The organism is Peribacillus butanolivorans (assembly GCF_001273755.1).
GTDB classification, from domain to species: Bacteria; Bacillota; Bacilli; order Bacillales; family DSM-1321; genus Peribacillus; species Peribacillus butanolivorans.
On the sequence record NZ_LGYA01000001.1, the window covers coordinates 445,486 to 503,156 of the forward strand.

Genomic DNA, 57,671 nt, shown 5'->3' on the forward strand with positions numbered 1-57,671 from the left:
CGTCAATGGCTAACTGAACCGCCGTATACCGAACGGTATGTACGGTGGTGTGAGAGGTCGGAGGCTAGGCGCCTCCTCCTACTCGATTTTATGCGACTATCGGGGCAGGTTAGTTGCATAAAAAATAATTATTAAGAATGGTGTTTTTGTTCAATATTGAAAAAAATAACCTCGATCTTTCGGGGTTATTTTTTATTTTTGAAATTGGCCAAACTAGTGGTATCAAATCAATTGGAAAGCGTATTTTGGGATTACTTTATCCTTCATTCTTCATTGATTTAAAAAAAGTTGACAAAGTCCACTAATAATACTAAGGTATTAGTGGATAAAGTCCACTAAAAAGGAAGGCTGCAATGAAAATTAATAATAATACCATTGCTGATATACGGCAATTCAATAGATTTTATACGAATATACTTGGTGTATTAGATAAGCATATATTTGATACAGAATATTCTTTAACTGAGGCACGAGTAGTTTTAGAAATCGGTATGATGGAGCAGTGTATAGCAAACAATTTAGTTGATAAACTGGAAATTGATCGCAGCTATATGAGTAGAATAATTAACAAGTTAAGTAAAGATGGACTGGTTATTAAGGAAAATTCGACTTTGGATAACAGAACTAGTCTGATTCGGTTGACTCCTAAAGGGATGACTCTTTTTAACCAGCTTAATGAAAGATCCGATGAACAATTAGTGAGGTTATTCCAAGGATTATCACAAAATGAAATAAAAGAAATCCATGCTTCTATGATGTTCATTCAGAAGAAACTGGATAGTTTGGGGAGAATATAGGATGATACGTTTTGAAAATGATTATACAGAAGGTGCTCATAAGCAAATTCTAAAACGATTAATAGAAACCAATGAAGAACAAACACCCGGATATGGAGTGGATGAACACTGTGAAAAAGCGAGGGCTTACATTAGAAAAGAGTGTGATGCTCCGAATGCAGATATACACTTTTTAGTAGGAGGAACACAAACGAATACCACTATTATCGCTTCCATTTTGCGCCCGCATCAAGGTGCAGTTTCAGCAATTACTGGTCATATAGCAGCACATGAATCTGGCGCAATTGAAGCAACGGGTCATAAAATACTTACTTTACCGAGTGATGATGGGAAAATCCAAGCAGCACAGGTAAAAAATTTATATGATGCTCATTGGAATGATGTCACTCATGAGCATATGGTACAGCCAGGCTTGGTTTACATTTCTAATCCTACAGAAAATGGAACGACTTATAGTAAAGTCGAATTGGAAGCATTAAGTAAAGTTTGCCGGGAATGTCGTTTGCCATTAGTAATGGATGGCGCTAGATTAGGATATGGTTTGGCTTCAATGGATAGCGATTTAACCTTGGCAGATATTGCAAGTCTATGTGATGTATTCTATATTGGCGGAACTAAAGTTGGTGCGATGTTTGGTGAAGCAGTAGTCATCATAAATGATGCCCTGAAAAAGGATTTCCGATATATTATCAAGCAAAAGGGAGGATTATTGGCAAAGGGAAGACTTTTGGGGATCCAGTTTGAAACCTTATTTGAAGATGGATTATACTATGAAATTTCTAATCATGCCGTGGAAATGGCAATGATGATTCGAGATGCATTTGTTGAAAATGGATTTTCATTACGATATGATTCTACATCAAATCAGCAGTTTCCCATTTTGCCGGATGATGTAATTTTGGGATTAGGCAAAAAGTATTCATTTTCCTTCTGGGAAAAAGTCGATGCTACACACAGTGCTATGAGATTTTGTACTAGTTGGTCTACGAAAAAAGAACATGTTGAAATGCTAGTAGAAGATATTAAGGCGACTAAAGGATAAAAAATGGCAACTATAGAGTTATACGCAGAGAATAGTTATATAAAAGAATGTACGGCAAATATTGTTTCAATAAAAGAACAATTTGTTGTGTTTAATCAAACGATTTTTTATCCAGGTGGCGGTGGACAGCCTTGTGACCGAGGGATTATTAAACAAGGTGATAAAACCTATAATATTTTAACAGTAAAAAAAATAGATGGAGAAATTATTCATGAACTTGAACGTCCATTACAGCACATTAATCAAACAGTAGAGATGCAGATTGACTGGTCTTGGCGGTTTCAGAATATGCAGTACCACACATTATTGCATGTCATTTCAGGTTATTTATATCAACATTACAATGCTTTAGCTACAAGTAGTCAAATTGAAAAAGAACATGCGAGATTAGAGCTGTCTTTTTCTCCTGAAATAATACAAGAAATACCATTTGATCAATTAGAACAATCAATAAAGAAGTTACTGGCACAACCCCATAATGTTTACACGAAAATATTAAGTAGAGATGAAGCTGAGCAAAAAGAAGGGACTATTAAGACGGTAATTAATTTACTTCCAGCTTCTCTTAACGAAATTCGAATTGTTCAAATAAATGATATTGATGCGCAAGCATGTGGCGGAACCCACGTCAACAACACAACTGAAATTAAAGACTTTTCCATTATGAAAATTCAAAATAAAGGTCCCATGAAAAAAAGGATTAAAATTCAACTACTGGATTAAGTTCTACTATCCCTTCTTTTTAGCAATGAGGGGATAATCAAGTGGACAGTAGAAAATTTATACGGGAATAGTTCCATAAACGGTAGCATCAATATTGATTATTATTTTCATGTTCCAATTTGCAGCTGCAGTTTGTTATGCAATAAACAGGTGTGATTCTTCATTCTATAAATCTGATTGAAGGTTACTTTATTTTTAGCACAGAATAAGTTTACTAACCGTATTCAACTATCTTTTATATATTTACGACGTTCAATTCATACCATATTCTATCCTTTTCTTCGGAGTATGATTGGCAACAAAAATACCTATTAAAATTATCGTTGCACCAATATATTCTTGCATGACCATTTTTTCACCAAGGAATAGAAAGGCAAAAATTGCAGCGGTAATTGGTTCTAAGGAAAAGATAAAGCCAGTATTTTCAGGTGTTGTGTAGTTTTGCGCTATTGATTGAACGACAAATCCAAAAGCAGAGCAAATGATTGCTAAACTGACAATGGCTGCCCAACTAACAGCACCTATTGGCCATGAAAATGGCTCAAAAAGTAATGATGCAATTAGCCCCAGTATCCCCGTAAACCCAAGCTGAAAAATTCCAAGCTGAAAGGCATCAACAGTTCGTGCAAAATAATTATTTGCTACAATATGGATGGCATATAAGAAGGCAGTTAATAAACAATAAATTATCCCGATTTCAAAAGTGAATGACTCTTTCAATGAAAGCAAAGTGAGTCCTGTGAACGTAATTAGAGCGCCCAACATAACTTTGCGTACTGGCAATTTCCTTTTAATTACAACCATAATCAAAGGAACAAAAATAACAGTTGTCGTAATTAAAAAGCCAGCTGTTGAGGCACTGGTAGTTTGCATTGCAAAGCCAAATGTAGCAAACACACCACATAATATAGTACCTAAAACCGCACTCGCTTGGATCGTTTGCCGATGCACGTGACGTATTTTTTGAAAAAACAATAGAGCCATTACAATGAAAGCAATAATAAATCGAAATGCAACAAGCATGAATGGCTGCACTTCACCTATACTGAACTTCGTAAATATATAAGATGAACCCCATCCCATTGTAACGAAGACTAATAGAATATTAGCTTGTTTTTGTGTCATGTTAATCTCCCTCTCTATATAAGTGATATAATCGTAGCATCCCTTTTGTTATTAGGGAAACGAATGTTTTTAATAAAACTATTAGATTTACTAATATAGAGGTGATTAACATGAATGCATATTTCGCACTTCTTGCGGTACTTGAAACGGGTAGTTTTACAAGTGCAGCAAAACAACTTGGTTATACGCAATCAGCTGTCAGTCAGCTTGTTCATACAGTAGAAGCTGACTTGGAAACGCAGCTTATCATTCGTTCACGGACAGGAGTAACACTGACACCAGATGGAGAGCAATATTTACCGTTTATTAGAAGTATTTGTAATGCAAATAGAGAATTACATGAAAAGAAAAAGGAAATGCAAGGGTTAGAACGAGGGACTATTCGAATTGGAACATTTTCGAGTGTGGCATGTCACTGGTTACCACAATGGATGAAGGAATTTAAAATAAAGTATCCCAATGTCCGATTTGAAATTCATTTAGGTGATTATACGGATATTGAAAATTTAATTAAAGAAGGGGTAGTAGATTTTGGCTTTGTGAATCCAGATGCAGTGACACAACTCGAAATGATTCCTATTAAACAAGATGAAATGCTTGCGTGTTTACCACCAAATCATCATTTGGAAATGCGTGATAAAGTACTATTACAGGAATTATTAGAGGAGCCTTATATCTTATTAGATGAAGGAGCTGTTAGTGAACCTCTTAATGTATTTCATCGACACCAATTCGAACCGAAAATCGAATATCGTGTACAAGATGATTATGCCATTATGTCAATGATTGAGCAGGGACTAGGTCTCTCAATTTTGCCTTCATTAATATTAGAACGTTTACAATATAATATTGTGACAAAATCGATTGAACCACAAGTAATGCGTACTATTAGTATAGCTTATAAAGAGAAAAGTATTTTACCGATTACAAGTCGATATTTCATTGACTTTATTGTAGCGAAAGGAACGGAATCAGTTATTTAAGAAAGATAATTCTAATAAAATGCTATTTCACAGATTGCAAAAGTGTGATTTAAAGATGAGCTATTAAGGAAACTAATAGGAATATTACAAGTAATATATAGTACAGTGCTAGCTAATCAAATACAAAAGTGTGTTTTTTTCCTTTTTTTTAATATTAGAAATAACGAAATTTCGATATTCGGTTTGCTAGTAAATGGGAGCGAGGATGAACTATTCGCTTTGTGAAATTAAATAACTATATTATCCTGCATGACGAAGGAGCGCATTCATGTGAGTACTCAGATCTCCAGCTTCTCTAAAGATGCCCGCCAGTGAAATACTCTCATCATACCGAGGGCTCTGTTTTTTCAAAGCCGGTAATTAATGCTCATAGGAATGCTATAGGGGGCTTGAGTTGAACACCGGAGGTAGCTGCCGCACCTCTTTTGTTAGTTTGTGAAGTATTGTACTTAAACTAACGGGTGCGCTAGCTGAAGATCAGAGCTGTCTTTAAGTCAGCTTTTTCTTATAGAACTATCGGGGCAGGGTATTTTGGAATAGGGGATAAAGCCATTGATAGGGAAGCTGCTGAAGCAGAACTGTCAGCTAGTGCTGAGTGAGGGTACATATAGTAATTGATTATTTTGTTCTTCAACTAACAGGTGCATTAGTTGAGATCCGGAGCTGCAATTTGGTGGCTTTTTTGCTTAATGAACTAAAATTATTCAAATCATAAAATATTTTACTACTTCTAGTATCGTTATTTACCATTGACATTTGTTGCGAAAAATCTTAGTATGAAATCAACTTCACATGAAGTTAACTTCATGTTAAATAAACTTCACTCCAGGTGAATAAATTGGTTAGGAGAGGTATGATTGAAAAATCTATTCATACAGCGTTTTTTAGTCTCAACTGTGATAATTATATTGGGAATCATTCAAATAATTCTCGATACAACACTAAGATTTAATTTTGGTTATATTATAGTATTCCTAGGTGGAATAATTTTGTTGTACTCAACAATTTCTTACATTACATCCCGGAAGAATAAATCACTAGAAAAGGAATTATCGAAGGAGTACGACGAAAGAGATGCTTTAATTGATGGGAAAGTTGCTCGCTTTTCCTTGCATATTCTGATGTGCGAAATTTTTATTCTAATGTTTATAACTAATTTTGTCGTTATCCCAACAAATACTGCATTATTTGTTGTCTTAGTATCATTAATGATTAGTCAAATTGGGTCTAGAAAGTATTACAATCTTGTCCTTTAATTCGGAGGATTTATGAAAAATAGAGTAAAAGAATTGCGAATAGAAAATGGAATAACGCAACAACAATTAGCTGATAAAGTAAGTGTATCTTCTAGAACAATCATCTCATTAGAAAAACAAAAGTATAATCCATCTGTGCTACTTGCGTATAAAATAGCTTCAGTTTTTAATTTATCAATTGAAGAAACTTTTATTTTTGATGGGGATGACAAATAATACATTTCACAAAGATGCACATATTAAACAAACAATGGAGGAACATAAATGCTTATTGTATTATATATTTTTGGGGCTGTTTTAATAGTTTGGGGTATTTATCGTATGAAAACAGATGATGGCTTATTTGGAAAAAACCGAAAAAGTAAAAACATATTCAATTTACTGCTAATGGGAGAAGCTTCAGGATTAGGGCAATTTTTGAGTGGAATTGTGTGTATTATTATAGGGATTATCGCATTTGTTTTGAAGTAGTAAAATATAAGAATTTCAATTTTTCACTGAAATATTGTGAATGAAATCCCTTAAACAAACGGGTGCTTCAATAAGGGAGTTGCTTTGGCAGCTCTTTTTCTTATGGGGCTAACGGGGCAGGTTAGGGAAAGAAGAAAGAAGAATACCTTTTAATTCCAAGGACAGATTATACATACATTGCAAAAATTTAATATGAAATTTATTTTCTAATCACACTGTTAAAGAGGACATAAACACTTATGAAACAAAAAAAAGAAAAGTTACTAGAAATGATTATCGTCTTTATTTCTTTAGCTTTTGGGCTCTTCCAGAACAAAATAATATATCTCATAATTGGTGCAATACTGCTTATCCTTGTAAGACTCTATTTTAGATATAAAAATCAATCGGTAAAGAATGATTAAGTAAAGCACCCGTTAGCTTAAGATCAGGGCTGTCTTTAAGGGAGTTTTTTCTTTATGCAACTATCGGGGCAGTATAGTTGTAGAAGGAACTTAAATTTAAATCTCGAATATCTAATGTAATCGGATAGCTAAAAATTTGATGACAGACAGGAGTTAGATACGATGATAAAAGGTTTCGGAGGAATATTTTGGAGAACTAAGAATCTTGAAGTTATAAAAAAATGGTACAGTGAAGTGTTGAAGATTGAAATAGAAAATTGGAATGGGACTGTGATAAAACCCCAATTAGGAAATGAGACTATCTTTTATTTCTTTACCGAGAATGACAGTTATTTTCCAGCAGAACAACAAGTGATGTTAAATTTCCAAGTACATAATCTAAACGAGACTATTAAGCATCTTGAACATATTGGTGTACCTCTTGCAAAGAAAAAAGAGATTAGTGAATTTGGAAAGTTTATTTGGATTGAAGATCCTGAAGGTCGACTGATCGAGCTTTGGGAGAAATAACGAGTTGTAATTCATTTGCTATTGAACTAACGGGTGCGTTAGCTGAGGATCGGAGCTGTCTTTAAGGCAGCTTTTTTGTATGAAAATATATTCGTGAAAGGCCATACAAAATAAGCCCACCATATTCTAATTTTTTGAAGGACGTAAATGTACCATGTCGTTATATTAACTGGTTATGCAGTTTGTTGTTCAGATGGAGCGATTGAATAGCCTTTCTTTTTTAGGTATTCGATCATTTTTAATTCTTTGTTATTTTGTTTTCTTCAAGGTAATTTGAACCTAGTTCATGATAGGGTTCTCCTGTTTTTAAGATGTTGTAAGCAATCGTTAATAGTAAATGAGCAGAAGCGATTCGTCCCTTCATTTTTCCCTGCCGTTTGGTAATCCTTTTTCGATGTGAAGCAATTCGATTATTTTGCCTTGATGTCGCTAGTACACACTCTACAGCCATCGTTTTCAAAGCTTTGTTACCTTGTGTGGTTTTACTCGTTTTTTTTTACCAGCACTTTCGTAATTTCCGGGACTCACACCAGCCCAAGAGGCAAGATGTTTAGCCGACTTAAATACGGACATATCAACGCCCATCTCTACAATAAAAGTAGCTGCGGCAGCCTTATTCTTATGGTTCTAGAAGGAAATAGTACACATGCGAAAGAATATAATGTAATATATATCCTTTACTTACATTTTTTAAGAGAATCCGAAAAGAAGAGGAGCTAAAAAGGTGTATATAATAATTGCATTTCTAGTTTTTGTGATTGTGTTTATTGTAACTACCCAACTAATTTCAAATAGGTATTGGAAATGTATCTATACTACATTTGGATATGAGAATTATTTTAAGGTGGTTGCCAAACTGAAAAGCGAAGGAATAACATACAAAACTAAAACTCCAATAAATATAGGTTCCGAAAATCTCCAAAATCGTATGGATTCTACTCAATATGATGTTTTTGTTAAAAAAGAAGATGAACAAAAAGCTCAGAAAGCACTGCACAAGAATATTTGATTTATCATGAACTAACAAAGGTGAGATCATTGAGTGTGGGCTGTCAGATATGGCAGCCTTTTTCTTATAGAATTAAAGGGGCAGGTTAGTGAAAGAGGGTATCTACCATATTTGTGGAATTATTATTGAAATATGTAAGGTAAAGGGGCTAATAATGATGACAAAAAATGATTTCCAAGTTTCCCTAAGAACAGGAAATTTAGATGATGCAGAAGCCTTGTTAGAAATTCAAAGGGAAGTTGTTTCAGAAAACGAATTTATGATTTCCGTTTTAGAAGAATTTGAAGAGACAACGGAGCAACAAAGATGTTGGATACAGAAAATTTTAGAAAATGAAAGAGAAACAATAATTGTGGCTGAAATTAAAGGAAAAGTTATTGGTTTGATTGTATTTCGGTCAAAAAATACCAAAAGGCTTGCTCATACTGGTTATTTTACGACTATGATAAAGAAAGATTATCGAGATATGGGTATTGGTAAACTTCTTATTAAAGAACTTTTAAACTGGGCAGAACAAAACCCTTTAATTGAGAAAGTAAGTTTAGGAGTTTTATCAACAAATCAGAGGGCAATAGCCTTATACAAAAGTGTGGGATTTGTAGAGGAAGGACGTAAAATTAAAGAAGTAAAGTTTAGCGAGGACTTATATGTAGATGACATTCTTATGTATAAATTGGTTTAATCCTTCTTGAACTACCATGAAAATAAATTTCTGTAACTTCGAAAAAAGACAATACCAAAGAATCTATTCTTGCGGATGACGTAATAAATCAAAAGGGAAGTTACCTTAATCTCAAGGGTGTATCTCTTATGATGGTTACTTCTCGTTTATTAGGAACTTTACTAGCTCAAGTATTTTTTATTCCAGGGGCAGGATATATTGCGTGGTTTACTAAATTTATTGTCTAATAATTATCTGATTTCTTATAGAACTACAGGTGCGTTAGTTTAATAGGATGCAATAAAGGAAGTCTGTAAAAGGAATTGTCAAAAACAAGCCTTTATTGTCTATCCTTGCAGCATCCTTAATTTTCATGATGTGTACGATGCTGATAGGAGCAATTAATGTGTATTTGTTTAAAGATTATTTCAGCAATGCATCAGCCCTAAGTTTAATAGGATTTGTACAAACTGCCGCAGTTTTCGTTGCTATGCCAATAGCAAAACCATGCGTTGCTAAATTTGGTAAAAAAGAAACGGCGTCAATAGGGATGCTGCTTGCGGAGGGAGTATATGGGCTACTGTACTTCATGCCAAACCTATCTGCGATACAATTCATCATCATTTCAGCGATAGGGATGTTTGGATTCGGATTCTTTAATATTGTGGTGTGGGCATTTGTAACAGATGTAATAGATTATCACGAATATTTAACTGGCCTTCGTGAAGATGGAACTGTGTATTCAATCTATTCATTTGCTCGTAAAGTAGGACAAGCAATTGCAGGAGGAATCGGCGGTTTTGCGATTGCAATGGTTGGATACGATGCAACACGAGAAGCACAAACACAACAAGCGCTTGATGGAATTCATGCACTGGCAACCTTAGTACCCGCAGTCATCTATATAGTTGTTTTCTTAATTTTGGCCTTCCTTTATCCATTAAATAAGAAAAGGACCATTCAACTTGTTGAAGACTTGGCTGAGAGAAGAAATATTAAGGATTAGTGAAAAAACTCCCCTGAAACACAGAAAGGGGAGTTTTTCGTTATTTTTTGGGATAGCTATTTTCATAAGAAAGATTCAGAATAGGAACATCAAGGAAATTTTTGATTGCAAGGGCACATGCCCCCATTACACATGATTTTTTTCCAATTGCCGATAGAGTAAGTTCTCGGTAATGACTAATGGAGGAGGTCAGATTATTCCTGATTTTGTTAATGGAATCAGGATATATACGAAGCAATTCACTGTCTAATACCAGTACGTCCGGATTATACATGTTAATCATATTGTTTAGGCCAATGGATAAGTAGTAAATAAATCGTTCCATAATCTTATATACCGCTTCATCACCTTCATCAATCCAGCGTTGAATATTCTCATATGTCAAATTTGGGATTTGTTTTTCTTCTGATAGAAATTCAAAAATACTCGATTCTGAAGCGTATTTCTCCCAGCAGCCTTTATTACCACAACTACACTGCTTTCCGTCCGGAACAACAATCATATGGCCAATTTCTCCTGCAAATCCATCATGTCCCCGAAAAAACTCATTCTTCATCATCATTCCAAGGCCTATTCCAGAATGAAAGGTTGCGCTTAAAAGGTTATCTGCTTCATGATGCACAAAAATACGCTCAGCAAAAGCACTTAGATTAGCATTGTTTTCAAGATGAACATCAATTTCAAATTCCTTTTCTATGTCGTTTTTTAAATTGATATCTTTCCATTTAAATCGTGGTACAAAGTGAATGAGTTCGTCTTTTCCTACCAGACCATGGATAGCAATGACTATACCAACAATTCCATAGCGACTGTCAGCGTATTTGGCTTTGTACTTTTTGATCGTTTTATTCAGCAGTTTGAGAATCTCCGAGTAGTCTGTAGTATTTATTTCTTTGATAGAGGAGGTGACACTACAGCCGAGAAGATTGCTTAGAGTGAAGGAAATCCGTCCGTAATCAATGTCAATCCCGAGAGCATATCCTGCTTGGCCGTTTAAGGAGAGCATGATAGGCTTCCTACCGACACTGTTATGCTCTAGTTGTGTTTCTACTATTAGATCTTCGTCCAATAAATCTGCAACCTGCGCTGAGATAGTTGCTCTTGTTAAATCCGTAGCTTTGGACAAATCTGCCCTTGAAATCATGCCTTCTTTTATTATTTCTTTAATAATTAACCCACGATTAATTTTTTTGATATATGCTGCATCACCGGTAATCATTAATATCCTCCCATTTTGGCAACAACTTTTAGATATATTTTTATTATAACAGTTTCTCGTATGTCAAATACTATTAGATTATAGTGTATTCAGATAGAGTTAATTGACGGAAAAGTTAAAAAATGATAAATTATTTATATAATTAATTAGTTTAGTAAACGAATTAATTAGATGAGCTTATTAAAAATGAAAGGGCTTACAGTAGAACCGATGCTGGTACCCATATAAACTTTTATCAGGAGGGAAATTTATGAAAGTCTTTTTGGATGATCATTTTTTGTTAAACACGAACACAGCAATCGAATTATACGAAAATGTTGGTGGAAACCTGCCGATTTTTGATTTTCATTGCCACTTATCCCCACAAGAGGTATGGGAAAACAAACCCTATGAAAATATTACACAATTGTGGCTTGGAGGCGACCATTATAAATGGAGAGCCATGCGTATGCACGGAATTGGCGAGCGATATATAACAGGTGATGCAGAGGATTGGGATAAGTTTGCTGCATGGGCGGAAACGATGCCTCACTTAATTGGAAACCCTCTATATCATTGGGCACACATGGAGCTGAAAATGTTTTTTGGTATTGAAAAAATCCTGAGCCCTGAAACTGCGCAAGAAATTTACGATGAGTGCAACGAAAAGCTTTCCAGGCACGAATTCAAACCAAGATCATTTATTGAAAAATCAAACGTTAAATTTATTGGAACGACGGATGATCCTATTTCTGAGCTCGAATTCCATCAGTTACTGAAGCAGGACGAATCCTTTCAAATAACCATTGCTCCGACTTTCCGTCCCGATGGAGCCTTATTTGTCGAGCGTCCTGATTTTAAAAGCTGGCTTCAAAAATTAGAAAAAGTATCAAAAATTAACGTGAATTCAATTGAAAGCCTAATAAATGCCCTTAAACAACGTGTCAATTACTTTCATGAAAACGGTGGTAGGGGTTCGGATCATGATATTCAGAAAATGGTATATGTAGACACCACTTTAGAAGAAGCGGATATCATCTTCAAGAAACGGATGAATGACGAACAGCTATCAACTGAAGAATTGACTGCTTACCGATCATTCTTATTGAAGGAATTGGGGAAAATGTATGCAGAAAAGCAGTGGGTTATGCAGCTGCATATGGGAGCTATGCGTAATAACAACACTAAGATGAAGGAACTAATTGGTACAGATATTGGATTCGATTCTATTGGAGAGACCAATTTAGCAGAAGGATTATCTAGTTTTCTTGATGCGCTAGATCAAGATGGATCCTTACCCAGAACTGTATTATTCAATTTAAATCCAAAAGATAATGCGATTCTTGCGGGAATGATCGGAAATTTCTTTGAAGAAGGGATCCCGGGAAAAGTTCAATTTGGTTCAGGCTGGTGGTTTAATGACCATATTGATGGAATGGGAAAACAAATGAAGGAACTTGCGAATGTCGGACTTCTGAGCCACTTTGTTGGTATGCTGACAGATTCCCGAAGCTTCCTTTCGTATGCTCGCCATGATTATTTCCGTAGGATTCTTTGCAACATCCTAGGCGATTGGACTGAACAAGGATTAATGCCTAATGATAAAGAGCTACGTGAGCAAATGGTCAGGAATATTGGCTATTACAATGCTGAAAAATATTTTGCGAAACGATAAAAAATAATTGTTGTCTTTTTTTACTTGATTATTTAAATGTTAAATACATCCTAATGAACATGTTAACATGTCTCAATCAACGAACGATGTACTTCCTAGTGCAATGAAGATGGCTTGCTATTTCTATATAGACGATTTATTAATCAGTTTGAATAAGATCGAATGCTCATTGGCGAATAAAACAGAAGAATTTTCGGGTGTTGTAAAAATAGCAAGAACTTGTCTCCAAGATGCTGTACCTATTACTCTAGGTCAACAATTTAGCGGGTATCATTCTTTTATCAAGAGACAAATAGAAGAAATGAAGAAACTGCAAAAAAATTGCTTGTCTATTGTAATTGGGGCAACGGCAGTGGGCACAGGTATAGGAGCTGCTCCTGGTTAAACAGAAAAAATATATGAATATTTGCCAGAGGTATCACATTTAGCTGTTATCAAAGTGGATAATTTTTTCGATGGACTGCAAAACGCAGATATTTATTTAAAAATATCTTCTTGCTTAAAAGGATTATCGAGTGGGTTATCGAAAATGGCCAGCGATTTAAGATTACTTTCATCAGGGCCTAGGTCGGGATTTGCTGAAATCAATTTGCCAGCGGTACAGCCGGGTTCTTCCATTATGCCAGGGGAAATCAATCCATGTATACCTGAAATGATGATACAAGTTTGTTTTGATGTATATGGAAATGATCAAGCGATTACATTCGCTGTAGATCGAGGCGAACTGGATTTGAACATCTGGGAACCGATTATTTTGAAAAATATATTTGACTCTTTTTCTATTTTGACAAATTGTATTACGCTGTTTACTGAAAAATGTCTAAACGGTATTAAAGCTAATAAAACGGTTTGTTTGAAGAACGCTGAGAATTCGTTATCTTTGTCCGTCGTTATTTCTTCTATATTCGGGTATCAAGTAGCTAACAATATAGCTTCAGAGGCATACGAGAAAAATCTAACAGTAAAGGAAGTAGCAGTTGAAAAAGGCCTGTTTAATGAAGCGGAAGCGGCTGAGTTACTTAATCCTGAAAACTTAACTGATGCTGTAAAAATGCATCATTTGTTAAACTCAAGAATACTTTAGTTGAATGATAATCATAGCTCCTAACGGAGGACCTAAAATCAAGAGAACAAGAGAGAGGTAGAACAGCCATTAGTTTTTTTTCGAATGAAATAGATAGCTAATCTTCTTCTTGGACTCCACCCGAACTTTTTTGAAAAATAATAGGAAGCGCTACCTGGATAGTATTGTATTAATAACCGCAAACCTTTGAAGTAAAAGGATTTGCGGTTTTTTTGAGTGCTCCTGGTATGGGGTAATCTTTTTAGTGAAAGCTATGGAGAAATTAGGGGATTAAATACGACTTTTTTAAGGGTTGGTAAAAGAATACGAAAGAGACTTAAAAAAGTAGCTATTTATAGAAGAAACTCGTCAAAAATAACTCTTTTACTCAAACTGAGTATTGGCTGTAATTCCCTCACCTCATTTTCAAAACTACGTTCCATTATGACCTGATTCATCCCCAGTTCCTTAGCATATATAATCATTTCCTCCAAGTGTCTCTTTATTTTCATCATGATAAATCTTTTCAATATGAAAATTATGTTATGTGGGTTTCAGGGTTTTCTGTATAAAATATCCTGGATGAAGAAACATAGAAAAATGGAGTTAGAGCGACCTGCAAAAAAATGGGGGTAACCAGCTTGATTCGTAATGTGAGTAAATTGTTAAGAAAGACGAAAGAAAAAAAACCTCATATACAAAATAATTACCAGGATTCTAAACCGGAGGACCCTCTTAATGGAGAGTTTAGTCAAAATGTAGAAACGCTTCGTTTGATTTATGATAATTGTTCAGATGTCATGTTCCGTTCGTTCTTACTTTTCGGTAAAACGAGAGCCATGCTTATTTACATTGAGGGTCTTTCAGACATCGAGGGGATAGAAGAATATGTGCTTTCTCCACTCATGCAGGAATCAGCAAATGTGCCACAACCATTAAATGACTTTCTAGTACTTAAAATGCCCGTTTCAAAAGTGAAAAGAGTGAAAATGATAGCGGATTGCATTGAATCTATCTCCATTGGAAACCCGCTTCTTCTATATGAAGGGGAGAGTGATGGATTTTCTTTAGGATTGTCTAAATGGGAAAAGCGAGCGATTGAAGAACCTGTTGCTGAGGGAGGAATAAGGGGATCGCGAGAGGGATTTAATGAATCTCTAGAGGTAAATACATCTCAATTGAGACGTATTATTAAAAGTCCTGCTCTTAAAATGCAATCGATGAAAATTGGGAAGTATACTCAGACGACTGTTGCGATTGCATATATTGATGGACTTGTGGATAAAACACTGATTGAAGAGATTACGATTCGGCTGGAACGAATTGAGATGGACGGTATTTTAGAAAGTGGATATATCGAGGAAATGATTGAGGACAATCCGTATTCACCTTTCCCTCAGATCTTGTCAACAGAACGGCCTGATGTAGCCAGTTCGTGCTTGCTGGAGGGACGGGCTGTCATTCTTGTAGAAGGAACCCCTTTTACTTTAATTGCTCCAGTATCTTTCTTTTCTTTGATTCAATCACAAGAGGATTATTATCAACGTTTTATGATAGGAACTCTCATCCGTTGGTTACGTTATATTTTTATGGTGTTATCTCTATTGCTTCCTTCCTTTTATATTGCTATTTTGACGTTCCATCATGAAGCGGTCCCTACTGCACTGCTGCTAAGCATGGCTGCATCTCGGGAGGCAGTCCCTTTCCCTGCTATTATTGAGGCATTGATCATGGAAATTACGTTTGAAGCACTAAGAGAGGCAGGGGTTCGATTGCCAAAGCAGATAGGCTCTGCTGTCAGCATTGTTGGAGCGCTGGTGATTGGTCAAGCTTCCGTACAAGCAGGGTTGGTTTCAGCACCAATGGTGATTGTGGTTGCGATTACGGGGATTTCTTCTTTTATGATGCCTCGTTATATTGCTGGAATTGCGATAAGGATGCTGCGTTTTCCAATAATGCTGCTTGCTGGTACCTTAGGACTGCTTGGCATAATAATGGGAGTTATTGCTATAGTCATTCATTTGTGCAACTTGCGCTCCTTCGGTGTTCCCTATTTAGCACCACTTGCACCTTTAAAAGGTAAAGAACTGAAAGATGTACTATGGAGATCTCCTATGTGGATGATGGATACACGCCCGAGCTTTACAGGGAAATCTAACGTATACCGTCAGTCTCCAGAACAGGGGCCAAAACCCAAAAGGGGAAGTGAAACGGAGTGAATACTGGTTGGAGGCAATCAAAGATATTGGAGAAGGTAAAGAGGCGTCACTTCAGGAAAAGCGTCCTGCTTTTTCTGGGCATTTGTGGAACAATCCCTTTAGTAAGTGGGTGTTGGGATCGAGTGGAAATCAATGATTTGGCGATTGTCACAGCAGCAGCCATCGAAAAAAAGGAAGATAATCAAATCGAGCTATCCATCCAAGTATTTATCCCTAAGTCATTAAGCAGCGGAGGCGGTCAAGGCGGGCCAGGTGGAGGAGGTGGAGTACCTACAACATTGGTGAGATCCGAAAAAGGATCCAATATTTCAGATGCATTGTCTAAGCTTCAAAGCAAGATTCCACGCAAAATTTTTTGGGGACAATGTAAAGTATTTGTATTCGGCGAAAAGGTAGCAAAGGAAGGAATAAAAGAGCATCTGGATTTCTTGCTGCGCCATCCGCAGCCAAGGGAGAGAGCATATGTGTATGTCAGCAAAGGAAAAGCTAAGCCTATCCTTGAATCATTGCCGCCTCTAGAAACCTATTCAGGGGAGGTGATGAGGGAACTAACTGATTTACATATAGGGATGCGGGTCACATTACAGAATTTAGATGAAATGTTAACGGGTAAATCTCACGCTGCTGCACTTCCGTTAATTGACATTTTACCGCCTGGGAAAGGTGAAAAGAAATTACAGGGGATTCCTTACATTGTCGGAGCAGCCGTGTTAAATAAAGATAAAATGACTGGCACGATGACGGAAAAAGAAACAAGAGGGATATTGTGGTTAAGAGATGAAATAGAATCCTACACAGTGACCCTAAAACCCAAAGGTGAGAAAGGGGAGATATCTTTAAATCCTGTGTCGGCACAAGTCAAGCTGGTTCCACAAATTCAAAATAAGAAATGGAAATTGCTAGTGAAGGTTAATACAGAAGGATCTGTTATTCAGAATGGAACGAATATGATTCTTTCAAGTCCAAAAGCACTAAAGGATGCAGAAAGATCTTATCAAAAAGAGATAGAAAAGCGTATCGAGATGGCTTTTCTGCGTACTCAGAATAAGAAAGCTGACATTATAGGGTTAGGTAGAGACTTCTATCGGAAATATCCTAAGCAGTTTAATAAAATCGAAAACCACTGGAATGAGATATTTGAGGAGATTGAAGTGGAAATTGATGTTGTGGCCCATATTCGCAGACAGGGCTATATAGACAAACCGGCGGGGCTGCCTGAGAAAGAGGTGAAGGACAAGTGAGATGGGGGACATTTTTGGGTACAACCGTAATTGTAGCTCTAATCATTTTGTATGAGTGGCCGAAAATGAAACAAAATCCTAAAAAAGACAAAATGGCTTTTTTTTCATTGCTCCTCATGGGTTTGGTTCTGTCCATGTTCAATATTCAACAAATGTCAGGACCCACTGCATGGATTGTAACTTTTTTTAAGCCGTTTGGAGAGTTTATGGAAAAGTAAAGGCACATGATTGAGGCGGATATCGTTTACCTCATGCAGAGGAAAGGAGGAGGATGATGGAGAAAGGTAAAATTTCATCCCTGCAGATGGCGATCATGTTGTATCCTACGATTGTGGCTACAGCTATACTCGGGGCTCCAAGCATCACAGCAAAATATGCTCTAAATGATTTATGGCTGTCCCCCATTTTAGCTGCCCTCATCGGGTACGCGACGGTGTATATCGCTTATAAACTGCACAAACTTTATCCGAAACAAACGGTTATCCAATTCAGTGAACAAATTATTGGTCGGATTCCGGGGAAAATTCTCGGTTTTTTATACTTGTTTTTTTATATCCCTATCACGGGGGAAATCCTAAGAGGTTACGGAGATTTTATTGCCGACTCTTTTATGGTCAATACCCCGATTATCGTGATCATGGCATCGATGGTAATCCTTTGTGCACTTATCGTACGCGGAGGCATAGAGGTGTTGGGGAGAGCTGCCGAATTGTTTTTACCTGTTTTTATCTTTCCAATCTGTATCTTAATCATCCTACTGAGTGCAGATCTTGATTTTAAGAATATATTCCCGATATTGGGGGATGGGATTATGCCTCCACTAAAGGGTGCTATTATACCGGGTGGATGGTTCAGTGAGTTTTTTCTGATTATTTTTCTCCTCCCTTTTTTAGCGGATATGAAAAAAGGAATGAAATACGGGATGGTGACTGTTTTTGCCGTGATGATGACGTTAGTTGTGGTAAACCTAATCGTTCTTTTTGTACTTGGGTCAACTACATCCTCTAAGGTTTATCCTCTGATGAACGTATCTCGATACGTCAGCTTTGGCGAATTTTTTGAACATTTGGAGTCCGCCGTTATGGCCATTTGGGTAGTAGGAGCGTTTGTCAAAATTTCTGTGTTTTATTATGCGGCTGCTTTAAGTACCGCCCAGTGGCTGAATCTTTCCGACTATCGGCCTGTTGTATGGCCGATAGGGATTTTAATTGTAGAATTCAGCTTTTGGTCGTTTCCTAGCTCTATGGAAGTTAGTCGTTATGATATCATCGCCTTCCCTTTTCATGGAATTTTGATGCAAACGATTATTCCTCTGCTTTTGTTGGTGATTGCTTTTGTAAGGAAGCGAAATAAGGGAACGAACACCCGCTGAATTAGATTTTTTTTGATATTGGAGGGGCTCGTTATATGGGTGGGGGCACTTATAAAACCGTTTAGAGAGTTTATGCAAAGTGAATCGATCTTTGGGCTGCGTGATTTCGATTGTCCATACTATCACAGAAAGGAGAAAGATGATGGAGAAAGGCAAAATTTCATCACTACAAATGGCAGTCATGATGTATCCTACTATCGTGGCTACCGCTATTCTTGGGATTCCAAGCGTCACAGCGAAATTTGCCAAAACGGATTTTTGGCTTTCCCCTATTTTGGCGTCCCTCATGGGGTATGTGACGGTGTATATCGCTTATAAACTGCACAAACTTTATCCGGAACAAACAGTTATCCAATTCAGTGAACATATCATTGGCCGATTAGCAGGGAAAATCATCGGTTTTATATTCTTGTTTTTTTATATCCAGATCACGGGAATCATTATCAAAGAGTATGCAGAATTTGTAGTGGACTCCTTTCTAATTAATACACCAATAATCGTGATCATGGGAACAATGACAGTCCTCTGTGCCTTCGTCGTACAAGGTGGTTTAGAAGGAATAGGGAGGGCTGCCCAATTATTTGTCCCTCTTTTTATATTTCCACTGCTTATCGCAATCATTTTGGTGTTCCCCGATTTTGAATTTAAGAATATATTCCCTATATTAGGGGATGGGATTATGCCTCCAATCAAGGGTTCAATTGTTCCGGGTGGATGGTTCACGGAGTTTTTTCTTATGACTTTTTTCCTTCCTTTTTTAGCGGATAAGAAAAAAGGAATGAAGTACGGAATGTTGACGGTCTTTGCTGTGATGATCACGTTAGTTGTGGTAAATCTTGTCGTTCTTTTTGTACTCGGAACAACGACACAAACTAAGGTTTATCCTCTGATGAACGTAGCTCGTTACATCAGTTTTGGCGAATTTTTTGAACATATGGAGTCCATCGTCATGGCCATTTGGGTAGTAGGGGCTTTTGTGAAAATTTCTGTGTTTTATTATGCAACTGTTTTAGGTACCGCACAGTGGTTAAATCTTTCGGATTATCGGCTCGTTATATGGCCGTTAGGAATCTTAATGATAGTTTTCGGCTTTTGGTCAATGCCTAACTCAATGGACTTGGAGCGTTTTAACCTCGAAACTTTTCCTATTTATGCAGTATTAATACAAACCATTATTCCGCTGTCTTTATTGGTGATAGCTGCTATACGTAAAAGAAAAAGCAAACGAAATAGTAAGGGAATCAATTCAGGCTAATATTTCAGATTGCTGTCGTTTTATTTTTTAATTTTTTTAGGCATTGAAAGGGAATGGTGATTCTTCCTAGAAATAACAGGATAGCAGGTCGCAAAATATCGTTCTCAATAACAATAAAGTGTTTGCCAGCGGTACAGCCGGGTTCTTCCGTTATACCAGGGAAAATCAAATCCATGCATATTCCTGATACACACACGAAATTTATTTATGAGGGGCAAAACAAAGGAGTTAATTTTGTAGGTAGAGCAATGTTGAAACTAGGTAGCGATAAAAGTAACAATAAAGTAGTACAGGAATTTATGCAAAAGGTTGAACAAGAAGCGCTAAAAGCTTAGCGTATGGAGCGAAATTATTACTCTATGTTAATACAACGAATGAGCTTTTTCATACATTCGATGTTAACAGTAAAACGGATACTGTAGTCTATCTCCTCTAAGAACTGAACGACTGGCCCCTGATAATGTTACCTGTTGAAATCTCTTCAAGCGTAAGTAATCAATAGTGATTTTCCTAAGCCTCCTTTATTTAGAGAAAGCTTGTCTTACTTTCTCCTTCTCCAAAGTCTAATCCAATGATGGAGCCGATTTTTCATCCCTCCTGGATCAGATCTAGATTAACCTAGACCCCTCATTTTTAGTGCCTATATGCTTATGCTTCGACTATCAAAATACGTCTAGAGTTAAAACTCACTTGGGCAAGAAGGGATGATATAATTTGGATATATGTGATTATTTTACAAAATGATAGAATGTATCTACCAAATATTATTATATTTTTGGGGGAGGGGAAACAATGAGACATAATTTAGTAGAACATAAAGAGCATTTTCAGCGAGACGAATTAGAAGTTGCGCGCTGGATGAAAACGGATTTTGCTTTTTTGCGTAATACCACTAAGTTAAGAGATGCAGCGGAGCTTCTTATAAAGAATCAATTGAATGAGGTACCGATTGTTGATGAACATCAACATTTTCTTGGTGTATTATCTTTATCTATGATTATGCAATCCTTGTTAAAAGACACTTCCCTAGCCGAGTCAATCGAAATACATTATGACCGGAGGATTAAACCGCTTTCCTTTCAAGAAATATTATCAGACATTTCGCCACTGACAAAAGCTAGTGTTCCTGTTGTTAATAATCAAAATATTTTGATAGGTGTGTTGACTCAGCATGAAATTTTAGAAGTTCTTGCCCAAACCTATCACAAAATGAACTTGCTAGAAACTAAGGTAGAATGGTTCAATGTTTGTTTTGATAATATTTATGAAGGCATTATTGTAGTTGATAAAAATGGTTTCGTCAAAATGATTAATAAAGCATATAGTAGTTATCTTGGGGTGGAACAAGGTGCAGCTATTGGTCAACATGTAGTAAGTGTAATAGAAGGAACCCGCTTACATATTGTTCTTCAAACCGGTATTCCAGAACGGAATCAAGTTCAATTTTTGCAAGGACAGGAAGTGGTTGCTCATCGTATTCCTATTTGGAGGAATAATGAAATAATCGGTGGGATAGGGATACTCGTTTTTCAAGGGGTATCTGAATTATATAGGATATTTGATAGAATCCAGGACTTACAAGTCACAAAAAATCCTTCACTTTCTAACATTAATATTGAACAACAGCCTCCAAAAGAGGATCCAATAACCTTTGCTCAAGTCATTGGTGAGAGTGAAAGCTTTGCACATGCAAAAAACATTGCTCGTCGTGCAGCAAAGTCACCTGCATCCATATTGATAACGGGTGAAAGTGGAGTAGGAAAAGAGATATTTACCCAGGCAATCCACTCCCTTAGTAATTACAGCGGAGGTCCTTTCATCAGTGTTAACTGTGCTTCTATACCTGAACAATTATTAGAATCGGAGCTATTTGGTTACGAAGAAGGGGCCTTTACTGGTTCAAAGAAAAAAGGGAAACCAGGGAAGTTTCTTTTAGCCCATAAAGGGACCCTTTTTCTCGATGAGATTGGTGATATGCCTTTACATATGCAATCAAAGATATTACGTGTCCTGCAAGAACGAGAAGTAGAACCAGTTGGTGGATCAAAGCCTATTTCTGTCGATTTCCGACTTATTGCTGCGACCAACCGTCCAATCGAGGATATGATAAAAGAAAATAAATTCCGAGAAGATCTTTATTATCGTTTGAATGTCATTCCCATCTGTATTCCACCTCTAAGGGAAAGGAAAAATGATATTCCACTTCTTATTGGTCATTTTATTAAATTAATTTGTAAAAAATATAAGATACCATCTAAAGAGATTAGTAGAGAAACGGTAGCAGCTATGATGGAGTATGAATGGCCAGGAAATATCAGGGAGCTGGTGAATGTAATAGAAAGGCTAGTTACATTGGTAGAAGGCCATGATATTTATTTTGATGATTTTCAGCGCTATTTTTTAGAACAAAAAAAGCAGATTCCAGAATTCACAACAATGGAAAAAACGAAACTTGAAAGTTTTAACTCATTTGAAAGCCTTAAAAATGCAGGATTAAATAAGGAAAAAGAATTATTACTTCTAATTATTAAAGAAGAAAAGGGAAATAAAACACGTGCAGCAAAAAAATTAGGGATTTCAAGAGCTACTTTATACAATAAATTGAAGGAATATAACATAGAATTGTCTACTTGATTAGACACCTGAACAAAATATTTTACAACTGTATAATTAGTTATACAGTTTTTTAGTTTGAAAATAAAATAATTGTGTGTTTTCACATAAATCAAATGTGGCACAGTTATTGCATTGTTTATAGGTAAGAGTCGAATCAAAAAAACTAAATAATGGTGGAGGTGCTAAATGGTCATTAGCTTTATAGGATTTTTTGCCGCCTTAATTTTATTAATTATTTTTACTATGCGAGGAGTTAATATCATCATTGCTGCATTAGTATCTTCAGCAATCCTAGCATTAACAAGCGGGTTGCCTTTGGAGAAAGCGCTTACAGTGAATTACATGGATGGGTTCACCGGATATTTTGCTTCATGGTTTCTAGTATATTTACTTGGAGCTGTGTTTGGAAAGGTGATGGAAGAAACGAAAGCTGCAGAAGCAATTGCAGAATGGATAAAAATCAAAGTAGGTGCTAACCGAGCTGTGTTTGCTGTTGTTACAGCTTGTGCTTTGATGACCTATGGTGGAGTAAGTATTGCGATCTCGCATTTTCGGTATATCCAATTGCAGTCTCTTTATTTAAAGCAGCAAATCTGCCTCATCGATTTATTCCAGGTGCTATTGTATTTGGATCTATCTCATTCTCAATGACTTCACCAGGATCACCAGAAGTTCAGAATCTGATACCTATGGAATTCTTTAATACTCAGCCAACAGCAGGTGGTTTGATTGGTGTTATCATTGCTGTATTTATCATGATTCTAGGTGGTTTTTGGCTTAAGAGCATGGTCTCTAAAGCAGTGAAAGATGGAGAGTTTTTCAATTTGCCGAATTCGGAAACGAGTGGGGCAGCATTAGCAGAAACAGCAGCTACGGTAGAAATGAAAAAGGATGAAAAATTACCGAATATTCTGATTGCTATTTTACCCTTGGTTGTAGTAGTCATTGTTTTGAATATCGTGTCAAAGTTTCTTTCTCCAACTGGTGCAGCGTTAGCGGCTTTATTTTTAGGGGTTATCGTTGGGCTTGTACTGTTGAATAAATATACCCGGAAATATGGCATGATTTTTGGTAAAGGAAGTGAAAACGCTATCATTGCAACTGCGAATATCTGTGGAGTTGTTGGTTTCGGTGCAGTTGCAAAAGAGTCACAAGCATTTACATATATAGTAGATTCGCTTGTTGGTATGCCTGGAATGGCTTATGCAGGATTAGCGGCTGCTGTGACGATTATTGCTGGTGTTACAGGCTCAGCATCAGGTGGACTGGGAATCGCACTTCCAATATTAGCTCCTCTTTATAATGCACAAGGCTTAGATCCAGGGGCAATGCACCGTATTTCGTCACTTGCTTCTGGTGGACTTGATTCGCTTCCCCATAATGGTTATGTGGTCACAACCATTAGAGTAGTAAGTAATGAGACACATAAACGGGCATATAAGCCAATTTTTATTCTGAGTGTTGTTGTTCCAATGATCGCATTGGTTTTAGCGGTCTTGTTATATACAATTTTTTATTAACATGAAAACAATTAATAAATATGGAGGGAACTATATGAAGGAATTTCAAACAATAGCTTTTATTGGTTTAGGAAATATGGGACTGCCCATGGCTACTAATCTTGTGAAAGCTGGATATACCGTTTACGGTGTGGATACAAATTCTGAAGCAGAAAAGAAGTTTTCACAAGATGGTGGAAAAATAGGTGTCCCTACTGAGCTTTTGGCTAAGCAAGTAGACATTGTCATGACAAGTCTTCCTACTCCACAAATTGTTGAGAAAGTCTACTTAGGAGATGGTGGAATCGTTGAAAACGCAGATTCTGCTCTAACTATTATTGATTTTAGTACCATTTCTCCTCAATTAAATGAAAAGATATATGCCATTACCAAGGAAAAAGGGATCGACTATCTTGGAGCACCAGTAAGTGGAAGCGTTTCAGGGGCAGTAAATGGCACCCTAACGATCATGGTGGGTGGAGACAAAAAGGTTTATGAACAAGCTCTGCCATTACTGAGAGTATTGGGTGACAATCCATTTCATTTAGGTGAAAGTGTGGGTGTGGGGACCGTTATTAAACTATTAAATAACTTAATGATTGGTTTTTATACACAAGCTGTCGCAGAGGCTGTTGCCCTTGGAGAACAAATGGGTGTGAAAGCAGATACGATTTATGATGTTTTAAGTGTTAGTTTCGGTCAAAGCAGAATATATTAAAGAAACTATAAAGGGCATATTGCACAAAACGACTTTAATCCAGGTTTTTCAACAAATCTCTTATTAAAAGATTTAAAGCTGGCAAAACAAATGGCAGACGAAAACCAGACTCCATTGCCAATTGGGGATAAGTTAATTGATTTATATTCCGAGGCTGTGGAAAAAGGATATGGCGAGCAGGATATGGCATCTGTATATCTAATGGTCAAGGAATTAATAGCAAGTAAAAATGATGGTTTAGTATCTAATAAAAATTAGGAGGAATAAAAATGACTACAATTAAAAATGATACAAAGAAATTAACACATTTTATTGGCGGAGAAATGAAAGCGGGCAAAAGTGAACGCTTTGGTAATGTGTATAGTCCTTCAACGGGTGAAGTAATTAATTTGTGTCCATATGCTTCTGTAGGAGATGTGAATGAGACAGTTGATGTGGCACACGCGGCATTTACAGCATGGAAAAATACCTCTGTCGGAAAAAGAGTGGAGGTCATCCACCGTTTCAGAAGTCTTTTAGTAGAAGAAACAGAAAGACTTGCCAATATAATAGGTTTGGAAAATGGGAAAACGATCGATGATGCAAAAGGGGAAATTAGTAGAGGGATTGAATCTGTTGATTTCGCTATTAACGCTCCGCATATGTTAAAAGGTGAATATTCGGTCAATGTTGGGGGAAATATCAATGCTTTCTCCATGAAACAACCTTTAGGTGTGGTTGCAGCGATCTCTCCATTTAATTTCCCGGCAATGGTGCCGCTTGCGATGACGACAATGGCAGTTGCATGTGGTAATGCAGTGATTTTGAAACCATCTGAACGTGTTCCGAATGCGGCTTTATTCATCTCAGAATTATGGAAAAAAGCTGGTTTGCCAGATGGGATTTGGAGCGTTATTAATGGTGATAAAGAGGCAGTTGATGCCATACTTAAAAATCAAAAAGTACATGCTATCTCTTTTGTAGGTTCCACGAGGGTAGCTGAATATATTTATCACGAGGGATGCCGAAATAATAAACGAGTCGCTGCTTTTGGTGGCGGAAAGAATCATATGATCATTATGCCTGACGCTGATTTAGATCAAGCGGTTAATGCCTTCCTAGGTGCTGCGTATGGATCGGCTTCCCAACGTTGTATGGCAATTTCAGCAGCAATGCCAATTGGCGAAAAAACAGCTGAAGCATTCGTGGCAAAATTAAAAACTCGTGTTGAAGAATTAAAAGTGGGAGCATATAACGACGAGAATGCAGACTTCGGAGCCGTTATTACTCAAGAATCGAAAAATACAATCATCAAGTATATAGATGAAAGTCTTGAAGAAGGCGCAGAATTATGTGTGGATGGTCGAAATCCAGAAATTTGCGAAACAAACAAAGGTTTTTATTTAGGAGCAACATTGTTGGATCATGTTACTCCTGAAATGAAAATTTATCGTGATGAAGTGTTTGGCCCAGCTCGTATTGTAGTACGTGTTAATAACTTAGATGAAGCTATTGCATTAGTTAATAATCACGAATTTGGGAATGGTGTCACGATCTTTACAGAAAGCGGTGCTGCTGCTAGAAAATTTTCTGAACAAATTGAAGTAGGGATGGTAGGAGTAAACGTACCTATTCCAATCCCAGTAGGATATCACAACTTTGGTGGATGGAAACGTTCAAAATTTGGAGAAGGCCACATGTTTGGCCCAGACACCGTCCGCTTTTTCACAAAAACCAAAACCGTTTCAGAAAGATGGCCTGAATCTAAAGAAATCGAAAATAAAACGGATTTTTCTTTTCCTAGTAATTAATTAAAGTAATGCCCCGTTCGAAAAAGCACCCTTTTTCGAACGGGGATTTTTTATATGAAATATTTACTAAAGAAACTAGCAAAAAAAGCATCTGTTTAAGCAGATGCTTTTTGATTTAGAAGTTTCGGGATTTAATGATTTACAACTGAATTAAGTCGGAAAATGTTGCGACCACTAATTTGAAAGTATGGGCTATTCCAATAATATTCAGAAGGAAGGGATAAAGTGAATAATGAATACCTTGATAGAACTGTGTTCGGTTTATTAAAAGATGAATGGCTTACTGATAAATAATTAAAATTCTGCTTAGTTATTAATATTTTTAGTTTTACAAGGGAAAAACATTTTTAAATGAGGCAGGAAAATGTCTTTTTATTGTTGTGTCTCCATTCGGTTTAAACAAAATTCTAAATCATTCTGCAGGTGTTCTTTCATTAACCGCTCCGCTTCGTCTCCGTTATGAAGAAGGATGGCCTTGTAAATATCATGATGTTCCTCAATCAAAAACGGCCGTTTATGATAGACAACTGTTTTCCGGAACAAATAAATAATGGACTGCATTCGGTCAATTATATCGATCATCATAGGATTGTTAGTTGCGCCTACAATAATATCATGAAATTCATTATTCGCTGACATTACTTCTTCCGTATTACCTGTGCTGCCAATATCCACGCACTCTTTGAGCTTTACAAGCGCTTCTTCCGTCATGAAACTAGCACAATGGCGTGCTGCAAATCCTTCCAGTAATATTCGTACCTGAAAAATATGACGAAGATCCATATCGCTTGGGTTCACAACGCGTTTTTGTTTAATAAGCCCTTCCTGTTCGAGTTTACGAATGGATTCACGCACTGGCGTCCGGCTAATACCAATTTCTTCTGCTAGCCTTTCCTCGACCAGCTTCGTTCCACGTTCTAATTCTCCGTTCAATATCCGATCTCTTATATATTCATAAGCCTGTACATAGGCATGAACGTTATCTTTTTTTACCAATACAATCGTCTCCCGAATCATGATTTGTTCTTACCTTAAAGTATAAGTTTAAGTAGGGTTATTTAAAAGTATAATTTTTTTGTATACATTTTTTTAAAAAATGTATACAAAATTATAAAAAATGTGTACAATCGATTATAAGGTTTTGAAAACGCTTTATAAATCAAGTTTTGGGACTGAGCATTGGGAAAAGGTCCTCTCATATAAAAGTAGCTGCACTTAAGCAGTTTTGTCTAAAAAACACATTAAAAGTGTTATTAGAAGAAGGGGGAATTAGAATTGATTAAAAAAATTGGATTTATTGGATTGGGTATCATGGGAAAACCAATGTCATTTAATTTACTTAAAGCAGGTTACGAATTAACTGTTTACGATATTAATACGCAAACTGTGGAGGCGCTTGTAGAAGCAGGGGCAAAAGCAGGAACACCAACTGAAATGGGTGAGACATGTGATGTCATTATTACGATGCTGCCTGCTTCTCATCATGTGAAACAAGTCGTGCTTGGTGAAAATGGTATTTTGGAAACGGCTACAGAAGGAACGGTAATCATTGATATGAGCTCTATTTCACCGGTCGTATCGGTTGAAATTGCAAATGAAGCAGCTAAACAAGGTGTTGAAATGATGGATGCTCCGGTAAGCGGCGGTGAACCGAAAGCGGTCGACGGGACGCTGGCGATTATGGTTGGTGGAAAAGAAAGCGTATTCGAATCTGTTAAAGATGTCCTCCACTCTATAGGGACGGATGTTACATTAGTTGGCAAGAATGGCAGCGGTGTCACAGCAAAATTGGCGAATCAAATTATCGTTAACCTAAACATCGCGGCTATGTCTGAAGCACTTGTTCTTGCAGCAAAAGCGGGAATTGATGTGGAAAAAATGTACCATGCAATTCGCGGCGGTCTTGCTGGAAGCGCTGTACTCGATGCAAAGGTACCTCTTATTCTTGACAGGAACTTCGTAGCCGGAGGACGAATTGATATTAATTTAAAAGACATCACAAACGTAATGGAAACAGCTCATGAAATCGGAGTTCCACTTCCACTATCAAGCCAGCTTCTGGAAATTTTTCATGCGCTTAAAGTAGACGGCAAAGCGGGCGATGACCATGGCGGTATCGTGCAGTATTATGAAAAACTGGCAAACGTGGAAGTAAGGAGGGTGTAAATTGACAGTGACTTATTCAAACAATTTAAACGTAAAGAATACATTTGCCAATCTGCCGACAGTTCCGGATGAAATGGTTGTAAATGAACTACTCGCAAAGGAACTGCAAGATTTCAATAAAAAAATCATCGTTCTTGATGATGATCCAACGGGAGTTCAAACCGTTCACGGTATTTCCATTTATACAGATTGGTCGGCTGAAAGTATCGAAGCGGGATTCGCTGAAGAGAATTCAATGTTTTTCATTTTGACAAATTCGAGAGGCTTTACAGCTGCTGAAACTGAACAAGCGCATAAGGAAATCGCAAATGTCATCCAGCACACAGCTAAAAAGCAAAACAAAGAATTCATCATTATCAGTCGTGGGGACTCAACGCTGCGTGGTCATTATCCTCTTGAAACAGAGGTGTTGAAAGAGACGGTCGAAGCACAATCAGATATGCAGTTTGATGGAGAAGTCATCATGCCCTTTTTTAAAGAAGGCGGTCGCTTTACGATTAATAACATTCATTACGTGCAGGATGAACATGCATTAGTGCCGGCTGGTGAAACTGAATTTGCGAAAGACAGGACATTTGGTTACAAATCGTCGCATCTCGGTGAATGGGCAGAAGAAAAGTCAAACGGAGCATTTAAAGCGGAAGATGCTGTGTATCTGTCGCTAGAAAGCATTCGGGATCTTGATATTGATGGATTAGTTAGTCAACTGATGGCAGTTAAAGATTTTAATAAGATCATTGTTAATGCGGTTGAATATGTTGATGCAAAAGTCGTGGTGATTGCATTAATCCGAGCCCTAAAAGCAGGCAAGCATTTCATGTTCCGGAGTGCAGCGGCTTTAACAAAAATCATCGGAGGCGTGAGTGACAAAGCACTTTTAACGAAAGAAGAACTTATGAAAGACCATTCTGATCATGGCGGTCTGATTATGATTGGCTCACATGTGAAAAAAACAACGGAGCAATTTGAAGCTCTTCAAACATGTAATTTCATTGAGTTCATCGAATTCGATGTCCACCTCGTGCTGTATCCGGATAAGTTTGAAGCGGAAATTCAACGGATTATAGAGACGAGCGAGCAACTTATTCGTAAAGGCCAAACGGTAGCAGTATATACGAAGCGGGAGCGTCTTGATCTTGGTGAAAACAAAAAAGAAGAAGAATTGAAGCTGTCAGTGAAGATTTCCGATGCTGTGACAAGCATCGTCAAGCGTCTTGAAGTACGTCCAAGTTTTATTATTGCCAAAGGCGGCATTACCTCAAGTGATATAGGGACGAATGGCCTTAGCGTTAAGCGAGCAACGGTAGCTGGTCAAATAAAGCCTGGTATTCCGGTCTGGTTGACTGGGAGCGAAAGCAAATTTCCTGGGATAGCTTATGTGATTTTTCCCGGAAATGTTGGGTCAAGAACAACCTTAAAAGAAGTGGCAGAACTGCTGCATCAGTAAGTTGAGCGGCATTTGCCGCTTACAAGGGAGATTGTAAGCGAATACAAATAGAAAGGCGGCATAGGCATGCTTGTCAATACGAAAGAAATTCTTTCTGCAGCACAAAATGGGAAATATGGTGTTGCTGCGTTTAATGTATATAATCTCGAAACCGTACAGGCAGCGATTACTGTTGCAAAAAAAGAAAATCATCCGGTTATCATTGCTCTAGGAGAGCGATATTTTGATACGGTCGATGTGGAAGGCTTTGCAGCATTAGTAAAAACACTCGCAGGGAAATCTTCCGTTCCAGTTTCTCTTCACCTTGATCATGCGTATGAAAAGGAATCGATTATTCGGGCAATCAGGTGCGGTTTTACATCGGTCATGTATGATGGTTCAAAATATGAACTTGCGGAAAATATCCGCCTTACAAAAGAAATCACGGAGATTGCACATATGGCGGGTGTCAGTGTAGAAGCTGAAATTGGATCGGTTGCCCGCGGCGCTTTTTCAGATGAAGAAGAAGGAGACGGCACATTGACAGATCCAAAGTCTGCTAAAGAGTTTGTCGAGGAAACAGACGTCGATTTTCTGGCTGCCTCAATCGGAACAGTACACGGGATGTACACAGGAAAACCGAATATTGACCTAGATCTATTAGAGGAGATTCGCCAGCTAGTTGGTATCCCTCTCGTTCTTCATGGCGGATCTGGTACACCAGACGAGATTATCAAGCAGGCTGTTGCAAGAGGGATATGCAAAGTAAATGTAAATACAGAGGTATCGTTGGCGGCCACCTCGTATTTAAATCAGGCTTTTGAACAGGAACAGAAGGCGGCTCATCTATCGGCTATTATGGCGGGTATGCAAGAAGCGATGGAACCGGTCATGACGAAATTTGTCCGGTTACTTAAAAATTCAAACGTGATTTAGAAGAGAAGTGAAGTGAAAGAGTTGGCTGACGCTGGAGCAACAACAGCCAACTCTCACTTAAAAGAAAAGGGGGATAAAAAATGCCGATATTATCTATCTGTATAGGGGTTGCCCTATTGCTAGTATTTATGCTTGCTTTTAAATTAAACGCTTTCATATCCTTGCTTATTGTTTCCTTAGTAGTGGGGATCTTGGAAGGGATGACACCGAATGCTGCAATAGCATCCATCCAAAGTGGTTTGGGTGGAACGCTTGGTAATCTCACTATAATCATCGTCTTTGGTGCGATACTCGGTAAGTTGATGACCGATTCTGGTGGGGCCCAACGAATAGCGATGACACTCATCAAAGCATTTGGGAAAAAGAGAGTTCAACTAGCTGCTGTTCTTACAGCTTCTGTTGTTGGGATCGCCCTTTTCTTTGAAACAGGAGTCGTCGTTTTGATTCCATTAGTATTTACGATTGCTATTGCAGCAGGAGTACCTGTATTGTATATCGGCATGCCTGTTATAGCTGCTCTTATCACGATGCATGGATTTGTTCCTCCACATCCAGGACCAACAGCGGTAGCCAGTGTATTTGAGGCAAATTTGGGTAAGACCTTAATATACGGGATCATCATTGCGATCCCTGCCATTATTATTGGTGGGCCGTTATTTACGAAATTGTTTAAGAAAGAAGATTTGGAAGCGGATATTCCAAAAGAGCTATTTAACCCTAAAGAATTTAAAGAGGAAGAAATGCCAGGGTTTGTAACCAGTCTTCTTACATCCCTCATGCCGGTGATTCTGATAGCCATTAAAGTGTTTGTAGAAATCTTTATGCCTAAATCATCGATTATGCCAGTTGTTGATTTTATAGGTAATCCGGCTGTGGCTCTTTTAATCTCTGTTATTCTTGCCATTTTTACCTTTGGTCTTAATCGAGGTAAAAAAATGAATGAAATCATGAAATCCCTTACAGACTCGGTCAGCGGAATAGCTATGATTCTATTAATCATAGCTGGTGGCGGTGCGTTCAAACAAGTACTGATTGATAGTCATATTGATCAATATATCGCGGGTATCATGGCTGAATCAACGCTTTCTCCATTAATCCTTACTTGGCTAATAGCTGCTATCCTAAGGGTAGCAATTGGGTCTGCCACCGTAGCTGGTATGACTGCGGCTGGGATTGCAGCACCTCTTGTTGGGGCGACAGGTGTAAGTCCAGAACTTATGGTTTTAGCTGCTGGTGCAGGAAGTATAACTTTCTCTCATGTGAATGATGCAGGTTTTTGGATTTACAAGGAATACTTTAACCTTTCAATAGGTAAAACCATTAAAACCTGGTCCGTTATGGTCACCATTATTTCCCTAGTAGGACTGGCTGGTGTACTCATCATCAATATGTTCTTATAATAGAAAACCCCTATTCTTTCTATAAAGTTATAGAAAGGATAGGGGTTTTTTATGGTTCAACAAGAACTCTTTTATTTTCATCCATAATTTCGGCAAAGAATCCACAGGTTACTATATGAATCCTTTAAGTATTTACTTTTCGTTACGATATTAAGATGTCCAGCTAGTCTTTTTTCTTATCCCTTACTTTTAAGTTTTTTAAGAAATAAAATACCCCAATAGCCTATTAACACACCCACTGTATTTAAAATTACATCGTCAATATCTGTGCTACAAAAAATTGAAAAACTTCAGCTATACAAGTGACACTTAGACCTAACAAAAATATTTTTTTAAAAGAAACTCATCTTTCCCAGATTAACGGCACGAAAAAAAACATTGGTGAAAATAAAAGCATATTTGCAGAAATATTCAAAAGTGATATACTGCCCCAATCGTCTACGTTCGCATTTAATTCAAAAAAATATTGATAGAGAGTGTGAAAAGGTATTAAATTTATTTTTGGAATATCACTTGATAAATCAAAATAGAGTTCACCTGTATCACTAATAATCCCCATATCCCATCTAGGAATGACTGTTTGTGAGGCTAAAACAACAATATATAAGACGAAAATTGTTAAAACTACCTCATTTTAAACTTTTTATTTGTTTTTGTGTTTTTTAATAGTGCGACTATCATATATCCTATCATGTGCTTTATATACATAATTACTAAGCACATAGTTCCCCGCTTAACCTAAATCAATGAATATAGGTGGTTTACCACAATCTAACGGAATATGTGAAAATTTAGATGGAACTATTGTACACTATATATTGTATTTACAATATATAGAGAAAAAAGTAGCTCCAAAAAACAAGGGCTACTTAGTCATTATTTTTCCTAGCAGCTAAAATCACTAGGAGATGAAATAGCCACTAGAATATTTTCTGTTTATAAGTTACCATTTGAAATTTGTTTCTTGGTCATTTTCCCTAATTTTGTTTTATGAAAAGTAATTGAGATAGTTGTTCAAACATGTCGGTAATGAGTAATGGAGGTACTAATGAAATACGAGGTTATATTATTCGATGTTGATGATACATTATTAGACTTTAGTATATCGGAAAAAAGGGCACTACATAGAGCCTTCCTTGAGTTCGGTTTACCTACAGGAGTCAAGGATTATGAAGCCTGTTATCAAGAGATTAGTAGGGTTTTATGGCGAGAATTGGAACAGGGACTTACTAATCTATCAGAACTGGGAGTGGAAAGATTTAAGAGGTTGTTCCTCAAGCATGAGCTTGACATCGAGGCAGAGATGTTCAGCCGTGTGTATCTTAACTATTTGAGTAAGGAAATCCATCTTATACAGGGAGCTGTGGAAGTTTGCGAGAATCTAGCAGATTGTCGTCTAGCTATTATTACTAATGGATTCACCGATGTGCAGACATCAAGAATTGGCGGTTCTCCTCTTAGCAATACTTTTGAGCATATTATAATTTCTCAAGAGGCGGGATTCCAGAAACCTGCAAAGGGTATTTTCGATTATGCGTTCTCTAAGTTACAGATTACAGACAAAGCTAAAGTTTTAATTGTGGGCGATTCTTTGACCTCCGATATTCAAGGAGGAATAGATTATGGGATTGACACCTGCTGGTTCAATCCGCATCAAAAGGAAAATAATCTAGGAATTAAGCCAACATATGAAATCTGTAAGCTGATAGATCTTATGCAGGTTGTAGAAAGTAAAGTAGTGGAGAGATTTTAAGTGAACCTTTTAAAAAGAGTTGATTGGAAGAGTTTATTCTGACAGTAGAATGTTAGATTTTTGGGAGTATAACAGGAAAGATTGATTACCTGTTTTTCTAATTATAAGCAAGATAAGGAATGACTAAAACAAGTATGGGTGTGTTAGTTTTTTATAAAGGAACCCCTGTCCCGATTTATATATATAAGCCGATTTCCTTAAGTTTAAGAATCATCGGCTCCTATTTTTTTAGATAGGGTTGCGTAGCGTCAGGCTATTCTCTTGGCAAGGTATTAGATTGCTTCACTTCCATTTGAATGGTCTGGAAGGGTTCTTTTCCAAAGAAAGCTTGAGCTCTTTTAGCCATTTCATTTAACATCACGTCATTTTCAATTAATTCCCCCCTGATACGGTCTATCAATTGTAGGGCGTTAGGTCCTGTGATTTGCTTTGCTACACGCTCAAGGAGAACTTTAGTATCAACCGAGTATTTGTGTGCGAAGCTGTGACACATCACCATATTTTTCCGAAGTGTATAAGAATATTCACTTGTAAAAGCCCTTCGGATGCATCCGCGTGTCCCGGCGTAACCGTATGAAATCTCGGAAGCGGCCCGATAAAAAAGAACCATTCCATCCGCGTGACTGGATTCTGGGTGCAACCGAAGTTCACTTATCAACGAAATTAAATGTTGAACCACTATTTTAGCTGACTCCGTTGTTTTCCACCATTCCATCAAATGTTGGTGATCTTCCATACTTATTTCCATGGGTTGTGAATTAGGCAATATGCTCTTCTCTCCTTCCTATAGACGTGGGATTGCTTGAATATTCTGGATCCTTGCATGACTGATCTTCCATTCAGGTCCAAGAAAGGCTTTGCCGAGACGTATCGCTTCTTTGATTGATTCTGCGATTTGGCAGTTTAAATATCTACTTTGTTCAATTAAATAAAAAGTATCCGGCTTCGCACCTTTTACTGCTAGTTCAAAATTAGGGTTTAATTGTTTTTCGCTAATACGTAGTGTATCCAGTTCAAACACAAGCATATCCTTTGCAAGAGAAATGGATTCTCCTTGATGTATCCTCATGATTGTTCCACGTACTGCATCAAATCCGTAGCCAATATCAGCTACTGAAGCGTGGTAAGGATTAAGCCCCGGTGCAGTCCGGATGGATGGAATATCTCGAAAACCTGTGGTAATGGAACAAACAACTTCTTTAGCAGCTAGACCTTTTTCTAAGGTATTATCAATGGCTTCAAGATAAAAATCCCTTTGATTGGAATTCATCCCCGTAAAAGTAGATGTCATTCATTTGTTTCCCCCTTAGCATTATATGATTAGGATTTTAAATCCTAAATCTTGAAACTAATGATCTTGCTCTACTGTTAAGAAATATACTCCCTTGAATAAGATTATATTTCAATGTATTCAAAAATAATTAGTCGGAAGTTTTTGAGTCAACTGGACTAGATTTAAAACAAAATAGCAGACCATGCCCATTTTCGGCACTACCCAAAAAGAAAAAAGCCTGGCAGAAGTTCTGGATTGGTTACCCGCAGCTGCAAGGCTTTTCTTTTACTCAAAATAGGTATGTGAATGTAAATTTTTTATATCAATTTACATTCAGTATTCTTCTTTGCTACCTATTCATTCTTTATGTGTCATATCAGAATGATAACAAGTTCATGGTCACTCTTATTCTAATCCGAATTACCACACACGCAAGCTAGGAGACAGGGAGTAGTTGCTTGAAAAAGACTGAATTAATAAGCTTGTAACAAGATATCATTCAAAAGTACTTCTTATATTTCTTTAATTTATAGATGACTGTAGGCTGGCTAACTCCCAAATATTCTGCCATTTCGTAAGTGGTTTTACATTGTTTGTATGCTTTGGTAATCAGTTGTAATTCAACCTTTTCTAAAGTCTTCTTTAGATCGTGATTCTCGTCTGATTCCTGTTCGATTGTTTGGGAAGAGGAATTTTCTGTTTGTTCTATTTGTCCTGTGATGGCTTGGGGAAGGTGTTTGGGAAATATAATGGGTTCCTCAATGATCAGAATTAACTGTTCAATTAAATTTTCTAATTCGCGTATATTTCCTGGCCATTGATAATGATTCAATACTTCATAAGTCGTTGGATGGAATTTTTTTAATTTCTGGTATTTATCATTTGTTTTCTGTAAGTAATGTTGAATTAAGAGCGGTATATCTTCTTTACGTTCATGTAATGCAGGAATTTGAATAGGTATCACATTCAAACGATAAAACAAGTCTAATCTAAACTTTCCCTCACTTACCATCCCCTTCAAATCCTGATTTGTTGCTGCGATTAGCCGGAAGTTAATAAGGCTTTCTTTTTTTCCACCGATGCGCTTTATTTTTTTTTCTTGTAACACTTTCAATAATTTAGCCTGCATGGTAAGTGGAAGTTCCCCGATTTCATCTAAAAAAAGAGTACCACTGTCAGCTTGTTCAATCAGACCCTGCCTTCCTTGTTTGTTAGCTCCTGTAAAAGAACCTGGTTCATAGCCAAATATCTCTGATTCAAACAAACTTTCCGGTATTGTGCTGCAGTTCACCTCAATAAAGGGTTCTTTCTTTCGATTGCTTTGATTATGAACCGAGCGTGCAAATGTACTTTTCCCTACCCCTGATGGTCCTAATAAAAGAATCGTGGCATCTGTTTTAGCAACATTATGGATCGTTTTTAAAATCTGCTTGGTTGCATTACTTCTAGCAATCATATCGTGGTAATCTAGTTCTTTTTCCCTTAAATCCTCGACTTCTGTTTGATAGCCTTTTACTATTCGTTGTAATTGCTCGTATTGTTCCTGCAATTGCAATATCTCGGTTTGATCCTGGCCATAGCTAATTACCCTAACGAGAAGACCTTCTTTATTAAAAATGGGGTAGCCTGTTGACATGACAACATGCCCTGTTTGTGTATGCTGCATAATACGCATCGCTTTTTTTTCTTTTAAAACGAGTGCATTGATAGATGGTGTGAGAAGTCCATCTTTTTCTAATTGATATACAGATGTACCGATGTATGAGGCAGGTTCCATACCATAAATCTCCCAGAGTTTTGGATTGGAGTATAAAATGATACCTTTTTCGTCTGTAATTGTAATGTTATTATTCGATGTTTCGATAATTTTTTTTAACTCCTGCTCAAGCATTCTATCATTCAATACGTTCGCCTCCTTTTATTTTTATAGGTGTTGATTAAAATATTAATCAAAAAGAGCGAATAATCAAAAATTAAATTAGGGAATAAGAATTTGATTTAATTTTAAATCAAATTCTTATAAAAAAATAGCTAAAATCGTCGTAATTATCTGAAAAATAGTTGGCGCGAATCTTGCTTAAGTAATAGGTAAGATGAAAATTATGAAAAACATGGGGGCGTTTACTATGCTGTAGCAAATATCCAGTACATATTGCCAGTGCGTCTACAATAGTTTTCACACGTGAGGGTCTCAAATACGGCGCTCTAATTAAGTCTACAAAAATAGTTGCAATAGAAAAAACAGGTGCTTGAGCACATGGTAATACTTTTAATCGATAGATTTACTATGACAATCTGAGAGTGTTCCTTCCTACTAATCGTAAAGTATATGTTAAAAATCACATTAGAATATATGCCAAGGTTGTGGCAGGAATGGAATTTGTAATTATACAAAAATAGTAGAAATTTAGGAGGATATTACATGATGAAGTATCAACCGAAGGACTCATTCAAATCACCCCGTTTTTGTGGAGTGCGCACATTTATGCGGCTTCCATTTGTTGAACAGCTAGATGAACATATGGATTTTGTCATTACGGGTATTCCATTTGATTCAGGGCAATCATTTAGAACGGGGGCAAGATTTGGCCCAGAAGCTATTCGCGATTTTTCGATTCTTTTGCGTCCTTATAACCCTGAACAGGATATTAACATTTTTGATTATATATCAGGGATTGATTATGGGGATATTCCAATTGTTCCGGGCTATATTTCTGAAACATATAAAAAGATTGAAGAAGAACTTACTCCTGTCATTGAAAAAGGGATCATTCCTATTTCATTAGGAGGCGATCATTCTATTACTCTAGGAGAGTTACGCGCAATCGTAAAAAAACATGGGCCAGTTGCCTTGCTTCAATTCGATGCCCACTCCGATACGTGGGATAGCTATTTTGATCAAAAATATAATCATGGAACCGTTTTTCGCCGCGCAATAGAAGAAGGTCTCATAGATGTATCTAGATCTCTACAAATTGGTATGAGGGGCGGTCTGTACGGACCGGAGGATCTTCAGGATGCTCGGGATTTAGGCTTAGGCGTTTATACGACGAACGATTATAAACGAATGGGTGTTGAGAAAATGCTAGAGGTCATTCATGAGCGAGTAGCAAATGGCCCTGTCTTTTTATCCTTTGATATTGATTTTCTAGATCCTGTTTATGCACCTGGAACGGGGACACCGGAAGTTTCAGGGGCTAACATTGATGATGCTTTAACCTTTGTAAGAGGATTGACGAATATAGATTTTGTAGGATTTGACCTTGTTGAGGTTTTACCTGCATACGATCACGGACAAATCACCGCTGCCGCCGCCGCTAATATTGTCTATGAGTTCATCACACTTATCGCTCTTGCAAAAAAAGAAAAACTAGAGAAAAAAGAGAGAGTGGAAGATTTGGAAACACAGCTTAACAAATAATTTCCTTTTCAAATGGATGGAAGGAATCAGTGGAAATGCCATTCCTTCCATCTTAAAAACACAGCGAGATATTAAACCAAACAACCCCAAAAGGAGATGTGTAAATGCATATTTTGGATATAACGATCATGATTCTATATTTTTCTGTTTTAATCATTGTAGGAGTAATCGGATCTAAACGGGCAAAAACAGCAGATGATTTCATTGTAGCTGGGCGTAATCTAGGGCATTTTATGTATTTATCATGTTTAGCTGCTGTAATATTAGGGGGCGCTTCTACTTTAGGAACAGCAAAGTTAGGTTATCAGTTTGGAATATCCGGTATTTGGCTAGTGGTAATGATCGGGTTAGGCATTATCGCAATAGGGTTATTTTTAACAAATAAGATATTTGATTTAAAAGTTTTGACGATCAGTGAAATGCTGGAGAAGCGTTACAATTCACAAACACGATTGATCAGTGCTTTAGTCTCGGTTATCTATACATTTATGTTGACTGTAACGCAAGTGATTGGAATGGGGACGATTTTACATGTTTTGGCTGGTTGGAATTTAACAATTTCCATGATAGTCGGGGGTGGAATCGTTTTATTTTATACAATATTAGGAGGAATGTGGTCAGTCACTATGACTGATGTCGTGCAATTCGTCATTATGACGATCGGTATTTTCTTTATCATGCTTCCAATGAGCATCTCTAAGGCAGGAGGGTGGGGCTCACTTAAAGAGAATCTCCCTGCATCACATTTCGAGCTAGGCAACATTGGTGGAGAGACAATTTTTCAATATTTTTTACTATTTACCTTAGGGGTAGTTGTGGGTCAAGATATTTGGCAGCGTCTTTTTACCGCACGAACCAAAGCGGTTTCTCGTGGCGGAACGGTTGGAGCTGGAATATATAGCGTTTTTTATGCGATTGCAATCAGTATCATTGGAATGTGTGCTTTTATTATCCTTCCTAATTTAGGTGATCCACAAACTGCATTTACTAGTGTAGCGATGGAAACCCTGCCTGCAGGTCTACTAGGTATTGTCATTGCAAGTGTAGTCTCAGCCCTAATGTCCACTGCTTCAGGAACATTGCTAGCTTCATCCACTTTAGTTGTTAATGACATCATTAAAAAATATATCGGTTCAGGAATGAGTGAACGTCAATTTTTAAAAACATCTCGGATTACAACTTTAACGATTGGTGTATTGACCATAATCGTTTCGATTTGGATTCAAGACATTTTAGTTGCATTAGATGTGGCTTACGCAATCTTATCCGGAGCTGTGTTCTTTCCAATCATTCTTGGCTTCTTTTGGAAGAGAGTTACGGCTACAGCCGCTTTCTACTCCATTCTGGCTAGCATGATCGTTATTATTGTGGGATTGGTGATTAATGGGCCTTCCTCCACTCAACCCATTCTATACGGACTCGCTACTAGTTTTGTGGTTATTACAATACTTACTTTAATGAGTTCCAAGAATGAAATAAATCAAGATGTAAAAGGTGATGACGACGTGGATACCATAGCTAATTGATGATACACCCAAACAAGCAAAAAATGATTTAAGGGGGAAAGAAAAATGACAAAGACAATTTCCTTGGAACCAGCAACATTCAATACATTGGAGGAAGAACGTAATCATCGGAAAGAAAGATTGGCAGCTTCATTCCGTCTTTTTTCAAAATTTGGTTTCGACGAGGGGATAGCTGGACATATTACGGTTCGTGATCCTAAATATACAGACCATTTCTGGGTCAATCCGTTCGGGATGCATTTTAGTCAAATTTCCGTTTCAGATCTTATATTGGTTAATCATAAAGGTGATATTGTAGAGGGTGAACATTCAGTGAATGGTGCTGCCTTTGCCATTCATTCAGAAATTCATAAAGCTCGACCGGATGCCATTGCAGCGGCACATGCTCATTCGGTCTATGGAAAGACATGGTCTTCTTTAGGGAGATTACTAGATCCGATTACGCAAGACGCCTGCCAATTCTATAATGACCATGCATTATTTGATGATTTTACTGGTGTGGTGTATGCATCTGAAGAAGGGAAACGCATCGCTAGGGCTCTAGGTCAATACAAAGCTGTCATTCTCCGCAACCATGGGTTGTTAACAGTGGGCCAATCTGTAGACTCAGCTGCTTGGTGGTTCATAACCATGGAACGTTCATGTCAAGCACAGATTATGGCTGAATCTGTAGGTAAGCCCATTTTTATAGAAGAGGAGTATGCCAAATTAACAGCAGAACAAACGGGAACTGAATATGAGGGATGGCTGAGTTTTCAACCTCTTTGGGATAGAATTAGAAAAGAGCAACCAGATTTCTTGAAGTGAACATAAAAAGTAATTCTAGAAAGAAGATAAAAAGAATCAAACGGTGAAGCTCTTGGTTGGGCTTCACCTATTGTAATGAAGATGGAATGAATTAGAAGAAGAATTCAAATTCACAGATTGCCGCCCCTGCAATGAATAAAAAAGGAATCAATAGGTTCTTGAGGAGGTTTAATAATGCCCAGTTCTAAGAAAGCAGCTCCTTCACTTTATGTAAGGGTCGATATACCGGAAAAATACATAAACAAGTTTAAAGAGATTTGTTCTGAAGTTGTTGTCGAACCATGGGAATTCGGCGAACCTGAACCACAGGCAACTGTTGATTTATCAAAGTTCGATGTCCTCTATACGTCGGGACTTCACGATAATCTTAACATACTTAAAGAGGCTCCAAAGATTAAATGGATCCATTCAGATAGTGCGGGAATGGAGGCCATGCTGAATGAAGACATTCGAAACAGCGATATCATCATCACCAATGTAAAAGGCTGCACGTCTGTTCCGATTGCCGAGCATACAATTGCCATGTTATCTTCGTTAGCGAGAGGTGTGCATACAATAATCCGAAATCAAATAAATAAAAATTGGGTTGAAATTCCTGTGATGGACCTTGAAAATGCAACAGTGGGCATAATCGGGTATGGTGACATTGGCTTTGAAATTGCAAAAAGATGTAAAGTACTTGGAATGAAAGTGATAGGATGTCGTCGGAACCCCGGCAAAAGGAACAAAGAATATGAACCTGCTGATTTGATTATGGGCATGGATCAAGTGGATGAAGTACTTTCTCTATCAGATTTTATTGTATTAGCTCTCCCATTTACCAAAGAGACCTCTTATTTTTTTAATAAAGAACGGTTAAATAAAATGAAAAAAGGTAGTTACTTAGTTAATGTTGGTCGCGGAAATACCATTGTCGATGGAGATTTAATTGAATGTTTGAGCAAAGGGCACATAGCTGGTGCAGCACTTGATGTGTTTGAAGTAGAGCCTTTACCTAAAGATCATCCTTTTTGGCAGCTTGAAAATGTAATAGTTTCTCCACATAACGCATACAACTCTTCAAAACATCTAGATCGTGTGATGGAGTTATTTTTGCAAAATTTAAAGCTTTTTTCTGAGGGGAAGCCACTGATAAACGTCGTTCATAAACAACTGGGTTATTAGTAGTAATGGGCTCGTTGAAAAAAATACATTATAGATATTTTTTTGAGGATATGAAAAATTCAAATTTTACATGTGAAACAAGAGTCATAAATGTGAGAGACTGCAAAAGCCTAAAACGCTTTGTGGTCTTTTTTATATTTTAGACATTATGATCTAGTAATTTATTAATATATTGCATTTATGAAAGATGATATTTCAATATTGAAAGATTACTAAAGGTATATAGACGTTTTATCAGTTTAATAGTCTGAAAAATCGATAAATAATATGATTATCAGTTTTGGCATGAATATTGCAACGTTCTAGTATAAATCCAATAAATGCTAGTATAAATCCAATAAATGAGGTGAAGTCCATTGACCCGTTACGAATATGGCGGTGATGAGTTTATTTTTGTTGAATTAGCTGAGGCAATGAGTCTTGAAACGAATTTTAAAGCAATGGCAATTACTAAGGCGTTACGAGAAAAAAAGGTATCAGGAATACTGGATATTTGTCCATCCAATGCTTCTTATATGATTCGGTTTAATCCAGATCTCATTCATCCAGATGATTTAATTTCAAAATTGAAAGAACTTGAACAAGATGTTACGTTGGAGAACTTTGAAATAACTGCACGTGCAGTTGATGTACCCATTTTATTTGAAGACCCTTGGACACATGAGGCATTAATGCGTTTTAGAGATCGACATCAGGATCCAACATCAACAGATATTGAATATGTGGCACATACAAATGGCTTTCAATCAAAAGAAGATTTAATTAAATCAATTACGGATGCCCCTTATCTTGTGTCGATGATAGGTTTTGTACCGGGGTTGCCATGGTGCTATCAAATGGTTCCAAACGAGAAGCAAATCGAAGCACCTAAATATGTCCGTCCTCGAACATATACGCCAGAGAGAGCATTCGGATTCGGCGGTTCATTTGCTGTTATTTATCCGGTACAAGGTGCAGGTGGTTATCAATTGTTTGGAACTGCTGCAGCACCGATTTTTGAAAAAGAGCAGCGTTTACATGATTTTAAAGAGTCAATGACCTTCCCTAGACAAGGGGATGTTTTTAGATATCGAAGCATTTCGATGGAGGAATACGAAGATATTCGAAAACAAGTTGAAAATGGGGAATTCCGATATTTGACGAAGGATATCACCTTTAAACCGAAAGATGTTCTCGAGAATCCAAATGCGTTTTCAGAATCTGTGATAAGGAGGTTATATGCATGATTAAAGTTATTAATCCTGGACTTCAAACGACTATTCAAGATTATGGAAGAATTGGCTTTTATGAAGTGGGGATGCCACCATCGGGAGCCATGGATAAATACTCATACAGAGCAAGCAACTTACTTGTTGGGAATGATGAAAATGCAGCTGTTCTCGAGATTACTTATATGGGGCCAGTCTTAGAATTTCAACAAGATGTAACCGTTGCTATTGCAGGAGGGGAAATACCGCCAAAGATTAATGATCAATATGTTCCAATGTGGGAAACTTTAGAAGTTAAGGCTGGAGATGTGCTGTCATTTGATTTTGTTAAACAAGGAGCCCGGGTGTATTTAGCGGTAGCTGGCGGAATTGAAGTGCCGCTTATTATGGAATCACGGTCTACATATACTTTGTGCGGAATTGGAGGTTTCGAAGGAAGGCCACTCCAAGCTGAGGACCATTTGAAAATCGGTAATGCTAACCAATCAAAGATTGCGATTGGAACACGGATAAGTGATGAATTAATTCCGGTATTCTCAAAAACGAATGAGATTCGAGTTGTTGTAGGATTGTGCAGTTATCGCCTGACTGAAGAAAGTAAAAAACGCTTTTTCTCCATCGATTGGACGGTTACAACGGAAGCAAACCGTGTTGGCTACCGTTTTAAAGGGGAGCGTTTGAATTTCGTAGAGCGTGAACAACCATTTGGTGCCGGTAGCAACCCTTCAAATGTGGTTGATCTAGGGTATCCAATCGGATCCATTCAAGTACCAGATGGTGTCGAACCGATTGCTTTGTTAAACGATGCTGTGACAGGTGGAGGCTATGCGACGATTTGTACAATTATTAGTACGGATTTAGACAAGATGGCTCAAATTAAAACAAATGAGAAGGTTCGGTTTGTTGCTGTTGATATTAATGAAGCCCTTGAGGCGAGAAAATTATACAAAGATAAAATCAATCAAATGAAAAAACAAGTATTAGGACAAATAGGGGGAATCAATCATGGCTGAACAAAAAACAGTTCTATCACCAATCCCAGGAGTATTTTATCGCAAACCAGCTCCTGATAAAGACGTGTACGTAAAAGAAGGAAATACAGTTAAGACAGGCGATGTTCTTGCTATGGTGGAAGTTATGAAAAACTTCTATGAAATTAAAGCAGAAACAGATGGGGTTCTTGCGCAATTCTTTGTTGAGGACGAGGACCTTCTAGACGCTGGACAGGAAATAGCGGTAATCATTGAACAGTAATCATTTTTGTGGAAGGAAGGAGGAAAAGTAAATGGGCTATTTTAAAAAGGTGCTGATTGCAAACAGAGGGGAAATTGCTAGGAGAATTATTCGTACATGTAATAAGGAAGGCATTCGAACAGTCGCTGTCTATTCCGAAGCCGATGCAGAGGCTCCTTATGTCAGTGAAGCGACTGAAGCTGTATGCATAGGTCCGGCTCAAGCGAAAAAGAGTTATCTTGATATTGAAAAAGTAATTCAGATAGCAAAAGAAACACATGCTGATGCTATTCATCCTGGGTATGGATTCTTATCTGAAAATCCGGAATTTGTACGCAGATGTGAGGAAGAAAACATTGTCTTTATCGGTCCCTCTGCGGAAACAATACATATTATGGGCAGTAAGCTTGAAGCTCGTACCCAAATGCAAAAGGCGGGCGTAAGGGTTGTGCCAGGTACGGATAAAAGCATTGAGTCAGTTGACGAAGCATTGCTGATTGCGAACGATCTTGGTTACCCGCTCATGTTAAAAGCTAGCGCCGGTGGTGGCGGTATTGGGATGCAGCTTGTTCAAAATGATGCCGAGCTAATAAAAGTGTTTGATGCGACGAAGCAACAAGCTACTTCATTTTTTAAGGATGGAACTGTCTTTTTAGAAAAATGGATTTCAAACCCCCGCCATATTGAAGTGCAAATTGTCGCTGATACATACGGAAATGTCTTACATTTATTTGAACGGGAATGTTCAGTCCAGCGCCGAAATCAAAAGGTGATAGAAGAAAGCCCTTCACCATTTCTAAATGATACCCTTAGAAAAGAATTGTTAGATGCAGCCATTCGAGGTGTAAAACAAATAGATTATACAAATGTAGGCACAATGGAATTCATTTTTGATGAAAATCAAAATTTCTATTTTCTTGAAATGAATACTCGTCTGCAAGTAGAACACCCAGTAACTGAAGAAATAACGGGACTGGATTTAGTTGAACTACAGTTAAAAATTGCTGCTAAGGAAAAACTGACAATCACACAGGAAGAGATAAACAAAACAGGACACGCGATAGAATGCAGACTTTATGCAGAGGATCCTAATACTTTCTTTCCTAGTCCTGGAGTAATTTCTAGGTTGAAATTACCTGAAAACGATGTAAGGTTTGATTTTGGCATCATTGAAGGCAGTGCGGTGACCCCTTTTTATGATCCAATGATCGGTAAAATTATTGTACACGGCATCACACGTGATCAAGCAATCGAAAAAATGCAGCGAGTACTTGATGAGATTGACGTACAGGGAGTTAAAACAAACCTCATGCTTTTAAAACAAATCATGAAAAATAACCAGTTTATACGTGGGAATTATACGACTCAATTTTTAGCAGAAAATAAAATTCAAGTGCTTGAGGGGTGAAAACAATGTTTAAGGTAGATTTGAACTGTGATATGGGTGAAAGCTTCGGTCTTTATGAATTAGGTAATGATGAAGAATTAATGCAGTCCATTACCTCGGCTAATATTGCATGTGGTTTTCATGCCGGAGATCCCCATGTTATGAGAAAAACAGTGGAACTAGCAAAGAAATATGATGTTGGGATTGGTGCGCATCCAGGGTTTCCTGATTTATTGGGCTTCGGTCGTCGCTTCATGACCTGTACACCCTTAGAAATTAAAGACTATGTGATGTATCAAGTAGGTGCTTTAAGAGAATTCAGCGCTGCAGCAGATGTCAAAATCCAGCATTGTAAACCACACGGAGCTTTATTTATGAAAGCAATGGAAGATAAGACTATAGCACGAGCAATATTAGAAGCAATTCATGCTATCGATCCCAATATGGTCATATTTGCGCTTAGCCAATCTGAAGTGATGGAAGAAGCGATAAAAATGGGTGTCCCTGTTGCAAAAGAGGCTTATGCTGACCGGGAGCATACTGAAAGCGGGTCCATTTTGTTAACGAGAACAGGCTCACAAATCAATGATTATGAAGAAATGGCGCAGCGAGTTGTTCGTATGGTCAAAGAAGGAAGAGTCATCACACACGATGGAAAAGATGTTTCCATTAAAGCAGAGACCATTTGTATTCATGGAGATACACCAGGAGCGCCGACTCTGGCTAAAAAGGTTGTAGAAGCTTTAAAAGAGGGCGGCGTCGAGATTGTACCTATTAAAAAGATTATCTAGTAAGGTACTGGTCCTAAAATGTATATTGGTATAGTAGTTGGACTCTAAATATTGAACTATGCTCTTTAAAAAGGATTTATAGATTAGTCGACTAGTAGATGACTCCGGTATTGAATGCCGGAGTCATTCTGTTTAGCCCCCAATATAACGAATTGTATTGTAATTTTATCCCTCCAGACACTCTTCAATTAATTTGTAAACTTCTCAAACTAAGCCCTAGTTCTTTCACTTGTCGTTGAAATTTCAGATACTTAATAAAAGATATAATTGACCTAATAATCAAAATAATATATATATTAAAATACTTCTGAATTCATATCTTTATCTATAAAAAGTATAATAAAATTAAGATTTAGTTATCGGGAGGGGTGAGTAAGTTGATTATTTGGAACGATATTCTTAAACCGATTTCAGTATATGTTAATATTCAGAGTAATATTGGATCTGTCATTCAAAAATTATCAGATCATGAAGCGAATATTGTGTTTGTAAAGGATAAGGGGTCTTTAGTGGGCTATAGCACAATGGAGATTCTAATGCACCAAATTGCTCAAAAGGCAGACTTATCACAGCCGATTAGCTATAAAAGTGATATTTTAAAAGTCCCACAGTTCACGCCTGTTGAATTTTTCCATAACGTTTCTCTGATTATAGGGGAAGATGCTAATGGAGAAATTGTCGGCTACACTACAATTGAACAAGCACGGAATAAAATCAGTGAGTTGAATTTGAAGGATTTAAATCTCCTTTTACATGGAGCTGGAGTAGGAATTGTCCGAACGAATATCGATTACCAAATAGAATACATTAATGAAACAGCAGAAAGTATTTTAGGTCTTCACCGTTCATTTTTACAGTTTCGAGACTATAAAATGCTTTTAACTATCGATAAAAATCTTGATAGAGTCATGACTGGGGAAACTCTTATAAATGTGAACGCCTCTATTAACTTTAAACATACAGTAGGAAATTTTTACCCCTTAAGAATGGAAGATAAAATAAAAGGCCTCATACATATCTTTTTCTCGCGTGAAGTTTTCGAGGATTCTGTTAAAGAATTAGACTTTGTTCGAAATCTGAATTCTGATTTACAAACGGTATATGCTTCTTCCCAGGAACAAATACTCGTCATTGACGAAAGCGGCAAAATCATTCGAGTAGCGGGTATGTTTCTTCACGATTTTTGGAAAGTGGATAATCCAGAAAACATAATTGGTAAGCATATAAGTGAGTTTACTAGAAAAAACATTTTTCAGCCTAATGTTTTTGAACTATGCAAGAAACAAATGAAAAAGGTTACATCGATTCAGGATTCCATGGGGAAAAGTAGAGTCTGGTCGGTCGCAACCCCGGTATACCACGAAGGGAAATTAGAAAAAGTAGTTGTACTTTCAAGGGACATTACACAAGAAAGATCCTCAATTTTAGATCAATCGGACGAAGGTTTTCAACCGCTACAAGATCATGATGATTTAAACATTAACGAAAAACAACTTGTTTATCGTTCGAAAACGATTGAGAGCTTAGTAGTAGAGATAAAGAGAGTAGCCCAATTTAATTCGACAATTTTACTCGAAGGTGAATCCGGTGTTGGGAAAGAAGTATTTGTTCACCATATCCATTCAGCCAGTCCACGGAGTAACAAGCAGCTAGTTCGGATTAACTGCGGTGCAATTCCAGAGAATCTCATAGAAAGTGAATTGTTCGGTTATGAGAAAGGGGCATTTACTGGTGCAGATAAAAATGGGAAAGCAGGCCTGTTTGAGATTGCTGATAACAGCACGCTTTTTCTCGATGAAATTGGTGAACTCCCTTTAAATATGCAAGTGAAGCTATTACGTGTGTTGCAGGAACGAGAAGTGACTAGAATTGGCGGGACCCAGCCGAAACCTGTAAATGTTCGAATTATAACGGCAACGAATAAGGATTTACGAGAGTTGGTGAACCAAGGTGAATTCAGGGAGGATTTATACTACCGATTATATGTTATTCCATTTAGTATTCCGCCATTACGTGAGCGAAAAGAAGATATCTTTCCCTTAGCCATTTATTTTCTGGAACAATTTAAAAAAATGTATGATATCAAGAAAAGCTTCACCCCAGAAGCTATTGAAGTTTTAGAGACATATGCATGGCCGGGAAATGTAAGAGAACTTCAAAATATAGTGGAGCGATTAACGTTATTGGGCGAGGGAGAATGGATAAAACGAGAGGATGCATTGAAATTTCTGTACGGGGAAGTTCAAAAAAAGAAAACACAACTAATGGTTTTAGAAATAATGCCACTTAAAGAAGCGGTAGAAGAATTAGAAACTCAACTTATTCAAAGAGGGATGCAAAAATACGGCACTGCCGATAAATTATCTAAAGTACTAGGTGTTAGTCCTGCGACAATAAGCAGGCGGATGAAAAAGCTGAAATAATAAAGGGGGCGACAATTATTGTTTAATTTGCCTGAAACTCATTTTAATTTCGGTGGAGATGAATACATATATGCTGAAATTTCTCGTGATATGAGGATTGAGAGTAACTTTAAAGCAATTGCGGTGACGGAGGAGCTGAGAAAAAGAGAGATTCCAGGCGTTATTGATATTGTTTCATCCAATGCCTCCTATTTAGTTCGTTATAACCCGGACATCGTCTCAGCAAGAGATTTGCTGGACTATTTAAAAGAAATAGATTTGACGAAAAGCAATCCTGAAAAGTTAAATTTATCAGTACGAATAGTAGAAATACCAGCATGGTACGACGATCCAGTGTCAAGAGAATATTCCATGCGTTTTAAGAGCAGACACCCTGCCCCTGACTTAACAGACTTTGAATATGTGATGAAAGTAAATGGGTTTACCGACAAAGAATCTTTTATAAAATCTCATTCAGAGACACCTTATTTAATTACGATGGTTGGATTTCTGCCAGGAACGGGTTGGCATTTTCCGCTTGGATTGCAGCCAAATGGGATCATTCAAGCTCCAAAATATAATAGTCCCCGTACAGAAACGCCGGAAAGAGGCATTGGTATAGGTGGTGCATTCAATGTGATTTATCCAGTCAATGGACCAGGTAGCTATCAACTAATAGGACGATCAGCTATCCCTTTAGTAGATAAAACAAACCCATTAGAGGAGACTTCTTTTTTGGCAAGACCGGGAGATATATGGAAGTATCGTCCTGTTAAGGAATCTGAATATAATGAGATCGAAAGCAGCGTACGTGCAGGAACGTATCATAATAAAGTAAAAGGAATTGATCTTTCTCCACTTGAATATGTACAAAAAGGAAAAAAATATATCGATGAGCTCATGGAGGATTTTTAAATGATAGAAATTAAGGAGCCTGGGTTATGGACAACGGTACAGGACATGGGACGCGTTGGGAAGTATCATCTGGGCGTACCGCCATCAGGAGCAGCTGATAAATATTCATTTATTATTGGGAACCTACTTGTAGGAAATCCAGCTGAGTTTGCATCACTTGAGATGACATTATTAGGGGGAGAGTTTGAATTTCATAGAAATTTAATTATTGCCCTTACAGGTGCTCCAATGGAAGCATACTTAAATCACCAACGATTATCTTTCTGGGAAACCCACCAAGTAAAAGAAGGAGACATTTTAACGATAAAAGCTTGCCAACAAGGGGTGAAAAGTTATTTAAGTATCTCTGGTGGCATAAAGGTTCAAGATGTTTTAGGTAGTAAATCAACCTACGAACTAAGCCAGATTGGGGGCTTTGATGGCAGAAAGTTAGCTGTAGGCGATAGAATACAGATTAATGAACCATTGCCAGGGGCTTCAAAACAGGTTGGTAAATCTGCTCCGCTAGAATTCGTCCCAACCTTTAATGATTTTCAAGAATTACGTGTCACGATGGGGTTATCAGGTTACTTATTGAGCGATCAAGGGTTAAAAACTTTCCTCAATTCGGAATGGATCGTTTCGCATGAATCCAACCGGGTTGCTTACCGATATACTGGCCCAAGAGTGTCATTCACTGAGCAATATCCACCATTCGGTGCAGGAACTAGTTTTTCGAATGTTGTTGATTTTGCGTATCCTATAGGATCTATTATGTTTACAAATGAGGAAGAACTGATTGTTTTACATAATGATGCAATGACAGGAGGTGGTTTTGTTACAATAGGCACCGTAATAAGCCAAGATTTAGATTTAATTTCTCAATCTAGACCTTTATCGAAATGTCACTTCATCACAGTTACTATTGACCAGGCCATCCAAGCGCGAGCAGAAAGAAAAAAAAGGATGGAAACGCTGGTCGGTCTTATTAAAAGGTAAGTAATGACTTAAACTTTGTACCAAAATAATAAAACTCTTTTCAATAACTGGAACAGGATGTATGAGTATTAAATGAAGAGGCTCAAAATAACTCGATAGCAGAAGCGGAAATCAAGAGCTTCTAGTCAGAGTTTAGATTGAAGTCAACTTCCTATTATGAACTTTCGATTTTTCAAGGAACATGATTATTACGAGAGCATACTCTTACTGGGTTTGCTCTTTTTTTATTATTAATGCACTATTGCCGTTGAAATGCCAGTACTTCATGTTTTCCTGTATAGGACAATCTCTGATCAGGAAATGCTTGATGTAAGGAGGCGATGTATGAGTGGGTACTTTTGAAGTTCTTTCCCTAATGCTAAGCTTTGGCATGTTTGTAATTGCTATTCTTGATTTTAAAAATCATGACAAGAATCCTTGAAGATACCGATATATGTTTTTAAACGATAGTCCGCTATTCTATTGATGGAAATGTTTATTTTAAAAAGGCCGTGTCCTAAGGATGGTAAAAGTTTTCCGATTCTTTTTACTGGCAGAGAACACCCAATGAGGTGTTCTTTATGTTGTTGATAGGTATGCCTGAATCAAAGCAAATCCTATCATTGTTGCTATCTACATTGACAAAAAAATGATGTGTCAGTATAGTTCTAATAGACCGGTTGATATAATTTCAAGGAGTGATTCAGCTATGGCAGACAAAAGAAGCTCAAAAGAAGTTCTTATTGAAGCTGCTTCTCGACTTTTTCGAATACGTGGATATTATGGTGTAGGGCTTAAGGACATTATTGAGGAAAGTGGTATTCCTAAAGGCTCGCTGTATCATTATTTTCCTAAAGGCAAAGAAGAATTGGCTATTGAGGCGATTAATCATACAAAAGAAATGGTTGTAGGTGAAATTCAGCGAGAATTTGATGAAATTGAAGACCCTATTAAAGCAATTCAGGCTCATATTTATCAATTATCCGAGGTTTTTGGCGAAAATGGTAATCTTTTAGGCTTGCCAATCGGAACAATAGCGGCTGAAACATATACGACAAGTGAGCCTATAAGAATGGCCTGTCAAGAAGCTGTAACGGATTGGCAATCTATTTATGTGAAAAAATTACATGAGGCAGGATACAGTGAGAAGCGGTCTAAGGATTTAAGTATCGTCATTAACGCTTTAATAGAAGGTGGTATTCTTTTATCTTTAACGGCGAAAAGTGGGGAACCTCTCCACGCTATTGCGGAGCAGATACCATTATTGTTGATAAATAAATAAGTGATACGGAAAAATTATTATAAGCTTAGGTCGATGCAGTTAGTAATTGGAGGAATTTTTTTATGTCTACAGATGCAACACAGCAACAAAACCCAGTCATTAGAACGACCCCTATATTAATCTCTTTTTTAATTGCAGGGTTCATTGGGTTATTTAGTGAGACAGCTTTAAATATGGCACTTGGCGATTTAATACAGGAATTCAATGTTAGTCCTTCTACTGTGCAATGGCTGACAACGGGGTATCTATTAACATTGGGGATATTGGTTCCAGTTTCGGGGCTCTTGATTCAGTGGTTTAATACTCGTCAATTATTCATTGCATCAATGGTGTTCTCTATTATCGGAACGCTCATTGCTGCAATAGCACCTGGTTTCGGCCTATTAATGCTAGCTCGTGTCATCCAGGCAGTCGGAACGGGACTTTTACTTCCTCTTATGTTTAATACCATTTTGGTAATTTTCCCAATTCATAAACGGGGAGCAACCATGGGGTTGATGGGGCTCGTCATCATGTTTGCACCAGCCATCGGACCGACAGTTTCAGGTTTGATCATCGAAAATCTGACTTGGCATTTTATTTTCTGGGTGTCTTTGCCGTTCTTTGTGATCGCTTTACTATTTGGTCTCAAGTATATGCAAAACGTTTCAACGATCACCAAGCCTAAAATCGATGTACCATCCATTATTTTATCGACCATTGGTTTTGGGGGAATTGTTTATGGCTTTAGTATTGTAGGAGATCAAGGATGGAGAAATGCGATCGTTCTATCCTCGATCATTGTAGGCCTTGTAGCGCTATTCCTGTTTGCTGTAAGACAATTCAACATGGATAAACCGATGATTGACTTGCGTGTTTTTAAATATCCTATGTTCACGCTAGGGTTAATAACCGTCTTCATTACCTTCATGATTATCATGTCATCTATGATCCTATTACCATTATACTTGCAAACTGGGCTAGCATTAGCTGCGTTTTCAGCAGGGCTTGTACTTTTACCGGGTGGCGTACTGAATGGTTTCATGTCTCCAATTACGGGGCGCATTTTTGATAAATTTGGACCAAGAGGGCTAGTGATTCCAGGCTTTATTATCATGATTGCTATGTTATGGACTTTAACGAACGTAACGACTGAAACCTCTATCATTATGGTAATCGTCATGCATACTTTCCTTATGATTGGTGTTTCGATGGTCATGATGCCTGCTCAGACAAATGGGCTGAATCAACTTCCGAAAAATCTTTATCCAGATGGAACGGCTCTTATGAATACATTACAACAAGTATCGGGAGCCATTGGTACGACGGTTGCTATTACCATCATGTCAGCATCTCAAAAAAACTATATGGCTAGTGTAGAAGACCCATTTGACCCATCAGCCATTAGCGGTTCATTGACTGCAGGTGTTCAGGATGCCTTTGTTTTCGGTCTAGTCCTTGCAATCGTCGGTTTGATTGTGTCGCTCTTTATTAAAACAGCTCGCGATAAATAAGGAAGATCTCTTAACGTAATAACATAAAGAAGCCAGCAGGGAATGGGGTTTCTCTGTCTGGCTTTTTTATTGTTTGTTTGGCTCTGTTAAAGGATGTTGTTGATTTTGAGCTAAGGCAGGGTAGTTGAACAAGAAAACATATAAAATTTTAGAGGAATAAGGGTCAACCACTTGTCATCCCTCTGGATAGAAACAAAAAGATTATGAAGCGCCTTTGTCGTTTTGTGCTTAACAAAATTCACTAGCTGTACGGAAAAGCCCATTCATTAAATTAGTTAGTATTGAGCATGTAAAGGTTCCCTATGCAGAGAAGCCAATTCGAACAACTTAGATTTACCAGTTTTATTTTATCTCCATTGCATTCCATATTTCGATCACAGCTGAAATATTCAGAAGTTATAATAGGCACAGGTTGGTCATTATAATATGTGGGGAGATAAAAAATGAATACTTTCAAATTTACACTGTTAATACTCTTAACAACATTTTTAATGGGTTCTTCTTTTTCTGTAGGTAAAATAGGTTTGTCTTATTCATCCCCGTTGTTATTAGCAGCATTACGCTTCACACTTGCCGGACTCTTAATGGTAGTAATCGTTATCGCTTTAAAAAGGCCGCACCCAGAATCTAAAAGAAACTGGATAAAGATGCTTATTATTGGTACTTTCCAAACAGCCGGTGTTATGGGGTGTATTTTCTTAAGTTTACGAACCATTACAGCTAGTGAATCCTCAATTCTAACATTCACTAACCCTTTACTTGTTGTTCTATTCGGTACCGTATTTTTACAAACGCGCTATAAACTTTATCAATGGATTGGTGTTCTTTTAGGATTAGTAGGAGTAAGCATTACAATGGGAACGCAAATTGAATTTAAGATTGGTATTCTTTTTGGCATTCTTTCTGCTGTTTTTTGGGCAATTTCAACATTATTAGTTAAAAAATGGGGATTGTTTTTCGATACGTGGGTTCTATCTGCTTATCAGATGTTTTTTGGTGGATTACTACTTTTACTTAGCAGCTTTATTCTTGAAAAACCAGTCTTCATTTTGAACGGTAATTCATTGTTCATTTTATTATGGTTAAGTATTATGTCTTCTATTGTCCAATTTGCCGTCTGGTATTATCTTTTACAAAAGGGTGATCCAGGAAAAACGAGTGCCTTTTTATTTTTGGCACCTTTCTTTGGTGTATTATCTGGCTGGTTACTATTAGGGGAGACGTTATACCCTTCAATCATAGTTGGTGGCTTGTTTATTATAATTGGTGTCTATCTTGTAAATAGAAATTTCCAGCAGAAGAATAACCAAGTTAAAAGAGCTTTATAAATAAATAGTTTGTTCTAAGCATTCAAGCGCAAATGTAACCCCTCATAGTGTTCAGAAAAAAATAAGTTACCCTTATCTGTGAACTAAGGAGGGGTTTTTCTCAGCGTTAAATTACACATTTATATTAAAAGCTTGTTTAAACCCTACTTTTCCTTTATCTGTGACTTTAACAGCGCGAATTGATGGAACTTGAATTATCCAACCTAATTCAAAAAAGTGTGTCATAAGTCCATGTCCTAAAGAGCCAGCAAGATGATGATGACGCTCACTCCAGTCTAGACATGCGTGAGAAAATGAGCGGCGTTTTCTTTTTAATATACATAAATCAAGGCCGAAATCAGTAAAAAACTGTTCTCCTTTAGGTGTAACTACAAAATCTCTTACTTCTTTTTCCAAATAACCAGCATTCAACATCGATTCGGTTAAATCGACTCCTAATTTTCCTGCTAAATGGTCATAGCAAGTTCTTGCTTCCCGAAGCAATTTTACCTGACTAGATTGTTTTAAAGAGCGCACTTCAGGAGGTGGAGAAATCGCAAGGAACGATTCTAAAATGCGCGCGACTTCTCCATTTGCTAGTTGGAAATAGCGATGACGTCCGTGTTTTTCAACGTTAACAAGGTTACCTTCTATCAATTTAGAAAGGTGAAAGCTGGCTGTTTGAGGTGTTATCGCAGCCATAAAAGCTAATTCACTGGCTGTATGAAAACGTCCGTCCATTAAACTCGTTAGAATTGTTGCCCGCGACGTTTCTCCAAGGAGAAAAGCAACTTCCGCCACATTTGGATTTATATTCATTTTTACCATCCTTTCTGCATTCCACATTTCGATTATAGTTGTAGTGTCTATCGTTTTCAATGAATAATAACAATTTCAAGGGGGAACATGATGAACACCTATAATATAGAAATATTTACTTCTCAAAGAACAGACCACGTTTCAAAAGGATCTGCAAGCATGGCAGATAAGGTGATAGAATTTGGAAGGTAACCTGGATTTATCAGTGTTGAGAGCTCAAGAGATCACGAAGGGCATGGTTATTTTACAGTCCCTTATTTGGAATCCTTAGAAGCGATTCAAAAGTGGAAAGAGAATACGAATCATCAAGTAGCACAACAAAAAGGAAGAGAAACGTAGTATAGAAAAATACAACGTGCAGATTTGTAAGGTGGTAAGAGCTATTCTTTTATAGGGAGTAAATGAGTTGTCCAGTTCAACTGAAAACAAATGTACAGTCCCTGGTTGCTAAATGGAAGCAGCTCTTTTTCTTATTGGATATGTTAAATCTAATAACGAAGTGGAGCACGTCATCATAAACGGCAGTAAGAAAGAATATGTAAAGAAAGGCATCTACCACCTCAATAATATTAATAATTACCATTCCCGTTTAAAGAAATGGATAAGTCGTTTTAATGGTGTTTCTACGAAGTATTTACAACTTTATTTAGTGTGGTTTCAATTTCTCGACAATAGGAAAATGGAAAGCCATTTGAGCAAGAAAAAGCAAATGCAAATGCTTATCTTGGCAAGTGTTCATGGAACTTGGGAAACCGCAGATAAGTTAAGACTGAGAAACTTCGCATTCTAAGTGCCAAGATTATAGGAAAATAAAAATGCACATAAAAAATGAACTGGGAAATGTATCTCCAAGCTCATGTATTTTGCTGTCCGTTTTTTACTTAAACACCCTAGTTGAAGAAGAAAATGACTATACTACTTATTAGATAAAAGGAAAACCGTGTTCAGTCATTAAAAATCCACACATTAAATTCCTCATTTTGTTCTTGTAAATACCATCCTGATTTATCATAATAATCATTTAAATAGGAATCAGTCGGACATAGTGAAATGATAGGTAAATCATTTATCGTTTTTAACATCTTTTTTAATAACCCTTGACCGCGATAAATTTCACTAATCGCAAATTGGTATAAAGATATTTTGTTTTGTGTTTTTTTTCGGTAAAACCGAAAAGCCCCTACTACTTGACCTTCTACTGTTGCCACTATCATTTGCTTTCTTCTTATGGCTGCTTTAATTCCAAGAGGGCATAAAAACTCTTCAGAATAAACCGCACTGTTATTGCGGTCTAAATTTTCGTTGAAGAACGACACAACTTCAGGTATATGAGTTGGATTTGCTAAGGCTATCTGCATATTTCTCCCCCCTT

At 37.3% G+C, this 57,671-nt stretch carries 51 protein-coding genes and 7 pseudogenes; 48 read left to right on the forward strand and 10 right to left on the reverse strand.

What is annotated here, in order from left to right:
- The first annotated feature begins 353 nt into the window (after positions 1-353).
- Genes AKG34_RS02225 through AKG34_RS02235 form a run of 3 tightly spaced genes read left to right on the forward strand, consistent with a single transcriptional unit; the run spans position 354 to position 2,562 of the window.
- Positions 354-797, forward strand: coding sequence for a MarR family winged helix-turn-helix transcriptional regulator (locus tag AKG34_RS02225; protein ID WP_053344584.1), 444 nt, complete (start codon positions 354-356; stop codon positions 795-797).
- A 1-nt stretch (position 798) separates the two neighbouring features.
- Positions 799-1,839, forward strand: coding sequence for a threonine aldolase family protein (locus tag AKG34_RS02230; RefSeq protein WP_053344585.1), 1,041 nt, complete (start codon positions 799-801; stop codon positions 1,837-1,839).
- Between the two features lie 3 nt (positions 1,840-1,842).
- A complete protein-coding gene (locus tag AKG34_RS02235; RefSeq protein WP_053344586.1) occupies positions 1,843-2,562 on the forward strand; it encodes an alanyl-tRNA editing protein in 720 nt (239 codons plus the stop codon).
- A 252-nt stretch (positions 2,563-2,814) separates the two neighbouring features.
- On the opposite strand, the gene AKG34_RS02240 is transcribed toward AKG34_RS02235, so the two are convergent.
- Positions 2,815-3,687, reverse strand: a complete 873-nt coding sequence (locus tag AKG34_RS02240) for a DMT family transporter (RefSeq protein ID WP_053344587.1) — start codon at positions 3,685-3,687, stop codon at positions 2,815-2,817.
- A gap of 110 nt (positions 3,688-3,797) precedes the next feature.
- Here AKG34_RS02240 and AKG34_RS02245 point away from each other — a divergent pair, with 110 nt between their 5' ends.
- The 5 genes from AKG34_RS02245 to AKG34_RS02265 all read left to right on the forward strand — a co-directional run bounded on the left by AKG34_RS02245 (position 3,798) and on the right by AKG34_RS02265 (position 7,311).
- Positions 3,798-4,670: a LysR family transcriptional regulator gene (locus AKG34_RS02245; protein WP_053344588.1), complete on the forward strand. Its 873-nt coding sequence runs from the start codon at positions 3,798-3,800 to the stop codon at positions 4,668-4,670.
- Between the two features lie 989 nt (positions 4,671-5,659).
- Complete coding sequence (locus AKG34_RS02250) at positions 5,660-5,926, forward strand: hypothetical protein (protein ID WP_152952232.1); 267 nt, start codon at positions 5,660-5,662, stop codon at positions 5,924-5,926.
- Between the two features lie 12 nt (positions 5,927-5,938).
- On the forward strand, positions 5,939-6,142 hold the full coding sequence (locus tag AKG34_RS02255; protein WP_053344590.1) for a helix-turn-helix transcriptional regulator: 204 nt from the start codon (positions 5,939-5,941) through the stop codon (positions 6,140-6,142).
- Between the two features lie 48 nt (positions 6,143-6,190).
- Complete coding sequence (locus AKG34_RS02260; protein ID WP_053344591.1) at positions 6,191-6,397, forward strand: hypothetical protein; 207 nt, start codon at positions 6,191-6,193, stop codon at positions 6,395-6,397.
- Between the two features lie 566 nt (positions 6,398-6,963).
- Positions 6,964-7,311, forward strand: a complete 348-nt coding sequence (locus AKG34_RS02265) for a VOC family protein (RefSeq protein ID WP_053344592.1) — start codon at positions 6,964-6,966, stop codon at positions 7,309-7,311.
- Positions 7,312-7,549: 238 nt separating this feature from the next.
- Here the strand turns inward: AKG34_RS02265 and AKG34_RS02270 are convergent, their stop codons facing one another.
- Positions 7,550-7,771: a hypothetical protein gene (locus AKG34_RS02270; RefSeq protein WP_053344593.1), complete on the reverse strand. Its 222-nt coding sequence runs from the start codon at positions 7,769-7,771 to the stop codon at positions 7,550-7,552.
- Positions 7,768-7,908: pseudogene (locus tag AKG34_RS29530) on the reverse strand (transposase); the annotation flags it as partial. The pseudogene AKG34_RS29530 and the gene AKG34_RS02270, both read right to left, overlap by 4 nt.
- Positions 7,909-8,035: 127 nt before the next feature.
- Here AKG34_RS29530 and AKG34_RS02275 point away from each other — a divergent pair.
- From AKG34_RS02275 to AKG34_RS02285, 4 genes and pseudogenes are all read left to right on the forward strand, one after another.
- Complete coding sequence (locus AKG34_RS02275; protein WP_053344594.1) at positions 8,036-8,320, forward strand: hypothetical protein; 285 nt, start codon at positions 8,036-8,038, stop codon at positions 8,318-8,320.
- 154 nt (positions 8,321-8,474) lie between these two features.
- The gene (locus AKG34_RS02280) at positions 8,475-9,002 is read left to right on the forward strand and encodes a GNAT family N-acetyltransferase (protein ID WP_236694988.1); all 528 of its coding nucleotides are present in this window, start codon (positions 8,475-8,477) and stop codon (positions 9,000-9,002) included.
- A 56-nt stretch (positions 9,003-9,058) separates the two neighbouring features.
- Positions 9,059-9,229: pseudogene (locus tag AKG34_RS26450) on the forward strand (lipid II flippase family protein); the annotation flags it as partial.
- Positions 9,230-9,300: 71 nt separating this feature from the next.
- Positions 9,301-9,987 (forward strand): annotated as a pseudogene (locus AKG34_RS02285) (MFS transporter); the annotation flags it as partial.
- Positions 9,988-10,027: 40 nt separating this feature from the next.
- Here AKG34_RS02285 and AKG34_RS02290 read toward each other — a convergent pair.
- Positions 10,028-11,206 carry an ROK family transcriptional regulator gene (locus AKG34_RS02290; RefSeq protein WP_053344595.1) on the reverse strand — a complete coding sequence of 393 codons (1,179 nt, stop codon included), beginning with the start codon at positions 11,204-11,206 and terminating at the stop codon, positions 10,028-10,030.
- 250 nt (positions 11,207-11,456) lie between these two features.
- On the opposite strand from AKG34_RS02290, the gene uxaC reads away from it, so the two are divergent.
- The 14 genes and pseudogenes from uxaC to AKG34_RS02350 all read left to right on the forward strand — a co-directional run bounded on the left by uxaC (position 11,457) and on the right by AKG34_RS02350 (position 26,633).
- The gene (uxaC, locus tag AKG34_RS02295) at positions 11,457-12,860 is read left to right on the forward strand and encodes a glucuronate isomerase (RefSeq protein WP_053344596.1); all 1,404 of its coding nucleotides are present in this window, start codon (positions 11,457-11,459) and stop codon (positions 12,858-12,860) included.
- 43 nt (positions 12,861-12,903) lie between these two features.
- Positions 12,904-13,533: pseudogene (locus AKG34_RS28560) on the forward strand (lyase family protein); the annotation flags it as partial.
- Positions 13,516-13,944: a hypothetical protein gene (locus AKG34_RS28565; RefSeq protein WP_236694989.1), complete on the forward strand. Its 429-nt coding sequence runs from the start codon at positions 13,516-13,518 to the stop codon at positions 13,942-13,944. The pseudogene AKG34_RS28560 and the gene AKG34_RS28565, both read left to right, overlap by 18 nt.
- 605 nt (positions 13,945-14,549) lie before the next feature.
- Positions 14,550-16,142, forward strand: a complete 1,593-nt coding sequence (locus AKG34_RS02310; protein WP_053344599.1) for a spore germination protein — start codon at positions 14,550-14,552, stop codon at positions 16,140-16,142.
- 7 nt (positions 16,143-16,149) lie between these two features.
- The gene (locus AKG34_RS29205) at positions 16,150-16,278 is read left to right on the forward strand and encodes a hypothetical protein (protein ID WP_269083716.1); all 129 of its coding nucleotides are present in this window, start codon (positions 16,150-16,152) and stop codon (positions 16,276-16,278) included.
- Positions 16,265-17,383, forward strand: a complete 1,119-nt coding sequence (locus AKG34_RS02315) for a Ger(x)C family spore germination protein (protein WP_236694854.1) — start codon at positions 16,265-16,267, stop codon at positions 17,381-17,383. The genes AKG34_RS29205 and AKG34_RS02315 overlap by 14 nt, the downstream gene beginning before the upstream one ends.
- A gap of 14 nt (positions 17,384-17,397) precedes the next feature.
- Entirely contained in the window at positions 17,398-17,601 is a 204-nt protein-coding gene (locus AKG34_RS02320) for a hypothetical protein (protein ID WP_236694855.1), read from the forward strand.
- A 56-nt stretch (positions 17,602-17,657) separates the two neighbouring features.
- Positions 17,658-18,755, forward strand: coding sequence for a GerAB/ArcD/ProY family transporter (locus tag AKG34_RS02325; RefSeq protein WP_053344601.1), 1,098 nt, complete (start codon positions 17,658-17,660; stop codon positions 18,753-18,755).
- Positions 18,756-18,897: 142 nt separating this feature from the next.
- Positions 18,898-20,010 (forward strand): GerAB/ArcD/ProY family transporter, encoded by a 1,113-nt coding sequence (locus tag AKG34_RS02330; protein ID WP_053344602.1) that lies wholly within the window; start codon positions 18,898-18,900, stop codon positions 20,008-20,010.
- A gap of 173 nt (positions 20,011-20,183) precedes the next feature.
- Complete coding sequence (locus tag AKG34_RS27360; protein ID WP_236694856.1) at positions 20,184-20,345, forward strand: hypothetical protein; 162 nt, start codon at positions 20,184-20,186, stop codon at positions 20,343-20,345.
- Positions 20,346-20,802: 457 nt separating this feature from the next.
- Positions 20,803-22,644, forward strand: a complete 1,842-nt coding sequence (locus AKG34_RS02335) for a sigma-54-dependent Fis family transcriptional regulator (RefSeq protein WP_053344603.1) — start codon at positions 20,803-20,805, stop codon at positions 22,642-22,644.
- Between the two features lie 168 nt (positions 22,645-22,812).
- Positions 22,813-24,146 (forward strand): annotated as a pseudogene (locus AKG34_RS02340) (GntP family permease).
- A 34-nt stretch (positions 24,147-24,180) separates the two neighbouring features.
- Positions 24,181-25,101: pseudogene (locus tag AKG34_RS02345) on the forward strand (NAD(P)-dependent oxidoreductase).
- An 11-nt stretch (positions 25,102-25,112) separates the two neighbouring features.
- Positions 25,113-26,633, forward strand: coding sequence for a CoA-acylating methylmalonate-semialdehyde dehydrogenase (locus AKG34_RS02350; RefSeq protein ID WP_053344604.1), 1,521 nt, complete (start codon positions 25,113-25,115; stop codon positions 26,631-26,633).
- A 372-nt stretch (positions 26,634-27,005) separates the two neighbouring features.
- Here the strand turns inward: AKG34_RS02350 and AKG34_RS02355 are convergent, their stop codons facing one another.
- Positions 27,006-27,629 (reverse strand): GntR family transcriptional regulator, encoded by a 624-nt coding sequence (locus AKG34_RS02355; protein ID WP_236694857.1) that lies wholly within the window; start codon positions 27,627-27,629, stop codon positions 27,006-27,008.
- Positions 27,630-27,908: 279 nt separating this feature from the next.
- On the opposite strand from AKG34_RS02355, the gene garR reads away from it, so the two are divergent.
- From garR to AKG34_RS02385, 5 genes are all read left to right on the forward strand, one after another.
- Positions 27,909-28,799, forward strand: coding sequence for a 2-hydroxy-3-oxopropionate reductase (gene garR, locus AKG34_RS02360; protein ID WP_053344606.1), 891 nt, complete (start codon positions 27,909-27,911; stop codon positions 28,797-28,799).
- Positions 28,800-28,872: 73 nt separating this feature from the next.
- Positions 28,873-30,246, forward strand: a complete 1,374-nt coding sequence (locus tag AKG34_RS02365; RefSeq protein WP_083450875.1) for a four-carbon acid sugar kinase family protein — start codon at positions 28,873-28,875, stop codon at positions 30,244-30,246.
- A 66-nt stretch (positions 30,247-30,312) separates the two neighbouring features.
- Positions 30,313-31,161, forward strand: a complete 849-nt coding sequence (locus AKG34_RS02370; RefSeq protein WP_053344607.1) for a class II fructose-bisphosphate aldolase — start codon at positions 30,313-30,315, stop codon at positions 31,159-31,161.
- A gap of 80 nt (positions 31,162-31,241) precedes the next feature.
- Positions 31,242-32,561, forward strand: a complete 1,320-nt coding sequence (locus AKG34_RS02375; RefSeq protein WP_053344608.1) for a gluconate:H+ symporter — start codon at positions 31,242-31,244, stop codon at positions 32,559-32,561.
- A gap of 1,048 nt (positions 32,562-33,609) precedes the next feature.
- Positions 33,610-34,314, forward strand: coding sequence for a YjjG family noncanonical pyrimidine nucleotidase (locus AKG34_RS02385; RefSeq protein WP_053344610.1), 705 nt, complete (start codon positions 33,610-33,612; stop codon positions 34,312-34,314).
- 253 nt (positions 34,315-34,567) lie between these two features.
- Here the strand turns inward: AKG34_RS02385 and AKG34_RS02390 are convergent, their stop codons facing one another.
- The 3 genes from AKG34_RS02390 to AKG34_RS02400 form a co-directional block, all read right to left on the reverse strand.
- Positions 34,568-35,080 carry a hypothetical protein gene (locus tag AKG34_RS02390; RefSeq protein WP_236694858.1) on the reverse strand — a complete coding sequence of 171 codons (513 nt, stop codon included), beginning with the start codon at positions 35,078-35,080 and terminating at the stop codon, positions 34,568-34,570.
- Positions 35,081-35,098: 18 nt separating this feature from the next.
- Positions 35,099-35,605 (reverse strand): hypothetical protein, encoded by a 507-nt coding sequence (locus tag AKG34_RS02395; protein ID WP_053344611.1) that lies wholly within the window; start codon positions 35,603-35,605, stop codon positions 35,099-35,101.
- Positions 35,606-36,086: 481 nt separating this feature from the next.
- Positions 36,087-37,478: a sigma-54 interaction domain-containing protein gene (locus tag AKG34_RS02400; RefSeq protein WP_053347953.1), complete on the reverse strand. Its 1,392-nt coding sequence runs from the start codon at positions 37,476-37,478 to the stop codon at positions 36,087-36,089.
- Positions 37,479-38,009: 531 nt separating this feature from the next.
- On the opposite strand from AKG34_RS02400, the gene speB reads away from it, so the two are divergent.
- The 16 genes from speB to AKG34_RS02475 all read left to right on the forward strand — a co-directional run bounded on the left by speB (position 38,010) and on the right by AKG34_RS02475 (position 55,501).
- The gene (gene speB / locus AKG34_RS02405; RefSeq protein ID WP_053344612.1) at positions 38,010-39,008 is read left to right on the forward strand and encodes an agmatinase; all 999 of its coding nucleotides are present in this window, start codon (positions 38,010-38,012) and stop codon (positions 39,006-39,008) included.
- 104 nt (positions 39,009-39,112) lie between these two features.
- Entirely contained in the window at positions 39,113-40,534 is a 1,422-nt protein-coding gene (locus tag AKG34_RS02410; protein WP_053344613.1) for a sodium:solute symporter family protein, read from the forward strand.
- Positions 40,535-40,579: 45 nt separating this feature from the next.
- Positions 40,580-41,341, forward strand: a complete 762-nt coding sequence (locus AKG34_RS02415; protein WP_053344614.1) for a class II aldolase/adducin family protein — start codon at positions 40,580-40,582, stop codon at positions 41,339-41,341.
- Positions 41,342-41,515: 174 nt separating this feature from the next.
- Positions 41,516-42,505, forward strand: a complete 990-nt coding sequence (locus tag AKG34_RS02420) for a D-2-hydroxyacid dehydrogenase (RefSeq protein ID WP_053344615.1) — start codon at positions 41,516-41,518, stop codon at positions 42,503-42,505.
- A 356-nt stretch (positions 42,506-42,861) separates the two neighbouring features.
- A complete protein-coding gene (locus AKG34_RS02425) occupies positions 42,862-43,731 on the forward strand; it encodes a 5-oxoprolinase subunit B family protein (protein WP_053344616.1) in 870 nt (289 codons plus the stop codon).
- A complete protein-coding gene (locus AKG34_RS02430; protein ID WP_053344617.1) occupies positions 43,728-44,726 on the forward strand; it encodes a 5-oxoprolinase subunit C family protein in 999 nt (332 codons plus the stop codon). Before AKG34_RS02425 ends, AKG34_RS02430 begins: the two co-directional genes overlap by 4 nt.
- Positions 44,719-44,967, forward strand: a complete 249-nt coding sequence (locus tag AKG34_RS02435; RefSeq protein WP_053344618.1) for an acetyl-CoA carboxylase — start codon at positions 44,719-44,721, stop codon at positions 44,965-44,967. Before AKG34_RS02430 ends, AKG34_RS02435 begins: the two co-directional genes overlap by 8 nt.
- A 31-nt stretch (positions 44,968-44,998) precedes the next feature.
- Positions 44,999-46,354, forward strand: coding sequence for an acetyl-CoA carboxylase biotin carboxylase subunit (locus tag AKG34_RS02440; RefSeq protein WP_053344619.1), 1,356 nt, complete (start codon positions 44,999-45,001; stop codon positions 46,352-46,354).
- A gap of 5 nt (positions 46,355-46,359) precedes the next feature.
- Complete coding sequence (locus tag AKG34_RS02445) at positions 46,360-47,124, forward strand: LamB/YcsF family protein (RefSeq protein ID WP_053344620.1); 765 nt, start codon at positions 46,360-46,362, stop codon at positions 47,122-47,124.
- 377 nt (positions 47,125-47,501) lie between these two features.
- Complete coding sequence (locus AKG34_RS02450) at positions 47,502-49,547, forward strand: sigma-54 interaction domain-containing protein (RefSeq protein ID WP_083450644.1); 2,046 nt, start codon at positions 47,502-47,504, stop codon at positions 49,545-49,547.
- A gap of 18 nt (positions 49,548-49,565) precedes the next feature.
- The gene (locus AKG34_RS02455) at positions 49,566-50,441 is read left to right on the forward strand and encodes a 5-oxoprolinase subunit B family protein (RefSeq protein ID WP_053344621.1); all 876 of its coding nucleotides are present in this window, start codon (positions 49,566-49,568) and stop codon (positions 50,439-50,441) included.
- Positions 50,442-51,419, forward strand: a complete 978-nt coding sequence (locus AKG34_RS02460) for a 5-oxoprolinase subunit C family protein (protein WP_053344622.1) — start codon at positions 50,442-50,444, stop codon at positions 51,417-51,419.
- Between the two features lie 328 nt (positions 51,420-51,747).
- On the forward strand, positions 51,748-51,840 hold the full coding sequence (locus AKG34_RS29535) for a putative holin-like toxin (RefSeq protein ID WP_223305372.1): 93 nt from the start codon (positions 51,748-51,750) through the stop codon (positions 51,838-51,840).
- A gap of 267 nt (positions 51,841-52,107) precedes the next feature.
- A complete protein-coding gene (locus AKG34_RS02465; protein WP_053344623.1) occupies positions 52,108-52,680 on the forward strand; it encodes a TetR/AcrR family transcriptional regulator in 573 nt (190 codons plus the stop codon).
- 62 nt (positions 52,681-52,742) lie between these two features.
- Positions 52,743-54,173, forward strand: a complete 1,431-nt coding sequence (locus AKG34_RS02470) for an MDR family MFS transporter (protein WP_053344624.1) — start codon at positions 52,743-52,745, stop codon at positions 54,171-54,173.
- A gap of 443 nt (positions 54,174-54,616) precedes the next feature.
- Complete coding sequence (locus tag AKG34_RS02475) at positions 54,617-55,501, forward strand: DMT family transporter (protein WP_053344625.1); 885 nt, start codon at positions 54,617-54,619, stop codon at positions 55,499-55,501.
- Between the two features lie 111 nt (positions 55,502-55,612).
- Here AKG34_RS02475 and AKG34_RS02480 read toward each other — a convergent pair whose 3' ends face one another.
- Positions 55,613-56,299: an ArsR/SmtB family transcription factor gene (locus AKG34_RS02480; RefSeq protein WP_053344626.1), complete on the reverse strand. Its 687-nt coding sequence runs from the start codon at positions 56,297-56,299 to the stop codon at positions 55,613-55,615.
- A 532-nt stretch (positions 56,300-56,831) separates the two neighbouring features.
- On the opposite strand from AKG34_RS02480, the pseudogene AKG34_RS02485 reads away from it, so the two are divergent.
- Positions 56,832-57,089: pseudogene (locus AKG34_RS02485) on the forward strand (IS1595-like element ISSpps1 family transposase); the annotation flags it as partial.
- A 154-nt stretch (positions 57,090-57,243) separates the two neighbouring features.
- Here the strand turns inward: AKG34_RS02485 and AKG34_RS02490 are convergent.
- Entirely contained in the window at positions 57,244-57,657 is a 414-nt protein-coding gene (locus AKG34_RS02490; protein ID WP_053344628.1) for a GNAT family N-acetyltransferase, read from the reverse strand.
- Positions 57,658-57,671: the final 14 nt, after the last annotated feature.

What these genes read in the sequence shown, in the direction of transcription:
- AKG34_RS02225 (WP_053344584.1), top strand. Translation starts at nt 354, where the DNA reads ATGAAAATTAATAATAATACCATTGCTGATATACGGCAATTCAATAGA.
- AKG34_RS02230 (WP_053344585.1), top strand. Translation starts at nt 799, where the DNA reads ATGATACGTTTTGAAAATGATTATACAGAAGGTGCTCATAAGCAAATT.
- AKG34_RS02235 (WP_053344586.1), top strand. Translation starts at nt 1,843, where the DNA reads ATGGCAACTATAGAGTTATACGCAGAGAATAGTTATATAAAAGAATGT.
- AKG34_RS02240 (WP_053344587.1), bottom strand. Translation starts at nt 3,687, where the DNA reads ATGACACAAAAACAAGCTAATATTCTATTAGTCTTCGTTACAATGGGA.
- AKG34_RS02245 (WP_053344588.1), top strand. Translation starts at nt 3,798, where the DNA reads ATGAATGCATATTTCGCACTTCTTGCGGTACTTGAAACGGGTAGTTTT.
- AKG34_RS02255 (WP_053344590.1), top strand. Translation starts at nt 5,939, where the DNA reads ATGAAAAATAGAGTAAAAGAATTGCGAATAGAAAATGGAATAACGCAA.
- AKG34_RS02260 (WP_053344591.1), top strand. Translation starts at nt 6,191, where the DNA reads ATGCTTATTGTATTATATATTTTTGGGGCTGTTTTAATAGTTTGGGGT.
- AKG34_RS02265 (WP_053344592.1), top strand. Translation starts at nt 6,964, where the DNA reads ATGATAAAAGGTTTCGGAGGAATATTTTGGAGAACTAAGAATCTTGAA.
- AKG34_RS02280 (WP_236694988.1), top strand. Translation starts at nt 8,475, where the DNA reads ATGATGACAAAAAATGATTTCCAAGTTTCCCTAAGAACAGGAAATTTA.
- AKG34_RS02290 (WP_053344595.1), bottom strand. Translation starts at nt 11,206, where the DNA reads ATGATTACCGGTGATGCAGCATATATCAAAAAAATTAATCGTGGGTTA.
- uxaC (WP_053344596.1), top strand. Translation starts at nt 11,457, where the DNA reads ATGAAAGTCTTTTTGGATGATCATTTTTTGTTAAACACGAACACAGCA.
- AKG34_RS28565 (WP_236694989.1), top strand. Translation starts at nt 13,516, where the DNA reads ATGATACAAGTTTGTTTTGATGTATATGGAAATGATCAAGCGATTACA.
- AKG34_RS02310 (WP_053344599.1), top strand. Translation starts at nt 14,550, where the DNA reads ATGGGGGTAACCAGCTTGATTCGTAATGTGAGTAAATTGTTAAGAAAG.
- AKG34_RS02325 (WP_053344601.1), top strand. Translation starts at nt 17,658, where the DNA reads ATGGAGAAAGGTAAAATTTCATCCCTGCAGATGGCGATCATGTTGTAT.
- AKG34_RS02330 (WP_053344602.1), top strand. Translation starts at nt 18,898, where the DNA reads ATGGAGAAAGGCAAAATTTCATCACTACAAATGGCAGTCATGATGTAT.
- AKG34_RS27360 (WP_236694856.1), top strand. Translation starts at nt 20,184, where the DNA reads ATGCATATTCCTGATACACACACGAAATTTATTTATGAGGGGCAAAAC.
- AKG34_RS02335 (WP_053344603.1), top strand. Translation starts at nt 20,803, where the DNA reads ATGAGACATAATTTAGTAGAACATAAAGAGCATTTTCAGCGAGACGAA.
- AKG34_RS02350 (WP_053344604.1), top strand. Translation starts at nt 25,113, where the DNA reads ATGACTACAATTAAAAATGATACAAAGAAATTAACACATTTTATTGGC.
- AKG34_RS02365 (WP_083450875.1), top strand. Translation starts at nt 28,873, where the DNA reads ATGGTTGTAAATGAACTACTCGCAAAGGAACTGCAAGATTTCAATAAA.
- AKG34_RS02370 (WP_053344607.1), top strand. Translation starts at nt 30,313, where the DNA reads ATGCTTGTCAATACGAAAGAAATTCTTTCTGCAGCACAAAATGGGAAA.
- AKG34_RS02375 (WP_053344608.1), top strand. Translation starts at nt 31,242, where the DNA reads ATGCCGATATTATCTATCTGTATAGGGGTTGCCCTATTGCTAGTATTT.
- AKG34_RS02385 (WP_053344610.1), top strand. Translation starts at nt 33,610, where the DNA reads ATGAAATACGAGGTTATATTATTCGATGTTGATGATACATTATTAGAC.
- AKG34_RS02395 (WP_053344611.1), bottom strand. Translation starts at nt 35,605, where the DNA reads ATGACATCTACTTTTACGGGGATGAATTCCAATCAAAGGGATTTTTAT.
- AKG34_RS02400 (WP_053347953.1), bottom strand. Translation starts at nt 37,478, where the DNA reads ATGCTTGAGCAGGAGTTAAAAAAAATTATCGAAACATCGAATAATAAC.
- speB (WP_053344612.1), top strand. Translation starts at nt 38,010, where the DNA reads ATGATGAAGTATCAACCGAAGGACTCATTCAAATCACCCCGTTTTTGT.
- AKG34_RS02410 (WP_053344613.1), top strand. Translation starts at nt 39,113, where the DNA reads ATGCATATTTTGGATATAACGATCATGATTCTATATTTTTCTGTTTTA.
- AKG34_RS02415 (WP_053344614.1), top strand. Translation starts at nt 40,580, where the DNA reads ATGACAAAGACAATTTCCTTGGAACCAGCAACATTCAATACATTGGAG.
- AKG34_RS02420 (WP_053344615.1), top strand. Translation starts at nt 41,516, where the DNA reads ATGCCCAGTTCTAAGAAAGCAGCTCCTTCACTTTATGTAAGGGTCGAT.
- AKG34_RS02430 (WP_053344617.1), top strand. Translation starts at nt 43,728, where the DNA reads ATGATTAAAGTTATTAATCCTGGACTTCAAACGACTATTCAAGATTAT.
- AKG34_RS02435 (WP_053344618.1), top strand. Translation starts at nt 44,719, where the DNA reads ATGGCTGAACAAAAAACAGTTCTATCACCAATCCCAGGAGTATTTTAT.
- AKG34_RS02440 (WP_053344619.1), top strand. Translation starts at nt 44,999, where the DNA reads ATGGGCTATTTTAAAAAGGTGCTGATTGCAAACAGAGGGGAAATTGCT.
- AKG34_RS02445 (WP_053344620.1), top strand. Translation starts at nt 46,360, where the DNA reads ATGTTTAAGGTAGATTTGAACTGTGATATGGGTGAAAGCTTCGGTCTT.
- AKG34_RS02460 (WP_053344622.1), top strand. Translation starts at nt 50,442, where the DNA reads ATGATAGAAATTAAGGAGCCTGGGTTATGGACAACGGTACAGGACATG.
- AKG34_RS02465 (WP_053344623.1), top strand. Translation starts at nt 52,108, where the DNA reads ATGGCAGACAAAAGAAGCTCAAAAGAAGTTCTTATTGAAGCTGCTTCT.
- AKG34_RS02470 (WP_053344624.1), top strand. Translation starts at nt 52,743, where the DNA reads ATGTCTACAGATGCAACACAGCAACAAAACCCAGTCATTAGAACGACC.
- AKG34_RS02475 (WP_053344625.1), top strand. Translation starts at nt 54,617, where the DNA reads ATGAATACTTTCAAATTTACACTGTTAATACTCTTAACAACATTTTTA.
- AKG34_RS02480 (WP_053344626.1), bottom strand. Translation starts at nt 56,299, where the DNA reads ATGAATATAAATCCAAATGTGGCGGAAGTTGCTTTTCTCCTTGGAGAA.
- AKG34_RS02490 (WP_053344628.1), bottom strand. Translation starts at nt 57,657, where the DNA reads ATGCAGATAGCCTTAGCAAATCCAACTCATATACCTGAAGTTGTGTCG.